The sequence below is a fragment of the Variovorax sp. J22G73 genome (assembly GCF_030317035.1).
GTDB lineage: Bacteria > Pseudomonadota > Gammaproteobacteria > Burkholderiales > Burkholderiaceae_C > Variovorax.
The window spans coordinates 1-56,979 of sequence record NZ_JASZYK010000018.1 but is presented as its reverse complement, the minus strand read 5'-3'; the positions used below and the strand labels follow the sequence as shown (position 1 = coordinate 56,979).

Below are 56,979 nucleotides of genomic sequence, written 5' to 3'. Positions count from 1 at the left end.
TGGTCGGTCTGCTTGCGCATGGCGTCGGTGAACTTGCCGAAGTTGCCCACGCTGCGCACGATGGCCTGCGCGCGCCGGTCGAGCGTGACGTCGCCCGAGCTCTCGTCGACGGCGGTGTCGAGCACCTTGCCGTCGAAGTTGATGGTGATGGTCATCTTCAGCTCGCCGTAGAGCTTCTTGCCGGCGGCCGTGGGAAAGTTCTCGGTGCCCTTCAGCTCGATGCGCCGGCGCAGCGAATCGACGTAGAGGGCGTACGCGGCCTCGCGCGTGGCGGGGCTCAGGTAGCGCTTCTTGGGGCGCGCGTTTTCCTCGTTCACGCGGCGCTCGATCTCGGCGACCAGGTTCACCATCTGGCGGCGCTTTTCCTCGCGCGCGGCAGCCTCGGTGGGCTCGCCCGCGCTGCGCGGGTCGGGCACCGGCATGGCGGCCAGCTCGCGCTTGATCTGCGCGAGCATCTGCATCTGCTGGGCCTGCAGCGCCTCCACCTGGCGGCGCGATTCCTCGAAGGAATCGCCCATGGTGGTGAAGCTCGACGGCGGCAGCGGGCTGGTGGCGCGGCCCTTGTCGAGGTCGCCGCCGCCGGCGAGCGAGGTCTGCGCCATCACGCGCGCGCTCGCATCGGGCTTGTCGTTGGTCTTGCTGTTGACCAGGATGACTTCGAGCGGCGTTTCGCTGAAGACCTTGTTGAACGATTCGGGATCGACGAAGCGCACCGCGAGCAGCGCGGCGTGCGCAATGACCGACACGCCCAGGGCAATCTGCAGCGTGCTGAGGTCCTTGAAGTTCATTCTCGAAATTCCTCCAGGGGGCGCACTTCGCCGGACGATCCGCCGGCGTTCATGCAGCGGTGTTTTCCGGCGCGGCCTCGCTGTCTGTCAGGTCGACGGCGATGGCGATCGGGCCGGCCACCACTTCTTCGTCGTCCTCGGCGCTGTCTTCGCCGGCGCCCTCGTCACCCTCGCCAGGCTTCGGCGTGTCGAGGCGTTCGAGTACCGTGCCGGTCACGTCGAGCGCGATCTCGTCGATCTCGCCGAGCTTCACGCGCAGGCGCGCACCGCGCTCCTGCTGGCCGGCCACGGGGAACACCAGCGGCAGCGTCTCGGCCCGCACCAGCGCGCCGTTGGGCAGGTCCTTGATGACGGTGGCCTCCAGCTCGGTGATGCCCTGCTGCTGCAGGTACTTCAGCGTCCAGAAGCGCTCCATGCCGCCCTGGTAGGCGTTGTACGTGGCGTAGGCCGCGTCGAAGCCCGAGAGGATGGAGAACAGGTCGGCGTCCTTCGGCTTGAAGGGGGCGGCCAGCGCGGCGGTCTTGCCGTGGCGCGCGGCGGCAATGATCTGCCACTGGTTCACCAGGTCGGTGTAGCGGCGCAGGGGCGAGGTGCTCCAGGCGTAGCTCTTCACGCCCAGGCCCGCGTGCGGCAGCGCGCGCGTGCCCATGCGCACCTTGATGCCGGGCGCCAGGCTGGCCTGGCTGCGGTAGAGGCCGGGCACGCCGAGTTCGCCGAGCCAGCTGCCCCAGGTGCTGTTGGCCAGGATCATGGCCTCGGACACGATCAGGTCGAGCGGCGCGCCGCGCTGCCGCGTGCTGATCTGCACCTGCTCGTTGCCCACGGGCTCGTTGCCGTCGTTGCCGACGAGGCGGAAGTTGTAGTCGGGCCGGTTGAAGTTCTCGGGCTTGCCGCGCACCACTTCGCGCTGCGCCTTCAGCTGCTTGGCCAGGCGGAACAGGAAGGAGAGCGGGGCGCGCAGTTGCGCGGCGGCGTCGGGCGTGTCCTCGCCCTGGAACGCGGCGTCTTCGAGCCAGGGCTGCGTGACGACGGCATCGAGCTGGTCGTGGCGCAGGTTGGCCACGATGGGCACGCGCTCCAGCCGGGTCTCGGTGCCCTGCAGCTCCAGCGTGGCTTCGTCGAAGCGCGCATAGAGCGACACGGCCGGGCGGTCGCCGCCTTCGAGCAGCGTGTAGGTGTTGACCACCTCGTCGGGCAGCATCGTGATCTTGTAGCCCGGCATGTAGACGGTGGACATGCGCGCGCGCGCCACGTTGTCGATGGCGCTGCCGGGCGTGAGCGCCAGGGCGGGCGCCGCGATGTGGACGCCGACCGTGACGGTGCCGCTGCCCAGGCCCTGCACCGAGAGCGCGTCGTCGATTTCGGTGGTCTGCGAATCGTCGATGGAGAAGGCCTGCACGCCGGCGGCCACGGGCAGCTCGTCGGCAATGGCGGGCGCCGCGAGGGCGGGGAAGCCGGTGCCCTTGGGGAAGTTCTCGAACAGGAAGCGCCGCCAGTGGAACTGGTAGGGCGAATCGATGGCGCCGGCGCGCTCCAGCAGGTCGAGCGGCGGGCGTTGCGTGGCGCGCGAGGCGTCGACCACGGCCTTGTACTCGGGGGCGTTCTTGTCGGGCTTGAACAGGATCTTGTAGAGCTGCTCGCGAATCGGCGGCGGGCACACGCCCTCGGCCAGTTGCCCGGCCCATTCGACGATCTGCGCCTGCACGGCCTTCTTCTTCTCGATGGCGGCCAGCGCCTGCTGCACGATTTCGGCCGGCGCCTTCTTGAAGCGCCCCTTGCCCGCACGGCGGAAGTAGTGCGGTGCCTCGAACAGGGCGAACAGCGCGGCGGCCTGCTGCGCGAGCGAGGGCTTGTCGCTGAAATAGTCGGCCGCCAGGTCGGCGAAGCCGAATTCGCCCTCGTCCGCGAATTCCCAGGCCAGGTCGAGGTCCATGCCGGCGGCGAGCGTGCGCGCCTCGGCGATCAGCTCGGCGGGGGAGGGCTTTTCGAACCGCAACACGATGTTGGCGCCCTTGACCTTCACGCGCTTGCCCGTGTCGAGCTCGACTTGCGCCGACGATTCGGCCTCCGACAGCACGCGGCCGCCGAGGTACTTGCCGGCTTCTTCAAACAATACAAACATGGGCGGGATTCTCCCACGCAGGAGGGGCCCGCCCGGGCCCAGCCGCGTTCAGACCGGGTTGATGAACGCCATCACGTCGTCGAGGTGGGCTTTTTCGAAATCGGACAGCGCGTGGTCGCTGCCCTCGAGCAGCTTGATGTTGCTGTCGGGGTAGCGCGCGGACATTTCGTGCCAGTCGAGCGCCTCGTCGCCCTTGGCGATGATGGCGAACACGCGCTCGGGCCGCGTGAGCTGGCCGACTTCCATGGCGCGCAGCTCGTGGATGTATTCGGGGCGAAAGTAGAAGTGCTCCGACGGGTCGTGCCACACGGTCTGGTCGCCGATGTAGCGCGTGAGGTCGCGCGCCGGGTGCACGGCGGGGTTCAGCAGCACGGCGCGGCAGCGCGTCATGCCGGCCACGTAGGTGGCGTAGAAGCCGCCGAGCGACGAGCCGACCACCGCCATCGACTTGCGCGGCCAGTGCGCGATGCCCTTCATCACCATGTCGATGGCGTCGTGCGGCGACGGCGGCAGCTGCGGGCACCACCAGTGGAGGTCCGGATGGCGTTGCGCCACGCGCTGCGCCATGAGCCGCGCCTTGGTGGAGCGGGGCGACGAGCGAAAGCCGTGCAGGTACAACAGGTGAGTGGTTTGCGGATCCATGCGAGGAAAAAACGGTGGGTGCCGAGGTTGCACCCCACTTGCCGGAAGCGGGTAATTCTGCATGAGGTCTGTTCTCGCGAGGCCGCTTCCAACGTACAAAAACCCCGCTGTCCGGGGTTCTTCGGTAAAGACCTGGCGTGCCGGTGCCAGGGGTGCTCAGGCATCCCGCGCACACCCCGTGGAGTGTTGCTGCGCGCAAGGAATTCAAAAGTATTCAGCCCGCAGCCATGGAAGCTTTGAATGGTCTACGTTCGGACTACTTCAGTTGCATGAACGCTGGCATGGGAGAGGTACCGCTGCGTTGTTCACGTGGCTGAAAGCGGCGCAAGTGTCGTGGCGGGCAGTGTTGCGTGCATCCCATGAACGGGGGAGTCTTGCCCGGATTTTCGACAGGCCGCGCGCCTTATGCTTCCGCCCATGAACACAGAGGCTCAGCACGACGCGACGCCACGCCGCTGGGGCGTGCTCGTCGTCGAGGACGACAGTCGCGCGCGCACCTTCTTCGAGGCCAGCGTGCAGCGCAGCCCGCGGCTGTACTGGCTCGGCAGCGCCGGCACGGTGCAGGAGGCGCTGGCCTGGCTGGCGCGCACCACCACCATTCCCGACGTGCTGCTGGTCGACCTGGGCATGCCCGACGGCACCGGGCTGGACGTGATCCGCGACGCGGTCACGCGCTTTCCCGGCTGCGAGCCGCTGGTGGTGTCGGTCTTCGGCGACGAGGAGAACGTGCTGGCCAGCATCGAGGCCGGCGCGGTCGGCTACATCCATAAGGACGCAGCGCCCGAGGACATCGCGCAGACCATCGTGGAGATGAAGGCCGGCGCCTCGCCGATCTCGCCCATGATCGCGCGGCGGGTGCTGGCCAAGTACCGCAGCCTGCAGTCGGCGGCGGTGCCGGGCGTGGCCTCCGGGAGCGCGGGTGGTTCGAGTGGAACCGGTGGCGCCGCGCCCGAGGCGGCGTCCGAGGAGTCCGACCGCGGCCTGTTGTCGGCGCGCGAGCACGAGGTGCTCACGCTCATCGCGCGTGGCTTCTCCTATGCGGAAATCGCGCGGCTCAAGGGGCTGAGCGTGCACACGGTGCAGACCCACATCAAGAACCTCTACGGCAAGCTCGCGGTGCACTCCAAGAGCGAAGCGGTCTTCGAGGCGACGCGGCTGGGCCTGCTGTCACACCCGGGCTGACGCCAGATGCGGCCGAGGCGGCTGTCGCTGCTTGCGCTATGGCTGGCGATGCTGCTGGCGGGGTGGTCGGGGCTGTGCGGGCTGTCGGCTTCGGCGGCGGTGGCGGCCGAAGCGCCCATTGAACTGCGCCACGGCACCGTGACCACTTCGGTCGACGGCGTCTTGCGCACCGAGCCGGTCGAGCTTTCCTACCACTGGGATCGGCGGCACCACGGGCGCCCCGGCATGGCGAGCTTCGAGCTGCCGTTCCGGCTCGACGCCGCGCCCGAAACGCCGTGGGGCATCTTCATTCCGCGCGTGGGCAACGTCTTCGAGGTGCAGCTCAACGACGCCTTGCTGCAGGTCTATGGCGACCTTTCGAAGGGCAATGGCGCCGACTACGCCAAGGCGCCCATCTATGTGCCGGTGCCCGGGCGGCTGCTGCGCCAGGGCGACAACCGGCTGCAGATCCGGCTGCGCGCGGACAGCGCCCGGCGCGCGGGCCTGTCGCCCGTGGTCATCGGCCCGGCGGCGCCGGTGCGCACCGAGCTGTTCGAAAGCGCGTACGCCTGGCGCTTCACCGGCTCGGTGCTGCTGACGGCCTTCAGCCTGGTCGTGGGCGGCATCGCGATGGGCCTGTGGCTGACGCAGGTCGACGCGCAAGGGCAGGGCCGGGGCGGGGCCCGGCGCGACGGCATCTACCTGTGGGTGGCGCTGGCCGAGTTCTGCTGGGCCGCGCGCGTGGCCGACAGCGCGATCGCCGAGCCGCCGCTCACCTGGGGCGCCTGGGGCGTGCTGATGGCGGCCTGCTACGCGGGCTGGGCGGCGTCGGCCATGATGTTCTGCTTTCACCTGTCGGGCTGGGCGCGCAACCCGCGCCTGCAGTGGCTGCGCTGGCCACTGTGCGCCATGGTGGCCGGCACGGTGCTGGCGAGTTCGCTGGCGCTGCAGCGCGACGAGCCGCTGTGGCTCACCGGCTGGCTCGCGGTCGAGATCGTGTTCGTCGCCGGCTTCGTGGGCGCCTTCGTCGTGGCCACGGTGCGCAGGCCGAACACCGAGCAGTGGCTGGTGGCGGGCGCGGCGCTGGTGTCGGTGGCCTTCGGCGTGCGCGACTGGCTGGTGATTCGCCTGAGCGACGCCTACGGGGAAACGACCTGGGTGCGCTATTCGTCGGTGTTCTTCGGCGTGGCGCTGCTGCTGATCGTGCTGCGGCGCTTTCATACCGCCACCGTGCAGGCGCGCGGCTGGGTCACGGCGCTGGCCGACCGCGTGACCCAGCGCGAGCGCGAGCTGGCCGCCACCTACGCCGAGCTCGAGGCGGCGGCGCGCGACCAGGCGCGCACCCACGAGCGCGAGCGCATCCTGCGCGACATGCACGACGGCGTGGGCTCGCACATCAGCTCGGCCATTCGCCAGCTGCAGTCGGGCCAGACCAGCTCGGGCGACCTGCTGCGCACGCTGCGCGACTCGCTCGACCAGCTCAAGCTGTCGATCGACTCCATCCACCTGCCGCCGGGCGACGTCGGCGCCTTGCTCGCGGCGGCGCGCTACCGGCTGGAACCCCGGCTGGCGGCGGCGGGCATCGCGCTCGAATGGGCCGTGGCCGAGCTGGCGCCGGTGGCGCGGCTCGACGCGCAGGCCATGCGCCAGCTGCAGTTTTTACTTTTCGAGGCGATTTCCAACGTGCTGCAGCACGCCCAGGCCAGCGTGCTGCGCATCGAGGCCGACATGCGCGGCCGCTCGCTGGTGTTGCGCGTGATCGACAACGGCAGGGGCTTCGACGCCGCGCACCCGCCGCGGGCGCTGGCCGAGCGCGCGGGGGCCATCGGCGCGGCGTTGGCGCTCGAAAGCCGACCTGGGCGCACGGTCGTTCAGCTGGTTTTCGGTTGAGGCAGGCGGCGGGGCGCGGATAATCCGCCCCCATGTCTGCCGTGTTCAATCAGCCCTCCCTGGCGCGTCGCATCGCGCCCATCTTCCAGGGCTTCGACGGCTTTCTGGCCTTCGCCGTGCTGCTGCTCGCGTTCGCCGGGTTGCTGACCATGTATTCCTCGGGGTACGACCACGGCTCGCGTTTCATCGACCACGGCCGCAACATGCTGCTGGCCGGGTTCATCATGTTCGTGGTGGCGCAGGTGCCGCCGCAGCGGCTCATGGTGGCCGCGGTGCCGCTGTATTCCATGGGCGTGGCGCTGCTGGTGGCGGTGGCGCTGTTCGGCATCACCAAGAAGGGCGCGCAGCGCTGGATCAACCTGGGCGTGGTGATCCAGCCCAGCGAAATCCTGAAGATCGCCATGCCGCTGATGCTGGCGTGGTGGTTCCAGCGGCGCGAAGGGCAATTGCGGCCGCTCGATTTCGTGGTGGCCACGGTGCTGCTGGCGGTGCCGGTCGGGCTCATCATGAAGCAGCCCGACCTGGGTACCTCGCTGCTGGTGCTGGCGGCCGGGCTGGCGGTGATCTTCTTTGCCGGGCTGCCCTGGAAGCTGATCGTGCCGCCGGTGGTGATCGGCGCGGTGGCCATCACGCTGATCGTGGGGTTCGAGTCGCAGCTGTGCGCCGACGGCGTCGACTGGCGCGTGCTGCACGACTACCAGAAGCAGCGCGTGTGCACGCTGCTCGACCCCAGCAAAGACCCGCTGGGCAAGGGCTTTCACATCATCCAGGGAATGATCGCCATCGGCTCGGGCGGCGTGGGCGGCAAGGGCTTCATGCAGGGCACGCAGACGCACCTCGAGTTCATTCCCGAGCGCACCACCGACTTCATCTTCGCCGCCTATTCCGAGGAATTCGGCCTGGTAGGCAACCTGGCGCTGATCGCGTCGTTCATCCTGCTGATCTTTCGCGGCCTGACCATCGCGGCCAACGCGACCACGCTGTTCTCGCGGCTGCTCGCGGGGGCGGTCACCATGATCTTCTTCACCTACGCCTTCGTGAACATGGGCATGGTGAGCGGCATCCTGCCGGTGGTGGGGGTGCCGCTGCCGTTCATCAGCTATGGCGGCACGGCCATGGTGACGCTGGGGCTGGGGCTGGGCATCCTGATGTCGATCGCGCGGGCGAGGAAGCTGGCGCAGAACTGACGCCGTGGTGAGCAGCGCAGGGCCTGCCTCGCCAGGCCGCGGTGTTGTGCCCCCGGCAGGGGGAAGGCGAAAGCGGCACGAAGTGCGCGCCGGCCCTGGGGGCGAGCAATAATCTGGCAATGATCTCCCGCGAACCCACCATCGAGCGCCTCGCCACGGCGCAACAGCTCCTTCTCACGCCGTTCGGTCTCGACGAATCGCACCTGAGCAAGGCCCTGGCCGAGATCACCTCGCACAAGGTGGACGACGCCGACCTCTACTTCCAGTACACGCGCAGCGAAGGCTGGAGCCTCGAAGAGGGCATCGTCAAGACCGGCAGCTTCAGCATCGACCAGGGCGTCGGCGTGCGCGCGGTCAGTGGCGAGAAAACCGCCTTCGCCTACTCGGACGACATCTCGGAGGCGTCGCTGCTCGACGCGGCGCGCACCGTGCGTTCCATTTCCTCCGCCGGCCGCACCGGCCGCGTGAAGACGCCCGCGCGCAAGATCGCGTCGAGCCGCTCGCTGTACGACGGCGTCGACCCCATTGCTACGCTCGACAGCACCGCCAAGGTGAAGCTGCTCGAAAAGGTCGAGAAGCTGGCCCGCTCGCGCGACCCGCGCGTGGCGCAGGTGATGGCCGGCCTCGCCAGCGAGTACGACGTGGTGCTGGTGGCGCGTGCCGACGGCACGCTGGCCGCCGACGTGCGCCCGCTGGTGCGCCTGTCGGTCACCGTGATCGCCGAGCAGAACGGCCGCCGCGAAATCGGCTCCGGCGGCGGCGGCGGGCGCTTCGGCCTGGCGTATTTCACGGACGAGCAGATCGCCGAATACGTCGACCACGCCGTGAAGGCCGCGCTGACCAACCTCGACGCGCGCCCGGCACCGGCCGGCGAAATGACCGTGGTGCTCGGCTCGGGCTGGCCCGGCATCCTGCTGCACGAGGCCATCGGCCACGGGCTGGAAGGCGACTTCAACCGCAAGGGCTCCAGCGCCTTCTCGGGCCGCATCGGCCAGCGCGTGGCCGCCAAGGGCGTGACCGTGCTCGACGACGGCACCATCGCCGACCGCCGTGGCTCGCTGAACGTGGACGACGAAGGCAATGCCAGCCAGCGCAACGTGCTGATCGAGGACGGCATCCTGAAGGGCTATATCCAGGACTCGATGAACGCGCGCCTCATGAAGGTCAAGCCCACGGGCAACGGCCGCCGCGAGAGCTACGCGCACGTGCCGATGCCGCGCATGACCAACACCTACATGCTCGGCGGCGATAAGGACCCGAAGGAAATCGTCGCCAGCATCAAGAAGGGCCTGTACGCCACCAACTTCGGCGGCGGGCAGGTCGACATCACGAGCGGCAAGTTCGTGTTCTCGGCCAGCGAGGCCTACTGGGTCGAGAACGGCAAGATCCAGTACCCGGTGAAGGGCGCGACCATCGTGGGCAACGGCCCCGACGCGCTCACCCGCGTGACCATGATCGGCGACGACATGGCGCTGGACACCGGCGTGGGCACCTGCGGCAAGGAAGGCCAGAGCGTGCCCGTGGGCGTGGGCCAGCCGACGCTGCGCATCGACGGCTTGACGGTGGGCGGCACGGCCTGAACCTGCCGAAGCGGGCCTGAAATTGGGCCTGAACGGCCTTGTTAAGCTGCGCTCCTTCGTTTTTCAAACAAGGAGCGTTTCGATGAGGATCAGGATCAATTCGTCCGCGGCTTTGCTGGCCGCGACCGCCGTCGTGGCACTGGCCACCGTGGGTTGCGCGTCGCGCGGCGGTTCGGGTGGCAGCCAGCCCGCGGCGGCCCCCACGGCTGCGGCACCCGCAACACCGGCTCGTGGCGGCGCCAAGGCCGGCATGGACGCGCAAGGCAACGTGGTCGACTCGTCGAAGATCGAAGCCGGCAGCGGCCGCACCGTGAAGGGCCTGAACGGCTACGAAGGCGAAATCACCGGCAACCCGGCGCGCAACAGCAAGTTCACGAAGCTGCAGATCGGCATGAGCGCCAGGCAGGTCACCGACCTCGCGGGCCAGCCCACCGACCAGGGCGCGTACGTGACCGGCAAGGCCTTCATCCCGTTCTATTTCGGCAGCGACCGGCATCGCTTCGAGATGACCTACAAGGGCCAGGGCCGCCTGATCTTCGCTGGTGGCGGCATGGGCGACTACTCCGCCGGCAACCTGATCTGGATCATTCACAACCCCAACGAATCGGGTTACCGATAAGAACAACGAACGCCCGGCCCCTGCGCCGGGTTTTCTTTTTCCGTGCTACATTCCGCCCACATGTCCGCCCTCCGCGCTTACTTTTTTGCCTACTTTTGGTTCCCGGTTTCCGGCGGACGAGAGGCGAGCGCGTAAAGCAAACGAACACCCTCCCAAAACCGCCGGTGGCCTCCAAGCCCCCGGCGGTTTTTTTATGCCCTGACGATATCCACTCCAACAAGGAAGCACCCATGAGCACGAACACTGCCCCCGCCAGCGACAGCTGGTATGCGAGCGTCGAAAAAACCAGCAAGACCGACGACGAACGCATCAAGGACATCAACGTGCTACCCCCTCCCGAACACCTGATCCGCTTCTTCCCGATTCGCGGCACGCCCGTGGAGACGCTGATCGAGGGCACGCGCCGCAGCATCCACAACATCATGGCGGGCAAGGACGATCGGCTGCTGGTGATCATGGGTCCGTGCTCCATCCACGACCCGGCCGCGGCGCTCGACTACGCCCGCCGCCTGAAGGTCGAGCGCGAGAAGTACGCCGGCACGCTGGAAATCGTCATGCGCGTGTACTTCGAGAAGCCGCGCACCACGGTCGGCTGGAAGGGCCTCATCAACGACCCGTACCTGGACGAGAGCTTCCGCATCGACGAAGGCCTGCGCATCGCGCGCCAGTTGCTGATCGACATCAACCGGCTCGGGCTGCCGGCGGGCAGCGAGTTCCTCGACGTGATCTCGCCGCAGTACATCGGCGACCTGATTTCCTGGGGCGCCATCGGCGCGCGCACCACCGAGAGCCAGGTGCACCGCGAGCTGGCCTCGGGGTTGTCGGCGCCCATCGGCTTCAAGAACGGCACCGACGGCAACATCCGCATCGCCACCGACGCGATCCAGGCGGCGGCGCGCGGCCACCACTTTCTTTCGGTGCACAAGAACGGCCAGGTCGCCATCGTGCAGACCAACGGCAACCCCGACTGCCACGTGATCCTGCGCGGCGGCAAGGCGCCCAACTACGACGCCGCCAGCGTCGAGGCCGCCTGCAAGGACCTCGAAGCCGCCAAGCTGCCGCCCACGCTGATGGTCGACTGCAGCCACGCTAACAGCTCCAAGCAGCACCAGAAGCAGATCGACGTGGCGAAGGACATCGCGGGCCAGATCGCCGGCGGCTCGAACCGCGTGTTCGGCGTGATGGTCGAAAGCCACCTGCAGGCCGGCGCCCAGAAGTTCACGCCGGGCAAGGACCAGCTGTCGGGGCTCGAGTACGGCAAGAGCATCACCGATGCGTGCATCGGCTGGGAAGACTCGGTGCAGGTGCTCGACACGCTGTCGCACGCCGTCAAGCGGCGCCGCGGCTGAGCGGGGCTGCTCTTAGGCTGCTCTTATCTAGAGCATGCGCGCCAGGTCGGGCCAGTGGTGCCGCATCGACGCAGCCTCATCGCTGCCGGGCGGCACCATCGAGAAGTCCGCGAAGTCGAAGCCCGGCCCGACCACGCACGCGACCAGCGTGTAGTCGCCGGAGGTGTGGCCCTGTATGGGTTCGGCCGCCTGCCACTGGCCGGCGGGCACCACATGCTGGGGGCGGGTGCCGTGGACATCGACCGGGCCCAGGCGCACATGGGCCGGCGCGATGCGCATGGCGGCGTCGCAGGTCCACAGGGCCAGCGGCACGCCTTCCAGGTGAACCCAGACTTCGTCCGACAGCACCCGGTGCCAGCGCGAATGCTGGCCCGCCTCGAGCAGGAAGTAGATGTTGGTCAGCGCGCTGCGCGGCGAGCGGCCGTCGCCCGGCGTGACGCTCGCGGCCGAGCGGAACACCTCGCTGTACCAGCCGCCCTCGGGGTGGGGCTGCAGCTTCAGGGTGTCGATCAGTTCGTGTGCGCGCATGCGGCTCATGATGCCGCCGGGCTGCGCAGCGCCGCAAGCAGTTTGTCGTGCACGCCGCCGAAGCCGCCGTTGCTCATGCAGACGATGTGATCGCCGGGCCTGGCGGCCGCGACGATCTGCGCCAGCAGCGGCTCGATAGCATTCGCCACCTGCACGCGTTCGCCCATCGGCGCGAGCGCCGCGGCGGCGTCCCAGTCGAGCCCGGCCGTGTGGCAGAACGAAAGGTCGGCCGCTTCCAGGCTCCAGGGCAGTTGTGCCGCCATAACGCCCAGCTTCATCGTGTTGCTGCGCGGCTCGAAGGCCGCGAGGATGCGCTCACTTTGCTTGCCGGCCGCGTCCAGCTTGCTGCGCAGGCCGTCGAGCGTGGTGCGAATGGCCGTCGGGTGGTGGGCGAAGTCGTCGTACACCGTGATGGCGCCGCCCGCGCGCTCGACCATGCCGCGCAGTTCCATGCGCCGGCGCACATTGCGAAAGCTGCCCAGTGCGCGCGCCGCTTCGGCCGGCGGCACGCCCACATGATCGGCCGCGGCAATGGCCGCGAGCGCGTTCATCTGGTTGTGCAGGCCCGAGAGTTCCCACTCGACACGGCCCACCAGCTCGCCGCGCCGGAGCACGTCGAAGGCGTCGTGCGAGCCGCGCGCCTGCCATTCCGTGTTCGCGCCGCCGTCGCCGAAGCGCGCCAGTTCGCTCCAGCAGCCTTGCGCCAGAACGCGCTGCAGGCTGTCTTCGGTCGCGTTCACCACCAGCCGCCCGGTGCTCGGCACGGTACGCACCAGGTGATGGAACTGCCGTTCGATGGCGGCAAGATCGTCGAAGATGTCCGCGTGATCGAACTCCAGGTTGTTCAATACCGCGGTGCGGGGCCTGTAGTGAACGAACTTGCTGCGCTTGTCGAAGAAGGCCGTGTCGTACTCGTCGGCCTCGATCACGAAGGCCGGGCCGTCTCCGAGCCGGGCCGACACACCGAAATCCAGCGGCACGCCGCCCACCAGGAAGCCGGGCGCCTTGCCGCCTTTTTCCAGCACCCAGGCCAGCATCGAAGTGGTCGTCGTCTTGCCGTGCGTGCCGGCCACGGCCAGCACATGACGGCCCAGCAGCACGTGTTCGGCCAGCCATTGCGGGCCGCTGGTGTAGGGCTTGCCGGCGTCGAGGATGGCTTCCATCAGCGGGAACTTGGGGCTGCCGTCGGCCAGCCGGGCTCGCGACACCACGTTGCCGACCACGAACATGTCCGGCGAAAGCGAGAGCTGGTCGGCGCCGAAGCCTTCGATCAGCTCGATGCCGAGGGCGCGCAACTGGTCGCTCATGGGCGGGTACACGCCGGCGTCGCAGCCCGTGACCCGGTGGCCTGCCTCGCGCGCCAAGGCGGCCACGCCACCCATGAACGTGCCGCAGATACCCAGAATATGAATGTGCATCGGTCGATTCTAGGGAAGCGACCTGCGGGTCCCGAGTGAGCGCGCCGGGTTTGTCCTGCATGCCGTACTGATGTTGGTGTGAGGGACGCCTTCCGCGGGCAAAATGCCGCGATGGACACGTCCAAGCGTGAAATTGCCGCCTCTGCAGCCCGCCTCGTTGTCGAGGAGGGACTGGAGTACGGCCCGGCCAAGCGCCGGGCACTGCGCGACCTGGGGCTGTCGGCGCGCACCGCGCTGCCGAACAACGACGAGGTGGAGGCCGAGGTGCGCGAATACATCGCGCTCTTCTGCGCGGACACCCAGCCGAAGGAGCTGCACGCATTGCGCATGCTGGCGCTCGAATGGATGGAGCGCATGGCGGTCTTTCGCCCCTACGTGGGCGGGGCCGTGTGGCACGGTACGGCCACCCGTTTGTCAGACATTTATATTCAATTGTTCTGCGATGATTCCAAATCGGCCGAAATCGCGTTGATCGACCATCACGTGGACTATGAACCGCGCATGGTTCCCGGGTTCCATGGCGAGCAGGTCGAGGCCTTGAGCGTGCATGCGCCGAGCCGCGCGCTGGGCGAGGAAATCGGCGTGCATCTGTTGGTGTACGACCTCGACGACCTGCGTGGTGCGCTGAAGCCCGATGCGCAAGGGCGCACGCCGCGAGGCGACCTGAACGCGCTGCGCAGACTGATTGAACGAGAAAAGGACAAGTGAATGACTTCTTCGCCTACCCGTCGCGGCATGCTCTATGCCGGCGTGGCGGCTGCGGCCGCGGCCGCCGGCCTGGGAGGCGCTTGGTGGAAGGAGCGCGTTAGCGGCGCAGGCGGCGAGGTGCTTGATGCAGCCTTTTGGGCGCAGAGCTTCGAACGGCCGGAGGGCGGTGACCTGGTCCTGTCGAGCCTGCGAGGCAAGCCGCTGCTGCTGAACTTCTGGGCTACATGGTGCCCGCCGTGCGTCGAAGAAATGCCGATGATCGACGCCTTTTTTCGCGAACATGGTGGCAACGGCTTGCAAGTGGTCGGATTGGCCATCGATCAGCCCAGCGCCGTGCGCAAGTTCCTGCAGCGCACACCCGTCACCTACCCGACCGGTTTGGCCGGGTTGCAAGGGACGGAACTGGTCAAGAACCTGGGCAATACCGGGGGTGGATTGCCCTTCACGCTGGTCCTGAATGGCAGCGGTTCCGTGGCGGCTCGTAAAATGGGCAAGCTCGAACCGGCCGACCTGGACACTTGGCGGCGTGAACTTGTTCATGGTTAGAATCGGCCCCCTTCCGCTGGCGTTGAACGCCAAACGCCGAAAATCAACGATTTTCGAACAAGTTATGTCCTGAAGACCGGCTAAGCCGGCACTGGAGTCCCATGGATCTGCGCAAACTCAAGACACTGATCGATTTGGTGTCCGAATCGAATATTTCCGAACTGGAAATCACCGAGACCGAAGGCAAGGTCCGCATCGTCAAGGGTGGCGGTGCCGCCCCCGTGCAGTACGTTCAAACTCTGGCACCCCAGGCAGCCGCACCGGCCGCCGCCCCTGGTGCCGCCGCAGCGCCCGCCGCGCCGGTCGCCGAAGCCGCGCCGACCGGCCATGCCGTGAAATCGCCGATGGTCGGCACCTTCTACCGCTCGTCCAGCCCCGGCGCCGCCGCGTTCGTCGAAATCGGCAGCAAGGTGAACGAGGGCGACACGCTCTGCATCATCGAGGCGATGAAGATCCTTAACGAAATCGAAGCCGACAAGTCCGGCACCGTCACCCAGATCCTCGGCGAAAACGGCCAGGCGGTCGAATACGGACAGCCGCTGTTCATCATCGAGTGACCATGTTCAAGAAGATCCTGGTTGCAAACCGGGGGGAAATTGCCCTCCGGATCCAGCGCGCCTGCAGCGAGCTCGGCATCAAGGCCGTGATGGTGTATTCCGAGGCCGACCGCGACGCCAAGTACATCAAGCTGGCCGAAGAGGCCGTCTGCATCGGCCCGGCCCCTTCGGCGCTGAGCTACCTCAACATGCCGGCGATCATTTCCGCCGCCGAGGTGACGGACGCCGAAGCCATCCACCCCGGCTACGGTTTCCTCAGCGAGAACGCGAACTTCGCCGAACGCGTGGAGCAGAGCGGTTTCCAGTTCATTGGCCCGACGCCCGACAACATCCGCACGATGGGCGACAAGGTGTCGGCCAAGCAGGCCATGATCAAGGCCGGCGTGCCTTGCGTGCCCGGCTCCGAGGGTGAGCTCTCGGACGATGCCGCCACCAACAAGCGCATTGCCCGCGCCATCGGCTACCCGGTCATCATCAAGGCCGCCGGCGGCGGTGGCGGCCGCGGCATGCGCGTGGTGCACACCGAGGCGGCGCTGGTCAATGCGATCCAGATGACCAAGGCGGAGGCCGGCGCGGCCTTCAGCAATCCGGCCGTGTACATGGAGAAGTACCTCCAGAACCCGCGCCACATCGAGATCCAGATCCTCGCGGACAAGCACAAGAACGCCGTGTACCTGGGCGAGCGCGACTGCTCCATGCAGCGCCGCCACCAGAAGGTGATCGAGGAATCGCCGGCGCCCGGCATTCCGCGCAAGCTGATCGAGAAGATCGGCGAGCGTTGCGCCGCTGCCTGCAAGAAGATCGGCTACCGCGGCGCCGGCACCTTCGAGTTCCTGTATGAGAACGGCGAGTTCTACTTCATCGAGATGAACACGCGCGTGCAGGTGGAGCATCCGGTGACGGAGTTCACCACGGGCATCGACATCGTCAAGACGCAGATCATGGTCGCGGCCGGCGAGAAGCTGCCGTTCACCCAGCGCCAGATCCAGATGCACGGCCACGCCATCGAGGTGCGCATCAACGCCGAAGACGCGTGGAAGTTCACGCCGTCGCCGGGCCGCATCACCATGTGGCACCCGCCGGGCGGCCCCGGCGTGCGCGTCGATTCGCATGCGTACACCAACTACTTCGTGCCGCCGAACTACGACTCGATGATCGGCAAGATCATCGTCTACGGCGACACGCGCGAGCAGGCCATGGCCCGCATGCGCACGGCGCTGAACGAGACCGTGATCGAAGGCATCCAGACCAACATACCGCTGCACCGCGAGTTGATGGTCGACAGCAAGTTCATGACCGGCGGCACCAACATCCACTACCTCGAAGAGTGGCTGGCCGCGCACAAGCGCTGATTCCGGAAGCCCGCGATGTTTGAACTCCGCTTGATGGCGCCGGAAGACCGGGTCGAAATGCTCAGCGATGCGCTCGACGCCCTCGATGCGCTCAGCGTGTCGGTGGAAGACGCCGACGCGCAGACCGACGCCGAGCAGGCGCTGTTCGGCGAGCCCGGCATGCCGCCGCCCAAGGACGGCTGGCAGCGTTCGCGCGTGATCGCGCTGTTCGCCGACGAGGCGCTCGCGAAGGAGGCCGCGTCGGTGCTCGCGCTGCAGGACTTCTTCGACGGCTGCGAGGTGCTCGGCATTGCATCCGTGCCCGAGCAGGACTGGGTGCGGCTCACGCAGTCGCAGTTTGCGCCGGTCGAGATCACGCCCGAGTTCTGGATCGTGCCCACGTGGCACGAGCCGCCCGAGCAGGCCGTGCAGGTGATCCGGCTCGACCCGGGCCTGGCCTTCGGTACGGGCACGCACCCCACCACGCGCATGTGCCTGCGCTGGATCGCGACCCGGGGCACGCTGGGCGACCAGCGCGTGCTCGACTACGGCTGCGGCTCCGGCATCCTGGCCATCGGCGCGGCCAAGTTCGGCGCTTCCGACATCGACGCAGTCGACATCGACGAAGCGGCGGTCTCCTCGACCGTGCTCAACGCCGAGGCCAACGGCGTGCAATTGAAGGCCGGCTTGCCCGAAGCCGCCAAGGGCACGTACGACACCGTGCTGGCCAACATCCTGGCCACGCCGCTCAAGGTGCTGGCACCGCTGCTGCGCAGCCATGTGAAGGCCGGCGGTTCGCTGGTGCTGGCCGGCATCCTCGAGCGCCAGGCCGACGAGTTGAAAGAAGCGTACGCACCCTATGCCGCGCTCGAAGTCAGCGACACCGAGGACGGCTGGATCCTCATGACCGCGCGCTGCTGACTTGCCGGGGAGCGCGCAGGCGGCCATGGGCGCGGCTTCGCGCCTTGCGTGCTTCTCGCGCCCCTCACACCCCTTACACGGCGGGGGCCCAACCCTACAATCGCCCGGTCATGAGCCTCGTCACGCGCTGCCCCGCCTGCACCACCACCTTCAAGGTGGTGCGCGACCAGCTTCGCATCTCCGACGGATGGGTGCGCTGCGGCCGATGCAGCCATGTGTTCGACGCCACGCTCGACCTGCATGAAGCGCCCGACGGCGCGTCGCCTCCCACGCAGGGCGGCTACATGCCGGGGCTGGTCGGCGCGGCTGCCGAGCCCAAGGTGCAAGTGCAGGTGCAGCCGCAGCCGCCATCGGCGCCTGAAGCTGCATCGCCACCTCCGCCTCCATCGTCACCGCCAGTTGCTTCGCCTTCCGAACCCGAGCGGCCCCAACCGCAGTCGGAGGACGCGGACTTCTTCGATGAAGAGCCAGAGCCCTCCCTGGCCGATGCGCCGCTGGAAACGCGAACCCCCGAGCGCACCGAGCCCGCCGACGCCGACGCCGCCGCGCCCGCGGCACCCGAAGCGCTCCCCGCTTTCTCGCTCACCTTGCCCGACCACGGCATCGCCGCCGACGAGCCCTGGTCCGACCTCGATGTTTCCGAACCCGCCTGGCGTCCGCCGCCGAGCACGCTGCCGCCGTTCCCGAACATCGACCTGAACCTCGCTTCGCCGCCCCCCGCGGCGCGGCCATCGCCGCCACCTCCGCCCCTGCCGTTCACGCCGCGCGTGCTGAAGACACGCGCGCTCATCGAGCGCGCGAGCGACGAAGGGGAAGGGGAGCGCGAGCAGGAAGAAAAAGACCACGACCAGGTGCAGATGCAGAAGGCGCTGCGCCGGTCGCGCGCCAAGTCGGCCAAGATCGCAGGCGCCAAGGCCCGCGAGGAGCGCGCCGCCGCCAAGGCCGCCGAAGCCTCGGTGGTGCAGGTCGCCAGTGAGCCCGACTATTCGCTGTCGGCCGCCTTCGAGCCGCCGCTGGGGCATCCCTTCGCCGACGAGGAAGAGGTTGCGCAACCGTCGTCGCCCGGCTTCTGGCAGCGCAGGAGCGTGCGCGCGGTGCTCATCGTGCTCGCGGTGCTGGCCGTGCTGTTGCTCGTGCTGCAGGTGCTGCGCCATGAGCGCGACGGCATCGCCGCGCGGCAACCCAACCTGCGCCCCGCGCTGGCCGCGCTGTGCCAGTACACCGGCTGCGAACTCGCGGCGCTGCGCCAGATCGGCGACATCGTGATCGAGGGCGCGGCCTTTGCGCGCGAGAAGAGCGGCGCCAACGACTACCGGCTGAGCTTCACCCTGCGCAACGGTGCCGCCGTGCCGCTCGCGATGCCGGCCGTCGAGCTGTCGCTGCTCGACACGCAGGAGCGCGCCGTGGTGCGCCGCGTGCTCACGCCGGCGGACTACGGCGCACCGGCGGTGCTGCAGGCGCGCGCGGACCGCGCCGCCTCGTTGCCGCTGAGCCTCTCGGCTTCGGAAGCCGCGGCACTGCCGCCCATCGCGGGCTACCGCGTCGAAGCCTTCTATCCCTGAACACGGCGCCTGCGCGCGCCGTGCCTTCGTTCTTCATTCATCCACCTCCAACCAACGGCACACCATGGCAGCAGTGATTTGCGGTTCCCTCGCGTTCGACACCATCATGACTTTCGAGGGCCGGTTCGCCGACCAGATCCTTCCGGACCAGCTGCACATCCTCAATGTGTCGTTCCTGGTGCCGACGCTGCGGCGTGACTTCGGCGGCTGCGCCGGCAACATCGCCTACAGCCTCAACGCGCTGGGTGGCACCGCGCTGCCGATGGCCACGCTGGGCAACGACGGCGCCCCTTACGTGGAGCGCATGCGCTCGCTGGGCATCGACACCGCGTTCGTGCGCCAGCTCGACGACACCTACACCGCGCAGGCGATGATCATGAGCGACGTCGACAACAACCAGATCACCGCCTTCCACCCCGGCGCGATGCAGCAGGCGCACGTCACGAAGGTGGTCGCGCGCGACGACATCAAGCTCGGCATCGTCGCGCCCGATGGCCGCGAGGCCATGCTGCAGCACGCCGAGCAGTTCGCTGCCGCCGACATTCCCTTCGTGTTCGATCCGGGCCAGGGCCTGCCGATGTTCGACGGCGAGGCGCTGCGCCACTTCGTCGAGCTCGCGAGCTGGGTGGTGGTGAACGACTACGAAGGCAAGATGCTTTCGCAGCGCACCGGCTGGACCCTGGCCGAGATCTCGCAACGCGTGCGCGGCCTTGTGGTCACGCTGGCGGCCGAGGGCTGCGAGGTGTGGGTCAACGGCGAGCGCGAGCATGTGCCCGGCGTGGTGGCCACCGAGGTGGTCGAGCCCACGGGCTGCGGCGACGCATGGCGCGGCGCGCTGCTGTTCGGCCTGGAAAAGGGTTGGTCGCTCGCGCAGTGCGCGGCGCTGGGCAACAAGGTCGGCGCGATCAAGATCGCGCAACGCGGGCCGCAGAACTACGAGATCGATCGCAAGGCGCTGGGGCTCTGATCGGTTTCATATCGGGCCGGTTCGCCGGTTTGTGCTTGACGCGGCGCCCGTTCGACGGACGCCCATGAAAAAAGCCCGACACCGTGAGGTGCCGGGCTTTTGCGCTTTCAAGGCTGCTGAGAAAACTCAGGGCTTGCTGGCCGTGGGGAACGGCCAGGCTGCCTGCGGATTCAGCGTCGTTTGCGCCGCGGGAGCGGGCGCTACGGCAGCAGCCTTGGCGGGCGCGGCGGCCTTGGCCTTGGGAGCCTTCTTTGCAGCAGGCTTCTTGGCAGCAGCGGCAGGCTTGGCGGCAGCGGGCTTTTTCGCGGCTTTCTTGGCCGCGGCCTTTTTCGCAGGCGCCTTCTTGGCGGCAGCCTTCTTCGCAGGCGCCTTCTTGGCAGCGGCCTTCTTCGCCGGAGCCTTCTTCGCAGCGGCCTTCTTGGCCGGTGCTGCCTTCTTGGCGGCTACCTTCTTCGCAGGCGCCTTCTTGGCGGCGGCCTTCTTGGCAGGAGCTGCCTTCTTGGCCGCAACCTTCTTCGCCGGCGCTGCCTTCTTGGCGGCTACCTTCTTGGCAGCGACCTTCTTGGCGGGAGCTGCCTTCTTGGCGGCTACCTTCTTTGCCGGAGCCTTCTTTGCAGCCACGACCTTCTTTGCCGGAGCCTTCTTTGCAGCGACCTTCTTGGCCGGCGCTTTCTTTGCAGTTGCCATTTCTATTTCTCCTTGATCAAGTTGAAAAAATCAACCTATTGAAGCACTCCACGCACGTTGGGTAGCGTGAAGTGATTCATGGCGTTGGAATCTGAGCCCCAGCACCATGAACACCTGAGCCCTCGTCCATGCCGCGCTCTTTGGCGCAGTCGGTGGCAAGGGCAATTCTTGAATTCATTAATTCTTGTCGAAAGATCTCAATCCCAGGAGAGCGCGCCACCCGATTGGTACTCGATCACGCGGGTCTCGAAAAAGTTGCGTTCTTTCTTCAGGTCAATCATTTCGCTCATCCAGGGGAACGGGTTTTCCTCGTTCGGGAAGAGCGTTTCGAGGCCGATCTGCTGTGCACGCCGATTGGCGATGTAGCGCAGGTAGCCCTTGAACATGGAGGCGTTCATGCCGAGAACGCCACGCGGCATCGTGTCTTCGGCGTACTTGTATTCGAGCTCGACGGCCTTCATGAAAAGGTCCTTGATCTCGGCCTTGAACTCAGCGGTCCAGAGGCCGGGGTTCTCGAGCTTGAGCTGGTTGATCAGGTCGATGCCGAAGTTGCAGTGCATCGACTCGTCGCGCAGGATGTACTGGTACTGCTCGGCGGCGCCGGTCATCTTGTTCTGGCGGCCCAGCGCGAGGATCTGCGTGAAGCCGACGTAGAAGAACAGGCCTTCCATCAGGCAGGCGAACACGATGAGCGACTTGAGCAGCGTCTGGTCGGTCTCGTGCGTGCCGGTCTTGAAGTGCGGGTCGCTGATGGCGTCGATGAACGGGAGCAGGAACTGGTCCTTCTCGCGGATCGACTGCACTTCGTTGTAGGCGTTGAAGATCTCGCTCTCGTCCAGGCCGAGCGACTCGACGATGTACTGGTACGCGTGCGTGTGGATCGCTTCCTCGAACGCCTGGCGCAGCAGGAACTGGCGGCACTCGGGCGCCGTGATGTGGCGGTAGGTGCCCAGCACGATGTTGTTGGCGGCCAGCGAGTCGGCGGTCACGAAGAAGCCGAGGTTGCGCTTGACGATGCGGCGTTCGTCTTCGGTCAGGCCGTTCGGGTCCTTCCACAACGCGATGTCGCGCGTCATGTTCACCTCTTGCGGCATCCAGTGATTGGCGCAGGTGGCGAGGTATTTTTCCCAGGCCCACTTGTACTTGAACGGCACCAGCTGGTTGACGTCGGTCTGGCCGTTGATGATGCGCTTGTCGGAAGCCTTGACGCGTTGGGCGGCAGCGGGAGCTGCGGCGGCAGCAACGGATCGCAGTGGTGCGGCGCCGTCATCGAGCGCGTTGAACGTGCGAGCTGGTTGTGCAATCGACGAAGTCGAAGCATCCACCGAACGACCTGCGGGCGAACCGAGGGTCGATGCGTTGTGGTGCTGCAATCCTTGTTGCATGTCCTTTGGTAAGGAGGGCTTGACTTCTTCGTCCCAGGTCAACATAGAAAAATCCAATGCTCAAATTATCGGAGTAACGATGTGAGTTGCAAAGTGCTCGTTCACATCGCACGCCATTTATGTGGTTGTTATGTTGCTCGCATGCATCGCGCGATGTCAGTCAATGTCGCCATTGAGTGAACGTCGCGCGTCTTTCGCATGCACCTCGCTGTTTTCTCGAAGCGTCGCGCGCATCTTTGCGATGCATGGCGCGACGATTCACTTGCACATCACTGGCAGGCTTCGCAGGTCGGATCGTCCACACCGCAGAACGCGATGTCGGTGGCGGGCATTGCGCTCATTTGTGCCTGCGCGGCAGCAGCCGCGGCTTCGAGTGCGCTCATGCCCGAGGGTGCGTCGTTGCCCGACGACACCGCGTTCAAGCGGCCCGACTGCACCGTCGACTTCTCGGCGTGCGTCGCGCTTTGCGTGCGCAGGTAGTACGTGGTCTTCAGGCCGCGCAGCCATGCGAGCTTGTACGTGTCGTCGAGCTTCTTGCCCGATGCGCCGGCCATGTAGATGTTCAGCGACTGCGCCTGGTCGATCCACTTCTGGCGGCGCGCCGCGGCTTCCACCAGCCACGTGGTCTCCACTTCGAACGCGGTCGCGTAGAGCGACTTCACGTCCTGCGGCACGCGGTCGATGGGACGCAGCGAACCGTCGAAGTGCTTCAGGTCCATGACCATCACGTCGTCCCACAGGCCCAGGCGCTTCAGGTCGCGCACCAGGTAGTGGTTGATCACGGTGAACTCGCCTGACAGGTTCGACTTGACCGACAGGTTGCCGAAGCAGGGTTCGATCGATGCGTCCACGCCGATGATGTTCGAGATGGTCGCCGTCGGAGCGATGGCCACGCAGTTCGAATTGCGCATGCCGTCGGCCTTGATCTTGGAGCGCAGCGCGTCCCAGTCGAGGGTGGCCGAGCGGTCGACTTCGACGTAGCCGCCGCGTGCCTTCTCGAGCAGGTCGAGCGAGTCGATCGGCAGGATGCCCTTGTCCCACAGCGAGCCCTTGTAGCTCGAGTACTTGCCGCGTTCGCGCGCCAGGTCGGTGGACGCCCAGTACGCGTGGTAGCAAATGGCTTCCATCGACTCGTCGGCGAACTGCACGGCTTCTTGCGAGGCGTACGGAATGCGCAGTTCGTACAGCGCGTCCTGGAAGCCCATCAGGCCCAGGCCGACCGGACGGTGGCGCAGGTTGGAGTCGCGCGCCTTCTTCACGGCGTAGTAGTTGATGTCGATCACGTTGTCGAGCATGCGCATCGCTGTGGAGATCGTCTTCTTCAGCTTGACCTGGTCGACCTTGCCGTCCTTCAGATGCTGCAGCAGGTTCACCGAACCCAGGTTGCACACGGCGGTTTCGGTGTCGCTGGTATTCAGCGTGATTTCCGTGCACAGGTTCGACGAGTGGACCACGCCGGCGTGCTGCTGCGGCGAGCGCACGTTGCAGGCGTCCTTGAACGTGATCCAGGGGTGGCCGGTCTCGAACAGCATCGTGAGCATCTTGCGCCACAGGTCGGTGGCCTGCAGGGTGCGCGCGGGCTTGATCTCGCCGCGGGCGGCCTTTTCTTCGTAGGCGACGTAGGCCTTCTCGAAGTCGGCGCCGAACAGGTCGTGCAGGTCAGGCACGTTGGAAGGCGAGAACAGCGTCCAGGTGCCCTTTTCCATCACGCGGCGCATGAACAGGTCGGGGATCCAGTTGGCGGTGTTCATGTCGTGCGTGCGGCGGCGGTCGTCGCCGGTGTTCTTGCGCAGCTCCAGGAACTCCTCGATGTCGAGGTGCCAGGTTTCCAGGTACGTGCAGACCGCGCCCTTGCGCTTGCCGCCCTGGTTCACGGCCACGGCCGTGTCGTTCACCACCTTCAGGAAAGGCACCACGCCCTGCGATTCGCCGTTCGTGCCCTTGATGTGGCTGCCGAGCGCGCGCACGCGGGTCCAGTCGTTGCCCAGGCCGCCGGCGAACTTCGACAGCAGCGCGTTTTCCTTGATCGACTCGTAGATGCCGTCCAGGTCGTCGGGCACGGTGGTCAGGTAGCAGCTGGAGAGCTGCGAGCGCAGCGTGCCGGCGTTGAACAGCGTGGGCGTGCTCGACATGAAGTCGAACGACGACAGCACTTCATAGAACTCGATGGCGCGCGCTTCGCGGTCGATCTCGTTCAGCGACAGGCCCATGGCCACGCGCATGAAGAAAGCCTGCGGCAGCTCGATGCGGCTCTTGCGCACGTGCAGGAAGTAGCGGTCGTACAGCGTCTGCAGGCCGAGGTAGTCGAACTGGTTGTCGCGCTCGGCCTTCAGGGCGGCGCCCAGGCGGGGCAGGTCGTACTGCAGCAGCTTCTCGTCGAGCAGGTCGTTCTCCACGCCCTTCTTGATGAACTGCGGGAAGTAGTCGGCGTAGGCGGTGGCACGCTCGACCGGCATCACTTCGCGGCCGATGATTTCCTTGAAGATCGTGTGCAGCAGCAGGCGCGCGGTGGCGAAGGTGTAGTCGGGGTCCTTCTCGATCAGCGTGCGGGCCGCCAGGATGGACGCCTTGTAGACCTCGTCGAGCGGCACGCCGTCGTACAGGTTGCGCATCGTCTCGGCGACGATCGGCGCGGCGGTGATGCTGTCGCCCAGGTTTTCGCAGGCCGATTCGATCAGGCCCTTGAGCTGGTTCAGGTCGAGCTCGACGCGCTCGCCGTTGTCCAGCACATGCAGCGTCTGCACGGCCGGCATTTCATGCTCGCCCTGCTTGGAACGCTCTTGCGTGCGGCGCTCGCGGTACAGCACGTAGGCGCGTGCAATCTCGTGGTGGCCGCCACGCATCAGGCCGAGCTCGACCTGGTCCTGCACGTCTTCGATGTGGAAAGTGCCGCCGCCCGGACGCGAACGCACCATGGCGCGGATCACGCCTTGCGTGAGCGTGTCGACCGTTTCGCGCACGCTGGCCGAAGCCGCGCCCTGGGTGCCGTGCACGGCCAGGAAGGCCTTCATCATCGCGATGGCGATCTTGTTCGGCTCGAAGGGCACCACGGCGCCGTTGCGGCGAATGATCTGGTAGTGCGCCAGGTTCTGGCCGCCAGGCGAACCAGCGGTGTCTCGAGGCTGCTGCGGCGGCGTCGAGGGAACGGCGCGCGGGGTCGATTGGGGGGTCAGGGCTGTTTGCATTCGCTTCCTCTCGGTTGGCAATTCTTGTTGGATGGCGACGTCTGGGCCGGGCCGGGCCGGACGTCACGCCGGTGCTGATGACCGGACGGAGGACACTATATCTAGGGTGTGGATGACCCACAAGCCACTACCGGTAGTGTTTTCCTTTAAACACACACACCGACAAAAATCTGTTCGGCGGGGCACACCGCCAGAGATGCCGCGTGAACACTGGCCTATGTTCTCGCAACCCGCATGGGGCTTGGCTTGCAAGGCGATTTGGGCTTGCAGCCCGCATGGTTGCTGGCTCGGGCATTTGCAATTCGCGTGGCGATTAGCTTCAACCGCAGCGCATCGCAGCGCGCCGGGCGATTGAAAAAATTAGCGCTGCGCCAGCTGCGCGGGAAACATCTGTGGATTCCAGCCGAGGTGTTCGCGCAACAGGTGCCAGTCGAAGCCGGCGCCGGGGTCCTGCTTGCGGCCCGGCGCGATGTGCTCGTGGCCCGCGATGTACGCGATGGGATAGTGCTGCGCCACGGCGGCGCACAGGCTCGCGAGCGTCTCGTACTGGGGCGCCTCGAACGGCTGTCCCTCCAGGCCTTCGAGCTCGATGCCGATGGAGTCGTCGTTGCAGTTGCCGCGCCCGCGCCACGACGACACGCCCGCGTGCCAGGCGCGGTCGTCGCAGCTCACGAACTGCCAGAGCTCGCCGTTGCGCCGCACGAAGAAATGCGAGGACACCTGCAGCCCGCGAATCGACTGGAAGTAGGGGTGCGCGTCCCAGTCGAGCTGGTTGGTGAACAGCTGCTGCACCGCGTCGCCGCCGTACTCGCCGGGCGGCAGGCTGATGGAGTGCAGCACGACGAGGTCGGTGGGCGCGGTGCCGGGGCGGGGCCCGAAGTTGGGCGAGCGCAGCGCCTTCGCGAAGCGGTACCAGCCGGCTTGCCAGAGGCTGTCGCCGGTGGGCGAACCCTCGGCGGCAGCGGGGGTGTCAGTCGTCGGCATGGCTGCCCGCGCCATCTTCGCCACTGGAGTCGCCATGGGGGTCGCCGGTGAGGTCGCCGTTGGGCGTGGTGATGCCCAGGCGCGCGATGCGGTAGCGGATCTGGCGCAGGCTCATGCCGAGCCGCGCGGCGGCCGCGGTGCGGTTGAAGCCGCTCTCGTGCAGCGCGCGCACGAGGATCTCGCGCTCCTGCTGGTCGAGGTAGGCCTGCAGGTCGGAGGGCAGCGGCGGCGGGGCGGGCTTGGGCGATGCGAGCGTCGCCGTCGAGGCGAGGGCCGAGGCGGATGCAGCCGGTGCGGCAGGTGCAGGAGGCGCCATGGTCATCGCCGACGAAGGCGCATCGAACGCCGGCATCAGCGGCGCCGGCGCGGACGCCGCGGCCTCGGCGGCGGCGGTGAAGCCGCCCATCAGGTCCAGGTGCAGCTCGTCGCCGTCGTTCAGCGCGACCGCGCGGTGCAGCAGGTTCTCGAGCTCGCGCACGTTGCCGTCCAGCGGGTGCAGCGACAGGCGGCGCAGCAGGTCGCCCGACAGCAGCGGCACCGGCAGCCCGCCGTCCTGCGCAATGCGCGCGAGCAGCGCGGCGCACAGCGCGGGCAGGTCTTCGCGGCGCTCGCGCAGCGCGGGCACGGCGATCTCGATCACGTTGAGGCGATAGAACAGGTCTTGCCGGAAACGCCCGGCCTGCACTTCGGCGTGCAGGTCCTTGTGGGTCGCGCTCACAATGCGCACGTCGACCGCGTCTTCCTGCGTCGAGCCGATGGCGCGCACGCTGCGCTCCTGGATCGCGCGCAGCAGCTTCGACTGCATGGCCAGCGGCAGGTCGCCGATTTCGTCGAGAAACAGCGTGCCGCCACGCGCGGCCTGGAAGTAGCCGTCGCGGTCTTGCGCCGAGCCGGTGTACGAGCCCTTCTTGGCGCCGAAGAATTCGGCCTCGAGCAGGTTCTCGGGAATGGCGCCGCAGTTCACGGCGACGAACGGGCCTTCGCTGCGCTGGCTGCAGGCGTGCACGGCGCGCGCCACCAGCTCCTTGCCGGTGCCCGACTCGCCGCGCACCAGCACCGGTGCCATGCCGCGCGCCACTTTCGCGATGCGCGACTTCACGAGGCGCATGGGTTCCGAGTCGCCCACGAGGCGGTCGAGCGCGGCAATGCCGATGTCGGAAGCGGGAGCACCGAGCGACCCGAGCGGCGTGAGAGCCCCGAGCACGGACGACCCGCCGGCGCTCGCCGCCTGCGCGGACTTGGCCGCCACCGGCACCGCGTGGCGCGCCTGCACGGCGGACGCGACGACCGCGCGAAACTGCTTCAGGTCGACCGGCTTGGTGAGGTAGTCGAACGCACCGGCCTTCAGCGCCTCCACCGCGTTCTCGGCGGAGCCGTAGGCCGTCATGACCACGCAGCGCTCGCTGCGCTGGTCCTTCTGTATGCGGTGGATGATCTCCATGCCCTGGCCGTCGGGCAGGCGCATGTCGGTGATCACCGCGTCGAACCGGCCGGCCTCCAGGTACTGCCAGGCTTCCGACACGCTGCCCGCGGCCTCCACGCGATAGCCTTCGCGCAGCAGCGTCAGCTCGTACAGCGTGCGCAGGTCGGGTTCGTCGTCGATGACCAGGATCTGCGCCGGCCGCTGGGTGGAAGGGGTGGGGATGGTCACGGCGCTATTGTGTCAGCCGGTTTTCGCTCACGGCGAAGCTGACGAAGAATTCATTGCCCTCGGGCCCGCCCGCCACCAGCGCGCGGCGCTCGTAGCCGATGGTGGCGCCGTGCCGCCGGCACAGCTCGCGGCACAGGAACAGGCCCAGCCCGCTGGAGCGGCTCTCGGAAGAGAAGAAGGGCTCGAACAGGTGGCGCTGCACCGCGGGTTCCAGCGGTGCGCCGTCGCTCCACACCATCAGGCTGGGGCGCGGCGTGCCGGCGCGTTGCAGCGTGGTCAGCACCTGGATCGCGCCGTCGCGCGTGCTGGCATAGCGCGCGGCGTTGTCCATCAGGTTGACGATCAGCCGGCGCAGGTGCTCGGCGTCGAAGCGCACGTCGGTGCCGGGCGCATCCAGCGCCACGTGCACGCCCTTGCGCTGCGTCTGGCGCATCCACTCCTCGGCCAGCACCTGCACCGCGGGGTCGAGCACCACCTGCTCGCCCAGCGAAAGCACGCGCTGCTGGCGCGCGCGCGAAACGTCGAGCACGTCGTCCACGATGCGCGCGAGCCGCTGCGCGTTGTGCTGCACCATGCTCGTGAGCTTGCGGTGCGCGGGGTCGGTGAGGTCTTCGGCGAGCAGCGCGCTGGCCTGCGTGATGGCGGCCAGCGGGTTGCGAATTTCATGGGCCACCGCGGCCGACATGCGGCCCATGGCGGCGAGCTTCTCGGTGCGGATGCGGGCCTCGAGCTCGCGCAGGTCCTGCAGGAACATCACGCACAGGCTGTCCACGCGCCGCTCGCTGGTGGGCGTGAGCCGCGTGCGCACGCGCACCTCGCGTGCCGCGCCGCGTTGCTGCGCCACCGGGATCTCTTCGGTCTGCGGTTCGCGGCGCGCGAAGGTCTGGCGCGCCAGCGCGGCCAGTGCGTGCCACGCGGGCTGCGCATGCAGCGGAAACGGCAGCGCCAGTTGCGCCAGGCCGTGGCCCAGCACGGCGTCGGCGGCCGGGTTGGCCGCATGCACCAGGCCTTCGGCGTCGATCACCAGCACGCCTTCGCTTAGCGTCTCGATCACCAGGTCGTTCACCTGCGCCTGCATCTGCGCGCTGCTGCGGCTGCGCTGCGCCACGGCTTCCTCGCGCGCCAGCCGCCGGGCCAGCTCGTGCGCGAGCAGCGCCACCACGAACAGGCCGGTGCCCGTGAGCGCGGCCTGCACGAAGCGGCCCGAGGAATCGACCGGCTGCTGCAGCCAGTGCCAGCCGGCGTCGGCCAGCAGCAGCAGCGTGACGCTGGCGGCGGTGCCCAGGCTGACGGTCATGGTGCCGAGCACCGCGCTCATGAGCACCGGCAGCGCGAACAGCGGCGTGTAGTTGACGCTGCCGCCCTGCAGCAGCTGCAAGGCGGTGAAGGTGCCCAGGTCGATGCCGATGGTCAGCAGCCACAGCGCGGTGAAGCCGCGAATCGGCGGCTGGAAGCGCGTGTAGCGCATGCCCAGCCAGCTGGCGACCACGTACAGCGCCGAGATGGCCATGGCCACCGGCTGCATCGGCTGGCCGAGCGCGAAGGCCACGCCCTGCAGCAGCACCAGCACCAGCGCGACGAAGCAGCGTGCGCCCATGAAGCCGCGCCACAGGCGCGTGAGCGCGGTGCTCTCGCCCGGGCCCAGGTCGAGCACGTCCCAGTCGGTGACGGGGTCGGCCAGCGACCGCGGGGGCGAGCTCATCGCGCCGTGGCGGCGTCGCGGTGGGCGGTGCTGCAGTAGACGGCGCCGCTCGAACCCGCGGGCCCGGCGATGGCGTCGGTCGCCGGCAGGTGCAGCCCGCAGTGGGCGCAGCGCACCATGGCCTTGGGCGGGCCGACCTGCGTGGGCGCGCGCTGGGCCTTGGCCGCGCGTTCGCGCTGGGCGTCGCGCATTTCTTCGCGCCGGTTCTTGCGCCAGAGCCAGATCGCGATCCACAGGACCGCGAGAACAAGGAGGTATTTCATACAGGAGGACGGGCCAGCACCACTTCGAGCACGAAGCGCGAACCGACATAGGCCAGCAGCAGCAACGCCGAGCCGGCGTAGAGCACGCGCCGCGCCGTGCGGCCGCGCCAGCCGAAGCGGACCCGCCCGATCAGCAGCACCGCGAAGGTGAGCCAGGCGAGCACCGAGAAGGTGGTCTTGTGGTCCCACTTCCAGGCGCGGCCGGCCGCGCCGTAGAGCTGTTCGCTGAACAGCAGGCCGGCCAGCAGCGTGGCCGACAGCAGTACGAAGCCCGCGGTAACGAAGCGGAAGGTGAGGCGCTCCAGCGTCAGCAGCGGCACGCCGCCCTGCGGCTCGGCGGTGGCCAGGCGAATCTGCTTTTCGGCCCGCGTGATCAGCCAGGCATGCACCACCGCCGCGCCGAACAGGCCGTAAGACGCAATGCCGAGGGCCAGGTGCAGCGGCAGCCAGGGCGAGGCCGTGACGTGCAGCGGCGTGCCCGGAAACAGGATGGCCAGCAGCACCGCGGCCGCGCCCAGCCAAGCGAGCGCGCGGCGCACCTTCAGCTGCGGATACATGCGGCTTTCGACCGCGTAGACAGTGAGCACCAGCCACGCGGTGACCGACAGGGCGGGGGCGAAACCGAAGCGCGGCTCGCTGCCGACGAGGCCATGGGCCAGCACGGCGGCGTGCAACAACCATGCGATCCCGAGGGCCCACTGGGTCGATTGGCGACTCAGCCTTGCGCCCGCGGCGGCGGCAAAACCATAGGCAATCGCGGTGGCGATGCCCAGCGCCACGCCGAGTGGAGAGGGGATCGCTAAAATCATCGGCCGGAGTTTAGCGTCTCGCCCTTGCGTTGCCCGCGCCCGACTTCAAGTTCTCCCCTCGTCTCCAAGACTTCCACCGGCCCGCCGCAGCGGGCAGCAAGGCATCCCGCTCATGGCCACCGCCCTCACAGAAAAGTTTTCCCGCCTCGTCAAGACGATGAGCGGCCAGGCCCGCATCACCGAAAGCAACGTGCAGGACATGCTGCGCGAAGTGCGCATGGCGCTGCTCGAGGCCGACGTGGCGCTGCCCGTGGTGCGCGACTTCGTCGCCCGCGTGAAGGACAAGGCGCTCGGCCAGGAAGTGCTGGGCTCGCTCAAGCCGGGTCAGGCGCTGGTGGGCATCGTCAACCGCGAGCTCGCCGCCACCATGGGCGAGGGCGTGTCCGACATCAATCTCGCGGCCCAGCCGCCCGCGGTGATCCTCATGGCCGGCCTGCAGGGCGCCGGCAAGACCACCACCACCGCCAAGCTGGCCAAGCACCTGATCGAGAAGCGCAAGAAGAAGGTGCTCACCGTGTCGGGCGACGTGTACCGGCCCGCCGCCATCGAGCAGCTGAAGACCGTCACGAAGCAGGCCGGCGCCGAGTGGTTCCCGAGCACGCCCGACCAGAAGCCGCTGGACATCGCGCGCGCCGCGCTCGACCACGCCAAGCGCCACTACTTCGACGTGCTGCTGGTCGACACGGCCGGCCGCCTGGCCATCGACGAAGTGCTCATGACCGAGATCAAGCAGCTGCACGCCGAGCTCGACCCGGTGGAAACGCTGTTCGTGGTCGACGCCATGCAGGGCCAGGACGCGATCAACACCGCCAAGGCCTTCAAGGAGGCGCTGCCGCTCACCGGCATCATCCTGACCAAGACCGACGGCGACTCGCGCGGCGGCGCGGCGCTGTCGGTGCGCCAGGTCACGGGCGTGCCCATCAAGTTCGCCGGCACCAGCGAGAAGATCGACGGCCTGGAGGTGTTCGACGCCGAGCGCCATGCGGGCCGCATCCTGGGCATGGGCGACATCGTGGCGCTGGTGGAGCAGGTCACGGCCGGCGTGGACGTGGCGGCGGCGCAGAAGCTCGCGGCCAAGGTCAAGAGCGGCGCGGGCTTCGACCTGAACGACTTTCTCGGCCAGCTGCAGCAGATGAAGCAGATGGGCGGCCTGTCGAGCCTGATGGACAAGCTGCCCACGCAAATGGCCGCCAAGGCCACCGAGGCCGACATGACCCGCGCTGAGCGCGACATCCGCCGCAAGGAAGGCATCATCCAGAGCATGACCCCGCTGGAGCGCCGCAAGCCCGAGCTGCTGAAGGCCACGCGCAAGCGCCGCATCGCGGCCGGCGCCGGCGTCCAGGTCCAGGAAGTGAACCGCCTGCTCAACGAGTTCGAGCAGATGCAGGGAATGATGAAGAAGATGAAGGGCGGCGGCCTGATGAAGATGATGAAGAAGATGGGCGGCATGAAGGGCATGGGTGGCATGGGCGGCCCCGGCGGTCCCAAGCTGCCGTTCTGAGCGAACGCCGCGTCACTGCATCACCGCACACATATATATAAGAGGGCCCGCCGGTTCGCACTGGCGGGCCCTCCTGCTTTCAGCTCTGCACGTCGTAGACCGTGTCGTGCGCTTCCACCGGCGCGGGCAGTTCCCAGCGGTGCAGCATGCGCTCGATGCCCGCGTTCGACAGCGTGGTGTCGCGCTCGCGGTTGCGCCGCATCAGCTCGGCGTGCGGCACCTCCAGGTACACCAGCTCGGTCTGCGCGTGGTAGTTCCACAGCAGGTCGAGTGTCTTGCCGCGCATCTGCTCGCTCAGGTGCGTGGCGTTCCACACGAAGCGCTCCTGCCTGCGCAGCAGCGCCTTGGCCTGGTCGACCGCGTGGTGCGCGGCCATGCCGTCGTTCTCGCCGTGCTTGAGCCCCAGCTCCGCGCGCGCATCGTCGAAGGACACCACCGGCCAGCCCTTGCGATGCTGCGCCACCCAGTGGTTCTTGCCGCTGGCGGGCAGCCCGCACATCACCGTGACCCGTGAGCCCGCGTTCTGGAACAGCGGGTAGTCGGGGCTGGTGTCGGCGCCGCGAAAGTAGGCCAGGCGCGTGTGCGCATCGGCCATCTTGCGCGGGCCGTTCCAGCAGCCTTCTTCCTGCGCGAGCTGCTCGAAGAGCGCGATGTCGGCCAGGCTGTCGGCGCGCTTCTCGTAGTGGCGCCCGAGCATGTCGCAGCGCGCCACGCAGCACAGGTCCGGCAGGCTCAGCTCCCACGACAGCTTGTGCGCCAGCCATTCCGGCCGCACGCCCTTGCGCGAAGCGAAGGCATGGAAGGGCAGCTGGTGCACCGCGATGATCCGGCACACGGCTTCGCGCAGCGCGAACGGCACGCGCGCCTTCCACATCAGCACGCGCATGTCGACCGCGCCGCGGCGCGAGTGGCCGGGCTGGCCGATGCGGCCGCTGGCCGGGTCGATCACCGTGGTGTCGGGCTTGGCGATGTCGTGCAGCAGGCAGGCCATGAACAGCACGAAACGGCCGTCTGCGTCGGCGCGCTGGTAGTGCGCGTCCTGCAGCAGCGCGTCGAGCACCATGCGCGTGTGGATGCCGACGTTGCCTTCGGCGTGGTAGTACGGGTCTTGCGGCGTTGCTTCCAGCCGCAGCAGTGGCGGTAGCAGCGCGCAGCATTGCGGCCAGTCGGTGCCCTTTCCAGGCGCGGGCACCAGCGCCTTCAGATCGGCGAAGTTCATCGCGACCTCCTTGCGTTCGTTGTCAGTTCCGCCGGTTCGCGCAGCGTGCGCAGCCCCAGGTCTTGCCATGTGGTGGTGGGCGTGGGTGCGTAGAGGTCCACGCCCGGCGCCAGCTGGTTGGGCAGCACTGGCCGGCGGCTGTGGTGCGAGCCCGAGTCGAGAATGGTCTGCACGAAGTCCGGCCGCACCCACTTGTAGCGGCCCGTCACCTGGCCGTTCGATTCGGTCTTGAGGTACAGGCCTTCGGCCAGGTCCGACAGGTCGGTCTGCTGCCGCACCAGGTCGAGCGGCTGGCCCTCGTGCGCCACGGCCTGCTCGAACGCGGCCTTCCAGCCCGCACTGCGCGCGAGCGAGGGCCGCACCAGCGAGCGCAGTGCCTTCGCCTGCCGCGGCATCTGGCCGTCGTACAGCACCGGCACCGACAGCACCGGCCCGCCCGCGAGCAGCGCGTGCCGCGCCGGCGTCGAGAGAAAGCACTGCGCGACGCGGTCGTAGATGTCGAACTCCAGGAAGAACGCCGGCAGCCGGTCGTACCAGCAGCTGTGCTTGGCAAAGCACCACTCGCCGTACATCACGTAGCGGTCTTCGAGCCGCGCCAGCAGCGCCCCTTCGTGGGCCGCGGCCCAGTGCTTGAAGAGATTGAACTGGCGCTCGCCGGCACCGCCCGCGAGGTAGTGGCCGCGCGACTGCAGCAGCAGCTCTCCCGCCGAGGTGAAGGACACGGCGGCGTTGGCGCCGTCGAGCTTTTCCTCGACGACCACCTGCATGCCGTGCAGCGCGGCGAGCGGCACCTGGCCGTCGTCGGTGTCGCCCGCTTGCAGGCGCGAGCCTTCCAGGTGCGCAGTACGGGGGTACTTGAGCAGCGGAATGGATGAAAGAGAAAGAGAAGAAGCAGACACGTTGGTTCTCCGGATGCGAATCAGGAAAGACCGACAACGTGCGGGAGCGAAGCTGGAGATATCTAAGCGAGATCGGGTGCGACCTCTGCGGCCTGGGTGTCCCCATGCATGTGGGGGAGGCCGTGTCTGGTCAGCGGGGTACGCAGCTAGGCGCCCGACATGACCAGCAATGAAGCGGTGTTGTCGGCGTCAGGAAGTGATGACGGCGAATCGGGGCACTTGGCGCTCCAGTGAAAGGGCGAGGTTGAAAGAGGCGCGGATTCTATAAGCAGAAAGCGCCGCGGTGAAGTCTCGTCGCGGCGCTTTCGATGGCCTGGGTCTGGCCCGCTTGCCGTGCGTTTACTTGCCCTTGTTCTTCTCGGGCAGCGCGTACGCGATCACGTAGTCGCCGCGGTCCGGCGACTGCCGCGCGCCGCCCGCGCTCACCACGATGTACTGGCGGCCCGTCTTCGGCGACACGTAGGTCATCGGCCCCGACTGGCTGCCCACCGGCAGGCGGGCCTTCCAGATCTCCTTGCCGCTGGCGGTGTCGAAGGCGCGCAGGTAGAAGTCCTGCGTGCCCGCGAAGAACAGCAGGCCCGACTGCGTGGCCAGCGACGCGCCCAGCGTGGGCATGCCGATGGGAATCGGCAGGCCCATGCGAATGCCCAGCGGGCCCGTGTCCTTCACCGTGCCCACCGGCACCTGCCACACCAGCTTGCGCGTCTTCAGGTCGATGGCCGACATCGTGCCGAAGGGCGGCGCCTGGCACGGAATGCCCAGCTGCGACAGGAAGCGCTCGCGCATCGCGCCGAAGGGCGTGCCCTCCTGCGGCACCACGCCCATCTCGATGCCGCTGGCACCGGGCTTGATGTTCGCGCGCGGGATCATGTAGTTGGCCAGGCCCAGGCGCATGTCGTTCACGAACATATAGCTGCTGGTCGGGTCGACCGACACGCTGCCCCAGTTCATGCCGCCCAGCGAGCCCGGGAACTGCAGCGCGCGGTCCAGGCCCGGCGGCGTGTAGATGCCTTCGTGGCGCATGCCCTTGAAGGCGATGCGGCACAGCAATTGGTCGAAGGGCGTGGCGCCCCACATGTCGGACTCGGTCAGCGTCTTGTTGCCGATCGAGGGCATGCCCACCGAGAAGGGCTGCGTCGGCGAATAGCGCTCGCCGGGCACGTTGCCTTGCGGCACCGGGCGCTCCTGCACCTCGGCGATGGGTTTTCCGGTCTCGCGGTTCAGCAGGAAGATCTCGCCCTGCTTGGTCACCTGCGCGAGCGCGGGCTGCGTGCCCCCGTTGCCGCTGCCGTCGGGAATGTCGTAGAGCAGCGGCTGCGCGGGCAGGTCGAAGTCCCACAGGTCGTGGTGCGTGGTCTGGAAGCTCCAGCGCACCTTGCCGCTCTTCACGTCGAGCGCCACCACCGAGGAGCTGTACTTGTCGTCCAGCGGCGTGCGCTCGCCGGCCCAGAAGTCGGGCGTGGCGTTGCCGGTCGGCAGGTAGACCAGGCCCAGCTTCGGGTCGTACGACATGGCCGACCACACGTTGGGCGTGCCGCGCGTGTAGGTCTGGCCGGGCGGCGGCAGCCGGGTGACGGCGGGGTTGCCCGGGTCCCAGGCCCAGGCCAGCTCGCCGGTGACGGCGTTGTAGGCCCGCACCACGCCGGGCGGCTCGTCGGTGGAGAAGTTGTCGGCCACGCGGCCGCCCACCAGCACCAGGTCGCCCGCGACCAGCGGCGTGGATGTCTGCTGGTAGTAGCCGTCCTTCACCTCGCCCATGCCGGTCTTCAGGTCGACGATGCCTTGCTTGCCGAAGTCGGCGCAGGGCGTGCCGCTGTGGGCGTCGACGGCGATCAGCCGCGCGTCGGTGGTGGGGAGCAGCAGGCGCTGGCGGCAGGCCGCGGGCGTGGGCGCGGTCGACGACGCCGGTGCTACTGCGGATGTAGCGGATGCAGCGGCTGCGGGTGCAGCCGATGCGGTAGTTTCCGCATCCTGGTCGTGATAGCCCAGCCCGCGGCAGCGCTGCCAGTTCGGCGCGGTGGCCTTCGGGTCGTACTTCCAGAGCTCGGCGCCGGTGTCGGCGTCGAGCGCGACGATCTTGCTGTAGGCCGTGCACACGTACACGGTGCTGCCGATCTGCAGCGGCGTGTTCTGGTCTTCCGCGCCCGAGCCGTTGCTCTGCGGCACGTCGCCGGTGTGGGCGGTCCACGCCACCTGCAGGTCGCCGATGTTGTCCTTCGTCACCTGGTCGAGCGCGGCGAAGCGGTTGCCGGCGGTGGTGTTGCCCCAGTGGCGCCAGTCCTTCTGCGCGTCCTGCGGGTTGACCGGCACGATGGCCGGCGCGGGGCCCTGGGCTGCGATGACCGGCGTCGGCACGAAGGCATAGCCGCCCGTGGCGACCAGCGCGAGCGCCAGCAGGCCGGCCACGGCATGGGCGCCGCGCCCGGGAACGCCACCGGCCCGGCGCACCAGCGACGGATAGGCCAGCGCCACCAGCAGCCCCAGCACGCCGAACGCCACCAGCCGCGACACCAGCGGCCAGAAGTGCCAGCCGGCGTCCCACACGGCCCAGGCGGCGCTGGCCACCAGCGTCAAGGCGAACAGCCAGGCACCGCTGGTGCGGCGCTTGGCGATGAGCAGACCGGACACCGCCAGCGCCAGCCCGGCCAGCACGAAGTACCAGCTGCCGCCGAGCGCGGCAAGGTACGCGCCGCCGACCGCCAGGAATGCGCCCATCAGCATGGCGAGCGCGCCCAGGGCAACGAGCCCGACGAGCGGCCAGAACGACCGCCGATGGACCACCGGCCCCTGTGTTTCTGTCATGGATCGAACCCCCTTGCTTGATCGTTTGGGCGGCTGCGCGCAGCCGCCGGAAAACCGGGAATTTTCACCGATCCAAGGGTTAACCCTTATATGGGCCGGATTTTGACCCCGGGCGCAGCATCGGGCGGCCGGGGCAGGCGGCCAGTCTGCGCCATGAAAAAAGCCGGCGCAATGGCCGGCTTTCGGGGGAAGGGCTGAGAGCTCAGCCGCGCGTCACTTCAGGTCAGTGGCGCATCAGGCGGTAGCCAGCGCGGCCGGGCGGGCCAGGCGCACGGCGTGCATCCAGGCGCGGCGCAGCACGGCCGGCGAGCGCGATTCCTCGGGAATCAGCAGGAAGCCGCGGTCGCGCAGCGTGGTGCCCAGCGCGATCTGGCTGGTCAGCACGGTCAGCGGAATCGCCAGCAGCAGCGGCAGGCCGACAGGCATGAGCCAGATCAGCGCGCTCGGGTCGATCATGGCGACGCCGACGGCCAGCATGGCGATCACCAGGGTCATGGGCGCCAGCTGCGAGGCAGCGATCTTCCACGGCACGGCGGCGGCTTCACGCGGGGGCGACTTCCAGTCGAGCTTGATGCCGGTGAGGGCGACCAGCACGAACAGCGAGTGGGCCAGCATGCGAACCGGGGCTTGCACGATGGCCAGGCCGCTTTCGAGCACCGAGCTCTTCACCAGGCCCCACACACCGCCGTACTGGCGTTGCTCGCCGCGCATCAGCACGGCGGCGATGCCCAGCACGCGCGGCAGGAACAGCAGGCACAGCGTCCAGATCCACAGGCCGGCCAGTTCGGCGGGCAGCACGCTCCAGCTCGACACCAGGCTCGAGCCGCTCAGCCACAGGGCGGTGCCCAGCGTCAGGAAGGCCAGCCACAGGGGGGCCGAAACGTAGGCCATGGTGCCGGTCACGAACATGGCGCGGTGCACGGGGTGGATGCCGGGCTCGGCCATCAGGCGGGCGTTCTGCAGGTTGCCCTGGCACCAGCGACGGTCGCGTTGCAGCTCGGCCAGCAGGTCCGGCGGTTGCTGTTCGTAGCTGCCGACCAGGTCGGACACCAGCCACACGTTGTAGCCGGCACGGCGCATCAGCGCGGCTTCCACGAAGTCGTGCGACATGATGCCGCCCGACATGCCGCCGGTGCCCTTGATGGGGGCCAGCGCGCAATGCTTCATGAAGGGTTCGACGCGGATGATGGCGTTGTGGCCCCAGTAGTGCGATTCGCCCAGTTGCCAGAACTGCATGCCCAGCGTGAACAGGCGGCCCGTCACGCGGGAAGCGAATTGCTGTGCGCGGGCATGCAGCGTGACGTGGCCGATGGCCTGCGTCGCGGTCTGGATGATGCCGGCGGTGGGGTTGGCTTCCATCAGCTTGACCATCGAGGTCAGGCAGTCGCCGCTCATCACGGAGTCGGCGTCGAGCACGACCATGTAGCGGTAGTCCTTGCCCCAGCGGCGGCAGAAGTCGGCCACGTTGCCGGCCTTGCGGTGCGTGCGGCGGGTGCGCAGGCGGTAGTACACCTCCACTTGCGGCTGGTTCGGGCTCTCGGCCAGGGCGGCGCGAAGGTCTTCCCAGGCCGCGCGCTCGGCGGCGGCGGTCTCGGGCGCGTAGCTGTCGGACAGCACGAACACGTCGAACTGCTTGGCGTGGCCGGTGGCGGCGACCGATTCGCAGGTGGCGCGCAGGCCGGCGAACACGGTGGCCACGTCCTCGTTGCAGATCGGCATGATGATCGCGGTGCGGGCTTCCGGGTTCATCGGGTGGTTGACCACCTGCTTGGCCGAAAGCGCGTGCTTGTCACCGCGCACCGAAACGTAGAAGCCCATCAGGGCGGTCACGAAACCGGTCACGACCCAGCCCGAGAGCAGGCCGTACAGGCCGATCTGGCCGTATTCGAGCCAGACGTTGTCGTAGTCGGGTTGCACGCCGGCGAACAGCGACGAAGCGATCACGGTGCTGAGCACGGTCAGCAGCATGAAGGCATTGCGGCGCTGGGCCGCGGCGCGTTGCCAGGGCTGCTTGACCTGCTGCACGGACTCGGCGCTGGCGGCCTCGGCCTTGCGGCCGGCGCCCAGCTTCACCAGGGCGGCGGTGCCCAGGCTGTTCCAGAAACCGCGCCACGGGCGCGGCGTCATGGAACCGCGGTTCACCGGCGGTGCCGTCACGGCGTTGGGATGGCGTTCTTCACGCACCGCGCTGCGGTGCGAAAAGTCGGCATCGGCCAGAACATTCAGTTGCGAGAAGTCGTTTGGCTTCATGGTGATTTACCAACGTTGCTTGTCGAGGGAAGGGGTGTCGCCAATGGCAGGAAAGCGCTTGATCACGCAATCCGGCTCGGCGCCGCCGGCGCTGGCGAGCGCGGCTTGCGAATAGCCCGCGGCACGGGGCCGCGAGGGAGAAAACTGCTTTTGACGCAGGCCGTCGCGCTGCTGGCGCAGTGCGAAAGATGGGCTGGTTAGTGCTGTCATGCCAGTACAGGGGCAAACCCTGTGCCAGGCTGGAAAAACGCTTTCAGATCAACGGCTTAGGCCGCTTCGACTGCATTTTTCAGGGGTGGAGGCCGCTGGCGGGCCTCAAAACCCCTGTTTTTGTCGCCGAATCCCGACAAGCCCGGCGGGCTGGTGGGGAATGGCTATATGAATCAACAACTTAGGTGCGTCGCTATTCGCCGACAGGGTCGCTGCCGTTGGCGACAGGGTCGGCCTTGAAGTGCCCGGGCGTGAGCTCGTGCTTCTGCAACAGGCGGTAGAACTCGGTGCGATTGCGGTCGGCCAGGCGGGCGGCGTCGGCCACGTTGCCGTCGGTCAGCTTGAGCAGACCGACCAGGTAGTCGCGCTCGAAACGCTGCTTGGCGTCGGCATAGGTCTGCACCTCGACCGTGGGCACGCGCAGCGCGCGCTGCACCAGCGCCAGCGGAATCAGCGGCGAGCTCGACAGCGCGCACACCTGTTCCACCACGTTGAACAGCTGGCGCACGTTGCCCGGCCAGGCGGCCGTGGTCAGCGCCTTCAGCGCCTCGGGCGCGAAGCCCGACAGCCGCTTGCCGTACTTGGTCGACAGGCGCTGCAGGAAGTGGTTGGCCAGCAGCGGAATGTCTTCGCGCCGCGCCGAAAGCGGCGGCAGCGTGAGCGTCACCACGTTCAGGCGGTAATACAGGTCTTCGCGGAACTGGCCGGCCTCCATGGCCGCGTCCAGGTCGCGGTGGGTGGCCGAGACGATGCGCACATCGACCTCGATCGACTGGCTCGCGCCCAGCGGGCGCACCGCGCGCTCCTGCAGCACGCGCAGCAGCTTGACCTGCAGGGCGGGCGGCATGTCCCCGATTTCGTCCAGCAGCAGCGTGCCGCCGTCGGCCTGCTGGAACAGGCCCTTGTGGTTGGCGTGGGCGTCGGTGAAGGCTCCCTTCATGTGGCCGAACAGCTCCGACTCCAGCAGCGCTTCGGGAATGGCCCCGCAATTGACCGCCACGAAAGGCTTGTCGGCGCGCGCGCTGGCCTTGTGGATGGCGCGCGCCAGCAGTTCCTTGCCGGCGCCGGAGTCGCCGCGCAGCAGCACCGAAGCGTCCGACTTGGCGACCATGCGCGCCTCGGCCAGCAGCTCGGCCATGCGGTTGCTGCGGCTGACGATTTCGGAGCGCCAGCTTTCGTCGCCGCCCTTGCTCGGCGTGGTGGCGGGCGCGCCCAGCGCCAGCGCCTGCGCGATCTTGTCGAGCAGCTCGCGGCCGTCGTACGGCTTAGTCAGGTAGGTGAACACGCCGCGCGCCGTGGCCTCGACCGCGTCGGGAATGGTGCCGTGCGCCGTCAGCAGGATGACCGGCAGCGACGGGTGGCGCTTGCGGATTTCGTCGAACAGCTGCAGGCCGTCGCGCCCGGGCAGGCGCACGTCGCTGAGCACGAGCTGCGGGTGCTCTATTTCGAGCTGCGTGAGCGCGGTTTCGGCCGAGGTCACGGCCGTGACCTGGTAACCCGCCGAACTCAGCCGCATCGAGAGCAGGCGGAGCATGTCCGGGTCGTCGTCGACCACGAGAAGGCGGGCACCGGTGTTGCTCATGGGCTTTGCTTTGTTCCGTTGGGCGGCGCGGCGGGTGCCGCGGGCGCCATGTTGGGCCGCGCGAAGCTGCGCTCGATGGCGCGCAGGGCTTCGATGCGGTCGTTCAGCTGGTCGATGCGGCGCTGGCTGTCGCGCAGCTGCTGCACCTGCTTGTCGCGGTCGTCTTCCACGCGGCGCTGCTCCACGTAGCGCGCGGCCAGGGCGCGCGCCAGCGGCTGCAGCGGCTGCGCCTCGGGAGACGGGTTGGCGATGACGCGCTGCAGCAGCCCCAGCGCGCGCGCCAGGTCGGCCGGTACGCGGGTCTGCGAGAGCAGCAGCGCCAGCTGCATCTGGGTGGTGGGCGAATCGCCCGGGTCGCCGATGCGCGAGATTTCACCGGCCAGGTCGCCGCCGTTGAGCGAGCGCATCTTGTCGGCGTAGGACAGCATGGCCGCCACCGGCCCCTGCGTGATCAGCGTGAACAGCGACGCGGGCTGGGTCGCCGGCGCGCGGGGCTCGGCCTCGACCGGCATCACGCGCGGCACCACGGGCGGCGGCGGCACCGCGTCGGCTTCCGCGGGCGGCTTGGGCTGGCTGGCGCAGGCGGCCAGCAGCAGGACGAAAGGCACGGTCATCGCCCCGGCGAAGGAGGAACGGCGGACGAACGGGAAAGGCATGGGTCGAAAAAGAGGACGCGAGGCGGTGTTGGAAGACTCGGGAGGGTGCCGGGGTTGTCAGGCCGTGCGCGGCAGTTCGATGCGAAAGCGTGCACCGGGTCCGTCAGGCTGCAGGGTGATGCGGCCCCCGTGGGCTGCAATGTACTCCTGCACGATCGAAAGTCCGATGCCGGTGCCTTTGACCGTGTGCTCCGGCTGGCGCTCGCCGCGGAAGAAGGGTTCGAAGATCCGGTCGCGGTCGCCCTCGGCAATGCCGGGCCCCGCGTCGTTCACGTCGATGTAGACGGCCTCCGGCGTGCCCGACACCGCCAGCGTGATGACACCGCCGGTTACCGAAAAGCGGATGGCGTTGCTCAACAGGTTGGCAATGGCGGTGCCGAGCTTGGTGCGGTCCACCGTGATGGCAATGGGCTGGCCCTCGGCGCGCACGCGCAGGCCGTGCGACTGCCACTGCAGGCGCTGGGCCTCGATCTGCTCCTCGATCAGCGGCAGCAGCTCGGTGCGCTCGCGACGCAGCTCGCGCGCCTCGAAGGCGGCGGCGTTGAAGCGCAGCAGCGCCTCGATCTGCCCCTGCAGCGAGATGGTGTTCTGCTGGAGGATCTGCGCCACCTCGAGCTGCGCCGGGTTCAGCGGGCCGGGCACGCCGTCTTCCAGCAGCGACACGCCTTCGCGCAGCGCGGCCAGCGGCGTCTTCAGCTCGTGCGACACGTGGCGCAGGAAGCGCGCCTTGTCGGCGTCGAGCTCGGTCAGGCGCAGGCGCAGCCATTCGAGCTGCTGCGACACGCGCCGCACGTCGGCCGGGCCGCGGATGTCGATGGGCTCGTCCAGCCGGTTCTGCCCCAGCCCGACGATGGCGTGCTCCAGCCGCTTGAACGGCCGCGCCAGCCAGATGCCGAAGGCCAGTGCCAGCGACACGGCCAGCACGCTGGCGGCGACCACTTCGCGCATCAGCCGGCGGCGTGCGTTCTCGATGCGCTTGGCCAGCGCGTCGTTCTGCGTTTCGATCAGGAACTGCGCCTGCTGCGCGAGGTTGGTGTTCAGCGCGTCGAGCTCGCGGAACTGCATGGCCATGGTGCTTTCGCGTGCCAGGGCGCTGTCGGCGTTGCCGCTCATCAGCCCCTCGATCACGCCCAGCTGGGCGCGCCACATCTCGATGCCGGCCGGCGCCAGGCCGTTGGTTTCCAGCCGCTCGAGCACCTGGTGCGCCTCGCGCGCGGCGTCGTCGAAACGGCGGCGCAGCACCGCGTCGTTGAGCACCAGCGACTGGCGCCCCGCGCGCTCCATGGCGGCGCTGCGCTCGGCCAGCGACTGGGCCGCGCCCGACAGGCGCAGCGCGCGCGCGGCAGCGTCGCGGCTCTGGGTCATGAGCACGTCGTACTGCAGCACCGAGCGCAGGGCCACGCCCACCAGCAGCGCGGTGATCAGCAGGAACGCGAACAGCAGCAGCTGCTGGAACGAGCCGCGGATGGAAGGTCGCTTCGCCATCAGTGGGCGAGCGCGGCGGCGGGGGCCGTGGCCGGTGCCGCCAGTTCGGATTCGCGCGTGAGCACTTCGCCGCGCAGCGTGTAGGCCAGCGAGCGCGTGATGCGCAGGTCGGTCATCTGGCCCACCAGGCGGGCGTCGCCTTCGAAGTTGACGACGCGGTTGCAGGCGGTGCGGCCCATGAGCTCGTTCGCGTCCTTGCGCGAAGCGCCCTCGACCAGCACGCGCTGCGTGCTGCCCACCAGCGCCTGGCCGAAGCGCTTCACGTTGGTGTCGATGGCCGCCTGCAGCACGTGCAGGCGCGCCAGCTTCACCTCGTGCGGCGTGTCGTCCTTCAGCGCGGCGGCCGGCGTGCCGGGGCGCGGGCTGAAGATGAAGCTGAAGCTGCTGTCGAACTGGCAGTCTTCGATCAGCTTCATCATCTTGGCGAAGTCTTCGTCGGTCTCGCCGGGGAAGCCGACGATGAAGTCGCTGGACAGGGCCAGCTCGGGGCGAATGGCGCGCAGCTTGCGCACCGTGCTCTTGTATTCCATGGCGGTGTAGCCGCGCTTCATGGCCATCAGGATGCGGTCGCTGCCGTGCTGCACCGGCAGGTGCAGGTGGCTCACCAGCTGCGGCACCTTGGCGTAGGCCTCGATGAGCCGCGGCGTGAACTCGTTCGGGTGGCTGGTGGTGTAGCGGATGCGCTCGATGCCGGGAATCTCGGCCACGTACTCGATGAGCAGCGCGAAGTCGGCGATTTCCGCCGTGTCGCCCATCTTGCCGCGGTAGGCGTTCACGTTCTGCCCCAGCAGCGTGATCTCGCGCACGCCCTGGTCGGCCAGGCCGGCGATTTCGACCAGCACGTCGTCCAGCGGGCGGTTCACTTCCTCGCCGCGGGTGTAGGGCACCACGCAGTAGCTGCAGTACTTGGAGCAGCCTTCCATGATCGACACGAAGGCGGTGGCGCCTTCCACGCGCGCGGGCGGCAGGTGGTCGAACTTCTCGATCTCGGGAAAGCTGATGTCCACCTGCGGGCGGCCCAGCCGCTCGCGGTCGTTCAGCATCTCGGGCAGGCGGTGCAGCGTCTGCGGGCCGAACACGATGTCGACGTACGGCGCGCGCGCGATGATGGCCTGGCCCTCCTGGCTGGCCACGCAGCCGCCCACGCCGATCTTCACGCCCTTGGCCTTCAGGTGCTTCACGCGGCCGAGGTCGGAGAACACCTTTTCCTGCGCCTTCTCGCGCACCGAGCAGGTGTTGAACAGGATGAGGTCGGCCTCGTCCACGTTCTGCGTGGGCTCGTAGCCCTGCGCGGCGTGCAGCACGTCGGCCATCTTGTCCGAGTCGTACTCGTTCATCTGGCAGCCGAAGGTCTTGATGAATACTTTTTTCATGGGGGAACTCTCTGTGCCCTGCGTGGGGGCAGGGCGTGCGGGACGGCGGGCGCGCGCGGCGCGCCGCCCTGGTTTATTGCGTGTTGACGGTGTCGTTCGAGACGAACGGCCAGATGTTCAGGAACGGCTTGCTCATGGCCTCGCGCGAGGCCGAGGCCTCTTCCGGCGTGAGGATCCAGACTTCCTTGATCAGCCCGGCCGCGTCGAGCGTGTAGTTCACCAGGTAGAGCTGGCCGACCAGCGCGCCGGTCATCTGCAGCAGGTTCTGCTGGTTGCGGATGCGCGCGCCGGGCGACAGGCGCACCGGGTTGCCGTCGAGCTGCACGTCGTTGGTGTCCACCACCATGAGCTTGCCGCGCAGGGCGCCGATGGGGAAGGTGCGGCCGCCGGCCAGCGATTCGTTCTGGGTCTGCGGGCGAGGGATTTCGTTCTGGGCGTGGGCCGCGAGGGAGAACAGGCCGGCGAGGCCGGCGGCGCAAAGCGCCAAAAGGAGAGAGTTAGGTCGGGAGTTCGTGGGTGTCTTGCAGCGGTTCATGGGGTTTATCCAGAGGCTGTGGAGCGGGGATTTTAGCGAGGGGTGTGCCGCGCCAGCCGCTTCGCAGGGAGTCATCGGGGAGGGGGTGCCTGTCGTAAAGCGGGCGAAAAGGTTCGCTTGCTTTACATTTCTTTACAGGAGTGGTGAACACTGCGCTCCGGCCACTGATTCAATAGCCGCTGTCAGCCCAAAGTGCACAAAAAACCCATGAAGAAAAATGTTGCCGTAGCCCTCGCGGGCGTGTTGATCGTAGCCGTCGCAGGCGGATGGTGGAGCATGTCCGGCAACAAGTCGGACACAAAGTCGGCCAAGGCACCCGGCGCTTCGAACGGCACGGCCGCCGGAGGAGCGGGCAACGGCGGCGCCCCCGCGCTGGTGACGCTGGCCACCGCCCAGAAGCAGGACGTGCCGGTCACCGTGCAGGTCAACGGCAGCGTGGTCTCCCTCAACAGCGTCGACCTGCGCCCGCAGGTGACGAACACGGTGAGCGCGGTGCACGTGAAGGAAGGGCAGTTCGTGAAGGCGGGGCAGCTGCTCTTCACGCTCGACGACCGCAACGACCAGGCCAACCTGGCGCGCGCCCGGGCGCAGCAGCAAAAGGACGAGGCCACCATGGCCGACCTGGAGCGCCAGTACAAGCGCAGCCAGGACCTGGTGGCGCAGAACTTCATCGCCAAGAGCGCGGCCGACGCCACGCTCGCGCAGCTGGAGGCGCAGCGCGCCGCCGTGGCCGCCGACCGCGCGGCCGTGCAGAGCGCGCAGGTGGCGCTGGGCTACGCCACGCTGCGCGCGCCCATCGCCGGGCGCATCGGTGCCGTCAATATCTACCCGGGCACGCTGGTGCAGCCGACGCTGTCGCTGGTGACCATCACGCAGCTGGACCCCATTGCCGTGAGCTTTCCGGTGCCCGAGGGCAACCTGCAGGACCTGCTGGGCGCCGCGCGCGCCCGCTCGAAGGTCGACGCCCTCGTCGCCGGCCGCAAGGAGCCGCTGAGCGGCACGCTCGACTTCGTGGACAACACGGTCGATCCGCAGATCGGCACCGTGCGCGCCAAGGCCGTGTTCGCCAACGCCGACCAGGGCCTGTGGCCGGGGCAGTTCGTGGGCACGCGCATCACGGTGCGCACGCTCGAAGGCGCCACCGTGGTGCCGGCCGCGGCGCTGATGATGCTGTCCGACGGCACCTCGCTCTACGTGGTGGACGAGGCCAGGACCGCCACGCGCCGCAAGGTGAAGACGCTGCACACCTTCGGCACCAAGGTCGCGGTGAGCGGGCTGGAGCCCGGCGAGCAGGTGGTGATCGAGGGCAGCCAGAACGTGCGCCCGGGCGGCAAGGTGCGGGTGGACACCAAGGCGCCGGTTGCGGCGCCGGCAACGCCTGCAGCGCCGGGTGAATCCACCGCGCCGGCCAAGCCGACGAACGGCACCACGGGCGTCACCCCCGGCAGCGCCGCGTCGTCCGAAGGCACCGGCGTCAAGCCGCCGAAGCAGGAACGCGCATGAACATCTCGGAGCTCTGCATCCGCCGTCCGGCGATGACGGTGCTGCTGTCGGCGGCCGTCGTGGTCATCGGCATCTTTGCGTACTTCAGCATCCCCGTGGCCGCGCTGCCCAGCTACAACACGCCGGTCATCAACGTCAACGCGCAGCTGCCGGGCGCCAGCCCGGACACCATGGCCAGCTCGGTGGCGCTGCCGCTCGAAAAGCAGTTCTCCACCATTCCCGGCCTGCAGACCATCAGCTCGGTGAACACGCAGGGCGTGACCTCGCTCACGCTGGAGTTCGTGAGCAGCCGCGACATCGACGCCGCCGCCGTCGACGTGCAGGCCGCGCTGCTGCGCGCCCAGCGCCAGCTGCCGCAGGAGCTCACGCAGCTGCCCTCGTACCGCAAGGTGAACCCGGCCGACGCGCCGGTGCTGTTCATCGCGCTGATCTCGCCGTCGATGAACCCGGCCGAGCTCAACGACTATGCCGAGAACCTGATTTCGCCCACGCTGTCGACCATCGACGGCGTGGCGCAGGTGGGCGTGTACGGGCGCAAGGCCTTCGCGGTGCGCATCAAGGCCAACGCCGACCTGCTCAACGCGCGCAACATCACGCTCGACGAGCTGGCCAAGGCCGTCAACTCCGCCAACGCCAACACGCCCGTCGGCGTGCTCGACGGCCCGCGCCAGACGCTCACCATCCAGGCCAACCGCCAGCTCGTGAAGGCGGCCGACTTCGCCAAGCTCATCGTCGGCCAGCGCAACGGCGCGCCGGTGCGCCTCGACGAAGTGGCCACCATCGAGGACAGCTTCGAGTCGGTGAAGACCGCCAGCAGCTTCAACGGGCAAGACTCCATTTCGCTGGCCGTGCAGCGCCAGCCCAACGCCAACACCGTGCAGGTGGTGGACGCGGTGCGCGCGCTCATTCCGCGCTTCAAGGCCGAGCTGCCGCAGTCGGTCGAGATCCAGATGGTGAACGACCGCTCGCTCTCCATCCGCGAGGCCGTGCACGACGTGCAGCTCACGCTGCTGGGCACCATCGCGCTGGTGGTGCTGGTGATCTTTCTGTTCCTGCACCGGCTGGTCGCCACGCTGATTCCGGCGGCCACCATTCCGATTTCGCTGATCGGCGCGGTGGCGCTGCTCTATGCCTTCGGCTACAGCCTGGACAACGTGTCGCTGCTGGGCATCACGCTGGCCGTGGGCCTGGTGGTGGACGACGCCATCGTGGTGCTGGAAAACATCATGCGCTACGTCGAGAAGGGCATGGAGCCCTTCGCCGCGGCGCTGCGCGGGGCGCGCGAAGTGGGCTTCACCATCGTGTCGATCTCCATCTCGCTGGTGGCCGTGTTCATTCCGATCTTCTTCATGCCGGGCGTCATCGGCCTGCTGTTCCACGAGTTCGCGGTGGTGGTGGCGCTGGCGGTGCTGGTGTCGGCCATCGTGTCGCTCACGCTGGTGCCGATGCTCGCGAGCCGGCTGCTCAAGCAGGTGCCGCGCAAGGAGGGTGCGCTGGCGTCGGGGCATGACCACGAAGAGGAACACCCCGAGCCCGGCACCGCCATCGGCCGCGCCTTCGAGCGCGGCTACCGCGCGGTGCACGGCGGCTACATGCGCTCGCTCGACTGGACGCTGGGGCACCGCGCGCTGATGCTGGCCATGGCGGGGCTCACCTTCGTCATCACCGGCTGGCTGTTCGTCACCATTCCCAAGGGCTTCTTCCCCGAGGAAGACATCGGCCAGATCCAGATCACCACCGAGGCCGCCGAAGACATCTCGTTCACCGCCATGAAGGCGCTGCAGGCCCGCGTGTCCGACGCGCTGCAGGCCGACCCGAGCGTGGACTACGTGAGCGCCTTCGTGGGCGTGGGCGGCCCGACCGCCACGCAGAATTCGGGCCGGCTGTTTGCCGTGCTCAAGCCGCGCGGCGAGCGCCCGCAGATGGCCAAGGTGCTCGAGTCGCTGCGCCAGCGCTTTCGCGAGATTCCGGGCGTGGCCGTGTACATGCAGCCGGTGCAGAACCTGCGCCTGGGCGGCCGGCAGAGCAAGGCGCGCTTCCAGTACACGCTGCAGAGCGTGAACGCCGGCGAGATGGTGCCGTGGGCCACCAGGTTGATGGAGCGCATGCGCGCCGACCCCGCCTTTCGCGACGTGACCAGCGACTCGCAGAACCGCGGCCTGCAGGCCACGCTCGACATCGACCGCGACAAGGCCGGCGTGCTCGGCGTGAACGTGGGCGACCTGCGCACCGCGCTCTACAACGCCTACGGCGACCGGCAGATCGGCAGCATCTACGCCGCGAGCAATACCTACCAGGTGATTCTTTCGGCCGCCGACAACGACCGCCAGTTCGAGGACGACGTGTCGCGCCTGTCGGTGCGCAGCACCACCGGCCGGCTCGTGCCGCTGTCGGCCTTCTCGACCATCAACCGCACCGTGGGGCCCACGTCGGTGAACCACCAGGGCCAGCTGCAGGCGGTGACGGTGTCGTTCAACCTCGGGCCCGACGTGCCGCTGGGCAACGCGACCGCGAAGATCGACCAGTTCAAGGACGAGCTGAAGATGCCGCAGTCGATCATCACCACCTACGGCGGCGACGCGGCGGTGTTCCAGAGCTCGCAGTCGAGCCAGGCGGTGCTGCTGGTGCTGGCGGTGCTGGTCATCTACGTGCTGCTGGGCGTGCTGTACGAAAGCTACATCCACCCGCTGACCATTTTGGCGGGGCTGCCTTCGGCGGCGGTGGGGGCGCTGCTGTCGCTGAAGCTCTTCGGCTTCGACCTGACGCTGATCGCGACCATCGGCATCCTGCTGCTGATCGGCATCGTGAAGAAGAACGCGATCATGCTGATCGACTTTGCGCTGGACGCGCAACGCACCGAGGGCATGAAGCCGGTGGACGCGATCCGCGAGGCCTGCCGCCTGCGCTTCCGGCCCATCCTGATGACCACGCTGGCCGCATTGATGGGCGCATTGCCGCTCGCGCTGGGCCTGGGCGCCGGCGCGGAGCTGCGGCAGCCGCTGGGCGTGGCGGTGGTGGGCGGGCTGATCTTCTCGCAGGTGATCACGCTGTACATCACGCCGGCCATCTACCTGGCGCTGGACCGCTACAGCGGAACGGGGCCGATGGTCGAGCTGCCCAGCGAGGCGAAGGCGGAAGCCGGTGCCAGCGGGCACTCGGCCTCGCACGCCTAGTTGTGCCTCCCGGCGTGATCGCGCCCTGAACGACAAACCGCCGAAACGAGACCCCTAAGAAAACTCAGCTGGTGATCTCGTCCAGTGCATCGCCCGCCGTCAGGTGGGCGGTATCGCTCCACCCCACGAGGCTGAAGCCGCCCGGCGTCCACAGCATGCGGTTGATGGCCGCGTTGCCCAGCTGCCAGGTGCGCGGCGCCTGCAGCTCCTGGCGCGTGGCCGCGCGGTACAGCACGTCCATCACGCCGCCGTGCGCCACCAGCACCACCAGTTCGCCCGGATGGCGCGCCGCCAGCTCCGCGGCCACGCCCGTCACGCGGTCGCGGAACACCAGCAGGCTCTCGCCGCCTTCAGGCTCGAACTCGGGGTCGCGCTCGCGCCATCGCCTGGCCTGCTCGGGGAGCCTGGCCTCGATCTCGGCAAAGCTCATGCCCTCGAAGGTGCCGAAGGCCCGCTCGCGCAGGCGCGGCTCGGGCTGAACAGGCAGGCCGTGGGGCTGGGCGATGGCCTCGGCGGTCTGCCAGGCGCGCGACAGGTCGCTGGCGTAGACGACGCCGATGGGTTCGTCCGCCAGCGCACCGCCGGCGCGGCGCGCCTGCCAGAGGCCGGTTTCATTGAGCCCGATGTCGAGCTGGCCCTGGATGCGGGTGTCGACGTTCCAGGCGGTTTCTCCGTGGCGAACGGCGATCAGGCGGGTGGCTTCTTCCATCCGCGGGATTCTAGAAGCGCTACTTTTTCGCCGTGGACAGCTCGATGTTCACGCGGCGCTCGCCCTGCGGCGGATTCGGAAAGCCCTGCAGGGCGGCCTGGAACATGACCGGCAGGATCGCCGCGCTCGAGTTGTAGGGCCCGTCGTTGCGCGCGCGGGTCTCGTAGACCACGCGGTTGGAGCCGACCTCGCGCAGCACGATGCTCACTTCTCGCTCGTACCAGGGGTTGGCCGGCGGCGCGAACACCGGGCCGCCGTACCAGCCGCCGCCGTAGAAGCGCCGGCCGTAGTAGCCATAGCCACCGTAGCCGTAGCCGCCGTAGCCCCAGGGCCCGCTGTAGAGCCACGGGTCGGCCCAGGGCGACAGCCCGGCCGTGACGCGCGCGCCGATCTGCGCGGTGTACTGGGGCTTGGCGTCGTCGCGGCGCAGGCCGGCCTGGTCGAGCGCCGCGCCGGCCATGGCCTCGAGCGATTCCTGGCGGGCGCCGTCGGCCTGCTGCGAGGGCAGGCGGTCGAAGCGGTAGGTGGCGCCGGGCGCCACGGCGCCGGGGGAGGCGAAGCTCTTCACGTCGCTGTCGACCACCCAGGAGGTGGCGCAGCCGCTCAGGCTCGCGACAAGAACAAGGGGCAGAAAGGTCCGAAGGACGGAAAACGCAGGTTTCATGAAAGGGTCTCCGAGCCTCGCGGGCTCCAAATTCCCCTGGGTTGCCCGGTCAGCCCTGGACGATGCGCAGGGCCGAGGGTGCCTGGGAGAGCAAGTCGAAAGAGGGCGCGTCGAAGGCCTTGTCGCCGTCGTCGTCGGCCACGCCCGTCGCCTTCAGACCCTTGAAATCGTGCCGCGTTCCGTCCAGCAGGTGCGAGGGCACCACGTTCTGCAGCGCGGTGAACATGTTTTCCACGCGCCCGGGGTGCTTCTTGTCCCATTCGCGCAGCATTTCGCCGACCTGCTTGCGCTGCAGGTTTTCCTGGCTGCCGCACAGGGTGCACGGAATGATCGGGAACTCGCGGTGCTGGGCCCAGCGCACGGTGTCTTTCTCGGCCACGTAGGCCAGCGGGCGGATCACGACGTGCTTGCCGTCGTCGCTCACCAGCTTGGGCGGCATGCTCTTGAGCTTGCCGGCGAAGAACATGTTGAGGAAGAAGGTCTGCAGCATGTCGTCGCGGTGGTGGCCCAGCGCGACCTTGGTGGCGCCCAGCTCGTCGGCCACGCGGTACAGGATGCCGCGGCGCAGCCGGCTGCACAGGCCGCAGGTGGTCTTGCCCTCGGGAATCACGCGCTTGACGATGCTGTAGGTGTCCTGGTTCTCGATGTGGAAGTCCACGCCCAGGTCGCTCAGGTACTTGGGCAGCACCTCTTCGGGGAAGCCGGGCTGCTTCTGGTCGAGGTTGACCGCAACGATGTCGAAGTGGATGGGCGCGCGCGCCTTCAGCTTGAGCAGGATGTCGAGCAGCGCGTAGCTGTCTTTTCCGCCCGAGACGCACACCATGACCTTGTCGCCCTCCTCGATCATGTTGTAGTCCACGATGGCCTGCCCGACCTGGCGGCACAGGCGCTTTTCGAGCTTGTGCGTCTCGCGTTCGATCTTCAGGGAGTTGGTGGCGTCGGCGGCGGCGGGCGCCTCGTCGATCCAGACGGCGTTCATGGGCAGGCTACTTCGGGGAGTCGGGGGAGGCTGCGATTGTCCCCGATCCCCATTTCACGTGCCATCCAGGCGCTTTCGGGGTGTTTTCCACGCGCATTCGGCGCACTTCGGCCCCGCTCGTCCTGCGTTTTCGCGCGTCACGAAGCCGGAAAGGCCGTGCGCATCGCCTCCACGAAGAGCCGCAGCTTCGCCGGATAGAAGCGCGCGTACGGGTACACGATGTGCACCGGCGCGGGCGTGCCGCGCCACTGCGGCAGCAGGTGCACGAGCCGGCCCGCGGCGATCTCCTCGCTCAGCATCCAGGCCGACGACACGCCCGCGCCCACGCCCAGCAGCACGGCGCTGCGCAGGGCGTAGAGGCTGTCGGTGACCAGGCGTGGGCGGATCGGCACGCGCACCACCTCGCCCGTGTGCTCGTGGGTCAGCACGACCTCGGTGCGGTAGAAATTGCGCGCGGCCAGCCAGGGCAGCGCCTCCAGCTCGCGGGGGTGCGCGGGCAGCGCAACGCCCTCGAACATCGACGGCGCGGCGAACGCGATGCGCGGCACCTCCGACAACCGGATCGCCACCAGCCCCGGGTCGCTCACCTGGCCCACGCGCACCGCGCAGTCGACGCCCTCGGTGATGAAGTCGGGCGTTTCGTCGTGCGGGCCGTCGTGCAGCAGCCACTCGACCGTCACCTGCGGGTGGCGCTTCAGATAGGCCGCCAGCGGGCCGACCAGCAGCTGCTGCCCGAAGGCATGCGGCGCCACCACGCGCAACCGGCCCTCGGGCTGGTTGCCGGCGCCGCGCAGCTCGGCCTCGAAGGCGCTCCAGCTCAGGATGAGTTCCTTGGCGCGGTCGAAGCAGCGCTCGCCATCCTCGGTGAGCTTCATGGCGTGGGTGGAGCGCTGCAGCAAGCGCACGCCCAGCGAGCGCTCCAGCGCCTGCAGGCGCCGGCTCACGGTGGGCTGGGTGGTGCCCATCTGGGCGGCCGCGGCCGACAGGCTGCCGGCCTCGACGATGCGCACGAAGGTCTGCATCAGCTCGATGCGGTCGGTAGGCGCGGATGAAGCTGATGAAGGTGACGGAAGCGGTGCGGCCATGCGTGCAGCGTATATCAATTGTTCGAGGCAAGGGGCTACCTTCGCCCGCTTGCGACGCGCACACTCCAGCCCTTGTTTTCGCATCTAAGGGTTAACACCATGTCTTCCATTCCGTCGGCGCATGAAAAGCTGCCGAGCTCGCTGATCCTGCTGCTGGCCGCCAGCGCGGGCTTCGGCGTGGCGGCGCTCTATTACAGCCAGCCCATGCTGGGCGTGCTGGGTCCGGACATCGGCGCCTCGGCGCGCTCGGTGGGCTTCGTGCCCACGCTCACGCAACTGGGCTACGCGCTGGGCATCCTGCTGCTGGCGCCGCTGGGCGACCGCTTCGACCGGCGCCGCATCATCCTCGCCAAGGCCAGCGTGCTGGTGCTGGCCTTGCTCGGCGCGGCGTTTTCGCCGTCGGTCGGGCCGCTGCTGGCGGCCAGCCTGGTGATCGGCCTGGCCGCCACCCTGGCGCAGGACGTGGTGCCCGCCGCCGCCACGCTGGCGCCCGAGGCGCACCGCGGCAAGATCGTCGGCACGGTCATGACGGGGCTGCTGCTGGGCATCTTGCTGTCGCGCGTGCTGAGCGGCTTCGTGGCCGAGCACTTCGGCTGGCGCGCGATGTTCGTGGTGGCCGCCGCCAGCATCGCCTTCATCGGCGTGGCCGCCGCGCGCGGCCTGCCGCACCTGCGCCCGACCACGCAACTGGGCTACGGCGCGCTGCTGGGTTCGCTTGCCAAGCTGTGGCAGCGCCACGGCGCGCTGCGCCGCGCGACCATCGCGCAGGCCTTGCTGTCGGTGGGCTTCAGCGCCTTCTGGTCGACGCTGGCGGTCATGCTGCATGGCGCGCCCTTCCACCTGGGCAGCGCGGCGGCCGGTGCCTTCGGCCTGGCCGGCGCGGCGGGTGCGCTGGCCGCGCCCATTGCCGGGCGGCTGGCCGACCGGCGCGGGCCGGAGCTGGTCATCCGCATGGGCGCGGCGCTGGTGGTGGTGTCTTTCGCGGCCATGCTGTTCGCGCCGCTGATGGCGCCCGCCGCGCGGCTGGGGCTCATCGTGGCCAGCGCCATCGGGTTCGACTTCGGCCTGCAGGCCGCGCTCATCGCGCACCAGACGGTGGTCTACGGCATCGACCCCGGTGCGCGCAGCCGGCTCAATGCGGTGTTCTTCACGGGGGTGTTCGTCGGCATGGCGACGGGCTCGGCGCTCGGTGCCCTGGTGCTGGCCCAGTGGGGCTGGTCGGGCGTGGCGCTGATGGCGGCGTTGTCCGCGCTCGGTGCGCTCGGCGTGCGCATGTGGCCCGCGGGCGCCAAGCCCGCCGTGGCCTGCGGTTCAGCGGCCTGAGGGGCTCGGGCTGCTGCTCACCACTCGCCGGCTTCCATGCGGATCGCCACCTCGCAGTCGTCGAAGATTTCGAGCTTGGCGATCTTCACGCGCACGCCCACCACGCCGGGCAGCTGCAGCAGCCGCTGCACCAGTTTGCCGATGAGGCTTTCGAGCAGGTTGACGTGCTCGGCGGTGCACTCCTCGATGATGATGCGGCGCACCTTGCGGTAGTCGAGCACGTGGAAGATGTCGTCGTCCTGCGGCAGCAGCGGCTGCGGGCCGAGGCTGAGCTCGGCGTCCACCAGGATGGGTTGCGGCGCCGTCTTCTCGTGGTCGAGGATGCCCAGGTTGGCATCGAAGCGCAGGCCCTGCAGGGTGAGGGTCTGGCGCCCCCGGGTCGGCGCGGGCAGGGGCGTGGAGGGGGTAGACATGGTGGTGGTGCTCGTCGTCACATGAGCGAGAAATCGCGCTCGAATTTCATCAGGTGCTGGCCGCCGTCCACCAGCAGCGTGGTGCCGGTGAGGGAGCGGTTTTCCAGCGCGAACTTCACCGTGGCGACCACGTCTTCCGGCGTGGAAGACCGGCCCAGCGGCGACAGCTTGTGCAGCTGCGCGAAGGTCTCGTCGTCCAGCATGTGGCTTGCCAGCGTGAGGCCCGGGGCCACGCCCACCACGCGCACGCGCGGGGCCAGCGCCAGCGCCAGCATCGGCGTGGCGGCCTCGAGCGCCGCCTTCGACAGCGTGTAGCTCAGGAAATCGGGGTTGGGGTTCCACAGCTTCTGGTCGAGCAGGTGGACCACCGCGCCCTGCGCGTCGCGCGCGGCCAGGTGCGCGTGCAGCGCCTGCGCCAGCAGGATGGCCGCGCCGGTGTTGCTGCGCGCATGGCGCTCCATGAGCGCGTAGCTGAAGGTGGCGGCTTCGTCGTGCTCGAATAGGGCCGCGCTGTGCACCACGGCGTCGATGCCGCGAAAGCGCGCGACCACCTGCGGCAGCAGCGCGCGCGTGGCGGCCTCGTCCTCGAGGTCGGCCGCGAAGAGCGCGGAATCGCCCGAGAGGGCGGCGCAGTCGGCCACCGTCTGTTCGGCCTCGGCGCGCGAGTTGCGGTAGTGCACGGCCACCTGCCAGCCGCCCGCGGCCAGCCCCAGCGCGATCTCGCGGCCCAGCCGTCGGCCTGCGCCCGTGACGAGAACGGTGCGGCGGGCGGAGGGGGGCGGTGCGGTGCTCATGCGGAGGGGAAATGGGAGGAGAGAGACAATGGCGCCGTGACGACAAAGACAACCCCCAGCAGTTTACCCACCGCCCTCGATCACCTCATTGCGCGTTCCGTGGAACGCGCAGGTGGCTGGATCGGGTTCGACCGCTTCATGGCGCTCGCGCTGTACGCGCCCGGCCTGGGCTACTACGCCAACACCTCCGCCAAGTTCGGCCACATGCCTTCGTCGGGCAGCGACTTCGTGACGGCGCCCGAATTGACGCCGATGTTCGGCGCCACCTTGGCGGCGCAGGTGGCCGAGGCGCTTGAAAAAACCGGGACCGGCACGGTCTGGGAATTCGGCGCGGGTTCGGGCGCGCTGGCCGTGCAGTTGCTGCATGCCCTCGACGAGATCGGCCGCACCGACGTGCGCTACCGCATCGTCGACCTGTCGGGCACCCTGCGCGAGCGGCAGCAGCAGGCGCTGGTGCGTTATGCGGAGCGTGTCGAGTGGCTCAACGAACTGCCCGAGACGATGGAAGGCGTGGTGGTCGGCAACGAGGTGCTCGACGCCATGCCGGTGCAGTTGCTGGCGCGCGTGGGCGGGCAGTGGTTCGAGCGCGGCGTGGTGCGCAATGCGCAGGGCGATGGCTGGGCGTGGGCAGACCGCGCCACCGAACTGCGGCCGCCGGTCGACGTGCCCGGCGAGCACGACTACCTGACCGAAATCCATCCGCAGGCGCTCGCGTTCATCGCCACGCTGGCGGACCGGTTGAAGAAGGGAGCGGCTTTCCTGGTGGACTACGGTTTTCCTGAAGGCGAGTACTACCACCCGCAGCGGCACATGGGCACGGTGATGTGCCATCGCGCGCACCAGGCCGATGGGGACCCGCTGGCCGATGTTGGGTACAAGGACATCACGGCGCATGTGGACTTCACGGGGATTGCCGTGGCTGGGCAGGATGCGGGGCTCTCCGTGCTGGGCTATACGAGCCAGGCTCGGTTTCTGCTGAACTGCGGGTTGCTGGGGCGGATGGAGGCGGGCTCCGTGGGGGAGCGGGCCATGGCGGCTCGGCTGGTGCATGAGCATGAGATGGGGGAGTTGTTCAAGGTTGTGGGGTTTGCTGTTGGTGAGGGGTGGGATGCGATGGGGTTTGTTGAAGGGGATCGGAGTCATACGCTCTGATTTCTGTTTTTGGGCTGCTGGCCGGGACTCGCCCCGGCGGGCGACTTACTTTCTTTTGCTTCGCCAAAAGAAAGTAAGGGCGGTTTCAAACCTGAAGTGCAACACACTCGATCCTGAAAGGAAGAGCTTG

Annotated in this window: 47 protein-coding genes (1 of these 47 only partly in view); 18 read left to right on the top strand and 29 right to left on the bottom strand. The window is 68.3% G+C overall.

The annotated features are described in order from the left end of the window. The 3 genes in view from QTI51_RS35640 to QTI51_RS35630 are tightly spaced (at most 49 nt apart) and all read right to left on the bottom strand, a layout consistent with a single transcriptional unit that may run on beyond the window. Positions 1–788: the 5' portion of an energy transducer TonB gene (locus tag QTI51_RS35640; protein WP_116910553.1), read on the bottom strand. The gene continues 64 nt to the left of window position 1, outside the view; only the first 788 of its 852 coding nucleotides appear in the window; it begins with the start codon at positions 786–788; its stop codon lies off the left edge, out of view. A 49-nt stretch (positions 789–837) separates the two neighbouring features. Further along, on the bottom strand, positions 838–2,910 hold the full coding sequence (locus QTI51_RS35635) for a ribonuclease catalytic domain-containing protein (RefSeq protein WP_286517990.1): 2,073 nt from the start codon (positions 2,908–2,910) through the stop codon (positions 838–840). Positions 2,911–2,958: 48 nt separating this feature from the next. Further along, on the bottom strand, positions 2,959–3,552 hold the full coding sequence (locus tag QTI51_RS35630; RefSeq protein ID WP_116910551.1) for a YqiA/YcfP family alpha/beta fold hydrolase: 594 nt from the start codon (positions 3,550–3,552) through the stop codon (positions 2,959–2,961). Positions 3,553–3,957: 405 nt separating this feature from the next. Between QTI51_RS35630 and QTI51_RS35625 the strand changes: the two genes are divergently transcribed. From QTI51_RS35625 to QTI51_RS35600, 6 genes are all read left to right on the top strand, one after another. Further along, a complete protein-coding gene (locus QTI51_RS35625; protein WP_286517992.1) occupies positions 3,958–4,734 on the top strand; it encodes a response regulator transcription factor in 777 nt (258 codons plus the stop codon). 6 nt (positions 4,735–4,740) lie between these two features. Then, on the top strand, positions 4,741–6,603 hold the full coding sequence (locus QTI51_RS35620; protein ID WP_286517994.1) for a sensor histidine kinase: 1,863 nt from the start codon (positions 4,741–4,743) through the stop codon (positions 6,601–6,603). Between the two features lie 32 nt (positions 6,604–6,635). Beyond that, on the top strand, positions 6,636–7,790 hold the full coding sequence (gene rodA, locus QTI51_RS35615) for a rod shape-determining protein RodA (protein WP_116910548.1): 1,155 nt from the start codon (positions 6,636–6,638) through the stop codon (positions 7,788–7,790). A gap of 119 nt (positions 7,791–7,909) precedes the next feature. Next, positions 7,910–9,370: a metalloprotease TldD gene (gene tldD / locus QTI51_RS35610; protein ID WP_116910547.1), complete on the top strand. Its 1,461-nt coding sequence runs from the start codon at positions 7,910–7,912 to the stop codon at positions 9,368–9,370. 82 nt (positions 9,371–9,452) lie between these two features. After that, positions 9,453–9,989: a hypothetical protein gene (locus tag QTI51_RS35605; protein ID WP_116910546.1), complete on the top strand. Its 537-nt coding sequence runs from the start codon at positions 9,453–9,455 to the stop codon at positions 9,987–9,989. Positions 9,990–10,219: 230 nt separating this feature from the next. Next, positions 10,220–11,338: a 3-deoxy-7-phosphoheptulonate synthase gene (locus QTI51_RS35600; RefSeq protein WP_286517996.1), complete on the top strand. Its 1,119-nt coding sequence runs from the start codon at positions 10,220–10,222 to the stop codon at positions 11,336–11,338. Positions 11,339–11,365: 27 nt separating this feature from the next. Here QTI51_RS35600 and QTI51_RS35595 read toward each other — a convergent pair whose 3' ends face one another. Both QTI51_RS35595 and mpl read right to left on the bottom strand, forming a co-directional pair. Then, positions 11,366–11,875, bottom strand: a complete 510-nt coding sequence (locus QTI51_RS35595) for a cupin domain-containing protein (RefSeq protein ID WP_286517997.1) — start codon at positions 11,873–11,875, stop codon at positions 11,366–11,368. Continuing rightward, on the bottom strand, positions 11,872–13,284 hold the full coding sequence (gene mpl / locus QTI51_RS35590) for a UDP-N-acetylmuramate:L-alanyl-gamma-D-glutamyl-meso-diaminopimelate ligase (protein ID WP_286517998.1): 1,413 nt from the start codon (positions 13,282–13,284) through the stop codon (positions 11,872–11,874). The genes QTI51_RS35595 and mpl overlap by 4 nt, the downstream gene beginning before the upstream one ends. Before the next feature lie 111 nt (positions 13,285–13,395). On the opposite strand from mpl, the gene QTI51_RS35585 reads away from it, so the two are divergent. The 7 genes from QTI51_RS35585 (at position 13,396) to QTI51_RS35555 (ending at position 19,876) form a co-directional block, all read left to right on the top strand. After that, the gene (locus QTI51_RS35585) at positions 13,396–13,992 is read left to right on the top strand and encodes a hypothetical protein (protein WP_286518000.1); all 597 of its coding nucleotides are present in this window, start codon (positions 13,396–13,398) and stop codon (positions 13,990–13,992) included. Further along, entirely contained in the window at positions 13,993–14,538 is a 546-nt protein-coding gene (locus QTI51_RS35580) for a TlpA family protein disulfide reductase (protein ID WP_286518001.1), read from the top strand. A 101-nt stretch (positions 14,539–14,639) separates the two neighbouring features. Next, positions 14,640–15,095 carry an acetyl-CoA carboxylase biotin carboxyl carrier protein gene (accB, locus tag QTI51_RS35575; RefSeq protein ID WP_116910540.1) on the top strand — a complete coding sequence of 152 codons (456 nt, stop codon included), beginning with the start codon at positions 14,640–14,642 and terminating at the stop codon, positions 15,093–15,095. 2 nt (positions 15,096–15,097) lie between these two features. Then, the gene (accC, locus tag QTI51_RS35570) at positions 15,098–16,447 is read left to right on the top strand and encodes an acetyl-CoA carboxylase biotin carboxylase subunit (RefSeq protein ID WP_116910539.1); all 1,350 of its coding nucleotides are present in this window, start codon (positions 15,098–15,100) and stop codon (positions 16,445–16,447) included. A 15-nt stretch (positions 16,448–16,462) separates the two neighbouring features. Then, entirely contained in the window at positions 16,463–17,347 is an 885-nt protein-coding gene (gene prmA / locus QTI51_RS35565) for a 50S ribosomal protein L11 methyltransferase (RefSeq protein WP_286518002.1), read from the top strand. Between the two features lie 110 nt (positions 17,348–17,457). Continuing rightward, positions 17,458–18,909: a zinc-ribbon and DUF3426 domain-containing protein gene (locus QTI51_RS35560; RefSeq protein WP_286518003.1), complete on the top strand. Its 1,452-nt coding sequence runs from the start codon at positions 17,458–17,460 to the stop codon at positions 18,907–18,909. 64 nt (positions 18,910–18,973) lie between these two features. Further along, on the top strand, positions 18,974–19,876 hold the full coding sequence (locus QTI51_RS35555) for a carbohydrate kinase family protein (RefSeq protein WP_286518004.1): 903 nt from the start codon (positions 18,974–18,976) through the stop codon (positions 19,874–19,876). Positions 19,877–20,002: 126 nt separating this feature from the next. On the opposite strand, the gene QTI51_RS35550 is transcribed toward QTI51_RS35555, so the two are convergent. The 8 genes from QTI51_RS35550 to QTI51_RS35515 form a co-directional block, all read right to left on the bottom strand. After that, positions 20,003–20,563 (bottom strand): histone H1-like DNA-binding protein, encoded by a 561-nt coding sequence (locus QTI51_RS35550; protein WP_116910535.1) that lies wholly within the window; start codon positions 20,561–20,563, stop codon positions 20,003–20,005. Positions 20,564–20,760: 197 nt separating this feature from the next. Continuing rightward, positions 20,761–21,993 carry a ribonucleotide-diphosphate reductase subunit beta gene (locus tag QTI51_RS35545; protein WP_116910534.1) on the bottom strand — a complete coding sequence of 411 codons (1,233 nt, stop codon included), beginning with the start codon at positions 21,991–21,993 and terminating at the stop codon, positions 20,761–20,763. 224 nt (positions 21,994–22,217) lie between these two features. Beyond that, entirely contained in the window at positions 22,218–25,133 is a 2,916-nt protein-coding gene (locus QTI51_RS35540) for a ribonucleoside-diphosphate reductase subunit alpha (protein ID WP_116910533.1), read from the bottom strand. Positions 25,134–25,493: 360 nt separating this feature from the next. Then, positions 25,494–26,117: a 1,6-anhydro-N-acetylmuramyl-L-alanine amidase AmpD gene (gene ampD, locus QTI51_RS35535; RefSeq protein WP_286518005.1), complete on the bottom strand. Its 624-nt coding sequence runs from the start codon at positions 26,115–26,117 to the stop codon at positions 25,494–25,496. Further along, the gene (locus QTI51_RS35530) at positions 26,104–27,768 is read right to left on the bottom strand and encodes a sigma-54-dependent transcriptional regulator (protein WP_286518006.1); all 1,665 of its coding nucleotides are present in this window, start codon (positions 27,766–27,768) and stop codon (positions 26,104–26,106) included. The genes ampD and QTI51_RS35530 overlap by 14 nt, the downstream gene beginning before the upstream one ends. Positions 27,769–27,772: 4 nt before the next feature. Beyond that, positions 27,773–29,470 (bottom strand): two-component system sensor histidine kinase NtrB, encoded by a 1,698-nt coding sequence (locus tag QTI51_RS35525; RefSeq protein WP_116910531.1) that lies wholly within the window; start codon positions 29,468–29,470, stop codon positions 27,773–27,775. Beyond that, the gene (locus QTI51_RS35520) at positions 29,467–29,733 is read right to left on the bottom strand and encodes a PP0621 family protein (RefSeq protein WP_286518007.1); all 267 of its coding nucleotides are present in this window, start codon (positions 29,731–29,733) and stop codon (positions 29,467–29,469) included. The genes QTI51_RS35525 and QTI51_RS35520 overlap by 4 nt, the downstream gene beginning before the upstream one ends. Beyond that, entirely contained in the window at positions 29,730–30,542 is an 813-nt protein-coding gene (locus tag QTI51_RS35515) for a cytochrome C assembly family protein (RefSeq protein ID WP_286518008.1), read from the bottom strand. Before QTI51_RS35515 ends, QTI51_RS35520 begins: the two co-directional genes overlap by 4 nt. Positions 30,543–30,654: 112 nt before the next feature. Between QTI51_RS35515 and ffh the strand changes: the two genes are divergently transcribed. Next, positions 30,655–32,043 (top strand): signal recognition particle protein, encoded by a 1,389-nt coding sequence (ffh, locus tag QTI51_RS35510; protein ID WP_286518009.1) that lies wholly within the window; start codon positions 30,655–30,657, stop codon positions 32,041–32,043. A gap of 79 nt (positions 32,044–32,122) precedes the next feature. On the opposite strand, the gene QTI51_RS35505 is transcribed toward ffh, so the two are convergent. The 10 genes from QTI51_RS35505 to QTI51_RS35460 all read right to left on the bottom strand — a co-directional run bounded on the left by QTI51_RS35505 (position 32,123) and on the right by QTI51_RS35460 (position 45,006). Next, a complete protein-coding gene (locus QTI51_RS35505; RefSeq protein ID WP_286518011.1) occupies positions 32,123–33,262 on the bottom strand; it encodes an AAA family ATPase in 1,140 nt (379 codons plus the stop codon). Continuing rightward, entirely contained in the window at positions 33,259–34,161 is a 903-nt protein-coding gene (locus QTI51_RS35500; RefSeq protein WP_286518013.1) for an RNA ligase family protein, read from the bottom strand. Before QTI51_RS35500 ends, QTI51_RS35505 begins: the two co-directional genes overlap by 4 nt. Positions 34,162–34,500: 339 nt before the next feature. Continuing rightward, positions 34,501–36,963 (bottom strand): glucose/quinate/shikimate family membrane-bound PQQ-dependent dehydrogenase, encoded by a 2,463-nt coding sequence (locus tag QTI51_RS35495; RefSeq protein ID WP_286518014.1) that lies wholly within the window; start codon positions 36,961–36,963, stop codon positions 34,501–34,503. A gap of 234 nt (positions 36,964–37,197) precedes the next feature. Beyond that, positions 37,198–39,213 (bottom strand): glucans biosynthesis glucosyltransferase MdoH, encoded by a 2,016-nt coding sequence (gene mdoH / locus QTI51_RS35490; protein ID WP_286518015.1) that lies wholly within the window; start codon positions 39,211–39,213, stop codon positions 37,198–37,200. A 6-nt stretch (positions 39,214–39,219) separates the two neighbouring features. Beyond that, a complete protein-coding gene (locus QTI51_RS35485) occupies positions 39,220–39,423 on the bottom strand; it encodes a hypothetical protein (RefSeq protein WP_116910523.1) in 204 nt (67 codons plus the stop codon). A gap of 193 nt (positions 39,424–39,616) precedes the next feature. Then, on the bottom strand, positions 39,617–41,005 hold the full coding sequence (locus QTI51_RS35480; RefSeq protein WP_116910522.1) for a sigma 54-interacting transcriptional regulator: 1,389 nt from the start codon (positions 41,003–41,005) through the stop codon (positions 39,617–39,619). Continuing rightward, positions 41,002–41,619 carry a hypothetical protein gene (locus QTI51_RS35475; RefSeq protein ID WP_286547695.1) on the bottom strand — a complete coding sequence of 206 codons (618 nt, stop codon included), beginning with the start codon at positions 41,617–41,619 and terminating at the stop codon, positions 41,002–41,004. Before QTI51_RS35475 ends, QTI51_RS35480 begins: the two co-directional genes overlap by 4 nt. A 99-nt stretch (positions 41,620–41,718) precedes the next feature. Next, positions 41,719–43,146, bottom strand: coding sequence for a sensor histidine kinase (locus tag QTI51_RS35470; protein ID WP_116910520.1), 1,428 nt, complete (start codon positions 43,144–43,146; stop codon positions 41,719–41,721). Beyond that, positions 43,146–44,519 carry a tRNA (N6-isopentenyl adenosine(37)-C2)-methylthiotransferase MiaB gene (gene miaB, locus QTI51_RS35465; RefSeq protein WP_286518019.1) on the bottom strand — a complete coding sequence of 458 codons (1,374 nt, stop codon included), beginning with the start codon at positions 44,517–44,519 and terminating at the stop codon, positions 43,146–43,148. Before miaB ends, QTI51_RS35470 begins: the two co-directional genes overlap by 1 nt. Before the next feature lie 73 nt (positions 44,520–44,592). Further along, the gene (locus QTI51_RS35460; protein ID WP_353506572.1) at positions 44,593–45,006 is read right to left on the bottom strand and encodes a hypothetical protein; all 414 of its coding nucleotides are present in this window, start codon (positions 45,004–45,006) and stop codon (positions 44,593–44,595) included. Between the two features lie 324 nt (positions 45,007–45,330). Between QTI51_RS35460 and QTI51_RS35455 the strand changes: the two genes are divergently transcribed. Then, on the top strand, positions 45,331–46,557 hold the full coding sequence (locus QTI51_RS35455; RefSeq protein ID WP_286518024.1) for an efflux RND transporter periplasmic adaptor subunit: 1,227 nt from the start codon (positions 45,331–45,333) through the stop codon (positions 46,555–46,557). Next, a complete protein-coding gene (locus QTI51_RS35450) occupies positions 46,554–49,730 on the top strand; it encodes an efflux RND transporter permease subunit (protein ID WP_286518025.1) in 3,177 nt (1,058 codons plus the stop codon). The genes QTI51_RS35455 and QTI51_RS35450 overlap by 4 nt, the downstream gene beginning before the upstream one ends. A 64-nt stretch (positions 49,731–49,794) precedes the next feature. Here the strand turns inward: QTI51_RS35450 and QTI51_RS35445 are convergent, their stop codons facing one another. The 4 genes from QTI51_RS35445 to QTI51_RS35430 all read right to left on the bottom strand — a co-directional run bounded on the left by QTI51_RS35445 (position 49,795) and on the right by QTI51_RS35430 (position 53,167). Continuing rightward, complete coding sequence (locus tag QTI51_RS35445) at positions 49,795–50,439, bottom strand: histidine phosphatase family protein (RefSeq protein WP_286518027.1); 645 nt, start codon at positions 50,437–50,439, stop codon at positions 49,795–49,797. Between the two features lie 19 nt (positions 50,440–50,458). Next, positions 50,459–51,103: a DUF4136 domain-containing protein gene (locus tag QTI51_RS35440; protein WP_286518028.1), complete on the bottom strand. Its 645-nt coding sequence runs from the start codon at positions 51,101–51,103 to the stop codon at positions 50,459–50,461. A gap of 49 nt (positions 51,104–51,152) precedes the next feature. Continuing rightward, positions 51,153–52,082, bottom strand: a complete 930-nt coding sequence (gene ttcA, locus QTI51_RS35435; RefSeq protein ID WP_116910514.1) for a tRNA 2-thiocytidine(32) synthetase TtcA — start codon at positions 52,080–52,082, stop codon at positions 51,153–51,155. Positions 52,083–52,219: 137 nt separating this feature from the next. Then, positions 52,220–53,167 carry a LysR family transcriptional regulator gene (locus QTI51_RS35430; protein WP_286518029.1) on the bottom strand — a complete coding sequence of 316 codons (948 nt, stop codon included), beginning with the start codon at positions 53,165–53,167 and terminating at the stop codon, positions 52,220–52,222. Positions 53,168–53,266: 99 nt separating this feature from the next. Between QTI51_RS35430 and QTI51_RS35425 the strand changes: the two genes are divergently transcribed. Next, positions 53,267–54,490: an MFS transporter gene (locus QTI51_RS35425; RefSeq protein ID WP_116910512.1), complete on the top strand. Its 1,224-nt coding sequence runs from the start codon at positions 53,267–53,269 to the stop codon at positions 54,488–54,490. Positions 54,491–54,507: 17 nt separating this feature from the next. On the opposite strand, the gene QTI51_RS35420 is transcribed toward QTI51_RS35425, so the two are convergent. Both QTI51_RS35420 and QTI51_RS35415 read right to left on the bottom strand, forming a co-directional pair. Next, a complete protein-coding gene (locus tag QTI51_RS35420) occupies positions 54,508–54,903 on the bottom strand; it encodes a dihydroneopterin aldolase (protein ID WP_286518031.1) in 396 nt (131 codons plus the stop codon). A 17-nt stretch (positions 54,904–54,920) separates the two neighbouring features. Next, on the bottom strand, positions 54,921–55,697 hold the full coding sequence (locus tag QTI51_RS35415; RefSeq protein ID WP_116910511.1) for an SDR family oxidoreductase: 777 nt from the start codon (positions 55,695–55,697) through the stop codon (positions 54,921–54,923). 36 nt (positions 55,698–55,733) lie between these two features. On the opposite strand from QTI51_RS35415, the gene QTI51_RS35410 reads away from it, so the two are divergent. Then, positions 55,734–56,849 (top strand): class I SAM-dependent methyltransferase, encoded by a 1,116-nt coding sequence (locus QTI51_RS35410; RefSeq protein ID WP_286518032.1) that lies wholly within the window; start codon positions 55,734–55,736, stop codon positions 56,847–56,849. Positions 56,850–56,979 lie beyond the last annotated feature (130 nt).

Coding starts and splice junctions, on each gene's coding strand:
- QTI51_RS35635 (WP_286517990.1), bottom strand. CDS start 2,910: ATGTTTGTATTGTTTGAAGAAGCCGGCAAGTACCTCGGCGGCCGCGTG.
- QTI51_RS35630 (WP_116910551.1), bottom strand. CDS start 3,552: ATGGATCCGCAAACCACTCACCTGTTGTACCTGCACGGCTTTCGCTCG.
- QTI51_RS35625 (WP_286517992.1), top strand. CDS start 3,958: ATGCTTCCGCCCATGAACACAGAGGCTCAGCACGACGCGACGCCACGC.
- QTI51_RS35620 (WP_286517994.1), top strand. CDS start 4,741: ATGCGGCCGAGGCGGCTGTCGCTGCTTGCGCTATGGCTGGCGATGCTG.
- rodA (WP_116910548.1), top strand. CDS start 6,636: ATGTCTGCCGTGTTCAATCAGCCCTCCCTGGCGCGTCGCATCGCGCCC.
- tldD (WP_116910547.1), top strand. CDS start 7,910: ATGATCTCCCGCGAACCCACCATCGAGCGCCTCGCCACGGCGCAACAG.
- QTI51_RS35605 (WP_116910546.1), top strand. CDS start 9,453: ATGAGGATCAGGATCAATTCGTCCGCGGCTTTGCTGGCCGCGACCGCC.
- QTI51_RS35600 (WP_286517996.1), top strand. CDS start 10,220: ATGAGCACGAACACTGCCCCCGCCAGCGACAGCTGGTATGCGAGCGTC.
- QTI51_RS35595 (WP_286517997.1), bottom strand. CDS start 11,875: ATGAGCCGCATGCGCGCACACGAACTGATCGACACCCTGAAGCTGCAG.
- mpl (WP_286517998.1), bottom strand. CDS start 13,284: ATGCACATTCATATTCTGGGTATCTGCGGCACGTTCATGGGTGGCGTG.
- QTI51_RS35585 (WP_286518000.1), top strand. CDS start 13,396: ATGGACACGTCCAAGCGTGAAATTGCCGCCTCTGCAGCCCGCCTCGTT.
- QTI51_RS35580 (WP_286518001.1), top strand. CDS start 13,993: ATGACTTCTTCGCCTACCCGTCGCGGCATGCTCTATGCCGGCGTGGCG.
- accB (WP_116910540.1), top strand. CDS start 14,640: ATGGATCTGCGCAAACTCAAGACACTGATCGATTTGGTGTCCGAATCG.
- accC (WP_116910539.1), top strand. CDS start 15,098: ATGTTCAAGAAGATCCTGGTTGCAAACCGGGGGGAAATTGCCCTCCGG.
- prmA (WP_286518002.1), top strand. CDS start 16,463: ATGTTTGAACTCCGCTTGATGGCGCCGGAAGACCGGGTCGAAATGCTC.
- QTI51_RS35560 (WP_286518003.1), top strand. CDS start 17,458: ATGAGCCTCGTCACGCGCTGCCCCGCCTGCACCACCACCTTCAAGGTG.
- QTI51_RS35555 (WP_286518004.1), top strand. CDS start 18,974: ATGGCAGCAGTGATTTGCGGTTCCCTCGCGTTCGACACCATCATGACT.
- QTI51_RS35550 (WP_116910535.1), bottom strand. CDS start 20,563: ATGGCAACTGCAAAGAAAGCGCCGGCCAAGAAGGTCGCTGCAAAGAAG.
- QTI51_RS35545 (WP_116910534.1), bottom strand. CDS start 21,993: ATGTTGACCTGGGACGAAGAAGTCAAGCCCTCCTTACCAAAGGACATG.
- QTI51_RS35540 (WP_116910533.1), bottom strand. CDS start 25,133: ATGCAAACAGCCCTGACCCCCCAATCGACCCCGCGCGCCGTTCCCTCG.
- ampD (WP_286518005.1), bottom strand. CDS start 26,117: ATGCCGACGACTGACACCCCCGCTGCCGCCGAGGGTTCGCCCACCGGC.
- QTI51_RS35525 (WP_116910531.1), bottom strand. CDS start 29,470: ATGAGCTCGCCCCCGCGGTCGCTGGCCGACCCCGTCACCGACTGGGAC.
- QTI51_RS35520 (WP_286518007.1), bottom strand. CDS start 29,733: ATGAAATACCTCCTTGTTCTCGCGGTCCTGTGGATCGCGATCTGGCTC.
- QTI51_RS35515 (WP_286518008.1), bottom strand. CDS start 30,542: ATGATTTTAGCGATCCCCTCTCCACTCGGCGTGGCGCTGGGCATCGCC.
- ffh (WP_286518009.1), top strand. CDS start 30,655: ATGGCCACCGCCCTCACAGAAAAGTTTTCCCGCCTCGTCAAGACGATG.
- QTI51_RS35505 (WP_286518011.1), bottom strand. CDS start 33,262: ATGAACTTCGCCGATCTGAAGGCGCTGGTGCCCGCGCCTGGAAAGGGC.
- QTI51_RS35495 (WP_286518014.1), bottom strand. CDS start 36,963: ATGACAGAAACACAGGGGCCGGTGGTCCATCGGCGGTCGTTCTGGCCG.
- mdoH (WP_286518015.1), bottom strand. CDS start 39,213: ATGAAGCCAAACGACTTCTCGCAACTGAATGTTCTGGCCGATGCCGAC.
- QTI51_RS35485 (WP_116910523.1), bottom strand. CDS start 39,423: ATGACAGCACTAACCAGCCCATCTTTCGCACTGCGCCAGCAGCGCGAC.
- QTI51_RS35480 (WP_116910522.1), bottom strand. CDS start 41,005: ATGAGCAACACCGGTGCCCGCCTTCTCGTGGTCGACGACGACCCGGAC.
- QTI51_RS35475 (WP_286547695.1), bottom strand. CDS start 41,619: ATGACCGTGCCTTTCGTCCTGCTGCTGGCCGCCTGCGCCAGCCAGCCC.
- QTI51_RS35470 (WP_116910520.1), bottom strand. CDS start 43,146: ATGGCGAAGCGACCTTCCATCCGCGGCTCGTTCCAGCAGCTGCTGCTG.
- miaB (WP_286518019.1), bottom strand. CDS start 44,519: ATGAAAAAAGTATTCATCAAGACCTTCGGCTGCCAGATGAACGAGTAC.
- QTI51_RS35455 (WP_286518024.1), top strand. CDS start 45,331: ATGTCCGGCAACAAGTCGGACACAAAGTCGGCCAAGGCACCCGGCGCT.
- QTI51_RS35450 (WP_286518025.1), top strand. CDS start 46,554: ATGAACATCTCGGAGCTCTGCATCCGCCGTCCGGCGATGACGGTGCTG.
- QTI51_RS35445 (WP_286518027.1), bottom strand. CDS start 50,439: ATGGAAGAAGCCACCCGCCTGATCGCCGTTCGCCACGGAGAAACCGCC.
- QTI51_RS35440 (WP_286518028.1), bottom strand. CDS start 51,103: ATGAAACCTGCGTTTTCCGTCCTTCGGACCTTTCTGCCCCTTGTTCTT.
- ttcA (WP_116910514.1), bottom strand. CDS start 52,082: ATGAACGCCGTCTGGATCGACGAGGCGCCCGCCGCCGCCGACGCCACC.
- QTI51_RS35430 (WP_286518029.1), bottom strand. CDS start 53,167: ATGGCCGCACCGCTTCCGTCACCTTCATCAGCTTCATCCGCGCCTACC.
- QTI51_RS35425 (WP_116910512.1), top strand. CDS start 53,267: ATGTCTTCCATTCCGTCGGCGCATGAAAAGCTGCCGAGCTCGCTGATC.
- QTI51_RS35420 (WP_286518031.1), bottom strand. CDS start 54,903: ATGTCTACCCCCTCCACGCCCCTGCCCGCGCCGACCCGGGGGCGCCAG.
- QTI51_RS35415 (WP_116910511.1), bottom strand. CDS start 55,697: ATGAGCACCGCACCGCCCCCCTCCGCCCGCCGCACCGTTCTCGTCACG.